Origin of the sequence: Agarivorans sp. QJM3NY_29, assembly GCF_050870835.2 — a bacterium.
GTDB lineage: Bacteria > Pseudomonadota > Gammaproteobacteria > Enterobacterales > Celerinatantimonadaceae > Agarivorans.
Map to the genome: position 1 here is coordinate 115,344 of NZ_CP194036.2, position 57,671 is coordinate 173,014.

The window sequence follows — 57,671 nt, forward strand, 5'->3', positions numbered from 1 at the left end:
GAAGATCAGCATGCCTTTATGGTGACGGCACAATCCAGTGATAATGAGTATGTACTGCGATACTTCGCCCCCAAGATTGGGATCCCCGAAGATCTCGCAACTGGCTCTGCGCATTGTTCTTTGGCGCCCTATTGGTTCGATCAATTAAAGTGTCGAGAGCTATATGCACGCCAGCTTTCCAGCAGTGGTGGACAATTTAAAATCGAAAAAGCGTCGAATCAGGCCATCGTGCTCTCTGCTCAGGCGAAACCACGGATCTAGTTTAGGCGATTGAATGGGGCCTCAAAGGTCTTGTTTTTCCTGTCATGCCACCAACAACCAGCTTAGATCTCGCACCGAACATTTCTGTTAAACAAGTGATTCTGAGGGATTACTGCTTGTCCATTTTAATGACTGGTTTTAAAGGCTTTGGTCAATATCTATCGCCATGTCAACACTTATTGGCAAATGTTAATTAAGATCACGCGTCGAAATAATTTATGCTGTATTTTGTTGCAAATTGATATCCGTCAAAGTCGTATGGTTATTTCGTGTTACTGTGCGCAAACAAAATAGCAACGTTTGATCAACCATAAGTAAAGGAAAAATAAAATGAAAAAGACGTTATGTGCGATTGCTGTTGTTGCCGCATTCAGTTCTAGCAATGTATTGGCTCACGAGAAAGGGGATTTCTTTGTGCGTGCCGGGGTTGCGAGTGTGATACCGAATGACAGTAGTGATGGTATTTTGGGGACTTCGAGCCAGTTGGCGGTTAATTCGGATACTCAATTAGGCCTGAACCTTGATTATATGATGAGTGATAATGTTGGAATAGAGTTGCTCGCCGCAACACCTTTCTCGCATGAGATTTCTACCGATCTGGGGGGGCTTGGAAATATCGGCAAGACCAAACACTTACCGCCAACTTTAATGGCGGAATATTACTTTGGTGATTCGCAATCAGCCTGGCGTCCTTACATCGGTGCGGGGGTGAATTATACGACCTTTTTTGATAGTTCTTTTAATAGCACTGGCACCAATGCCGGTCTCAGTGACTTGAGTCTTGATGATTCTTGGGGACTTGCTGCGAATATCGGGGTGGATTATAAACTCAATGAAAATTGGTTCTTAAATGCCTCGATATGGTATGCCAATATTGAAACCACTGCTCACTACAAAGCGGGCACGGAGAGTAAATCTACAGATGTGAAGATCAACCCGGTTGTGGTGATGCTCTCTGGTGGCTACAAATTTTAATGATGCGCGATTGAAAGAAACGCGAATACATTTTTCTTGCGTAGTGCTTGATTAGCGCGGTATCAAAGGATCAAAGTATTGGCTGTTAAATTTGAGTTTTATGGTCTAGTTTTTTTGACTACGGGCCATAAAGCACAAATTAAGCGAATTGATTGGCGGCTAACTCGATGAGTTAGCGCTTATTTCAAAACTCGTATAATTTAATCTACTGTTCAATATTTAGTTTCAAATTTTAGGGAAATTGCAACACCTTCAACTAAACGCTTGCTGTCATTCCCCAGCTAGAGTCCCGCAGCTTAAAGCCTGTTAGTTTGTTGAATGAACTGGTTTACTGCATGGAGCTCGGCTACTGCGCTTAGCGTGATGCTATATGCCATCATCTATAGTGCGCAGTGACATCAGCCCTTCTTTTCTGAGCATTGCTCTGCTTCTGGATCTTAGCTCTTTCTTGGATAAGTCTCGCTTAAAAAATTCAGATGAAATTTAACTTGCTTCAATCTTAGTAATCCATAGAATGCACATGATAATCATTATCACTCGCTTTTTAGATGCTTTATGAGGTTTTAAATGAAAGGATTGGCGTTTAGCGCAGCTTTAGGGATGTCTTTGTGGTCGATGACGGCTCAAGCAGAAGTTAAAATAATTGAAGATGTATTGGGTCGCTCCGTGCAAGTGGATGTGCCAGCAGAGCGCGTGGTACTAGGATTTTATGCTGAAGACTACATGGCAATTGGTACTGAGAAGGCCTTTGATCATGTGGTTGGGATCTCTAAAGATACTTGGCAAGCCTGGCGCCCCGCGAGTTGGCAGTTGTACACCGACTATCGCCCATCACTAAAAGCCATTCCAGATGTGGGTGAAGTTGAGTCGCAAACCTTCTCCGTTGAAAAAGTTCTGAGCCTAAACCCCAGTGTGTTGTTATTGGCTGACTGGCAGTATAAGGGCCTTGGAATGGATGTAGACGCCATTGAAGACGCCGGTATTCCGATTGTGGTGGTGGATTACAATGCTCAAACCTTGGAGCGTCACTTAAAAAGTACTCAAATTATCGGTGAATTAACTGGCCAAGAAGCACGCGCCGCGAAAATTGCTGATGAGTATCAGACGGTGGTTGAGCATATTCACGACACTATCGCCAAGGCCAAGTTACCAAAACCACGTACTTACGTAGAGTTTGGGAACCAGGGTCCTAGTGAGTATTCTTTCACCTATGGTAAAAATATGTGGGGCGCGATGGTCACCAGCGCGGGTGGCGATAACATTGCCGCGCCATTCATCGAGTGGTGGGGACCAATCAATCCAGAGCAAGTATTAGCCTCCAACCCGCAAGTGATCTTCATTACGGGCACCGAATCGGGCAAAAAATCGGATGCCATGGTGATGGGTCAAGGGATTGCTCAATCGCTGGCGGTAGAGCGTCTTAAAGGTTTCACTCAACGTGCTGGCTGGGAAAGCCTGGACGCTGTCAAGAACAAACGTCTGTTCGGTATTTACCAAGGTGCATCGCGCACCATCCTTGACGGCAGCATGCTGCAATTTATTGCAAAAGCGCAGTACCCAGAGCTTTTCAAAGCACTCGATCCGGCACAAAATTATCTTGATTTTTATCATAAGTATTTGCCTGTAAGTCCTAAAGGCAGCTTTGCCGTACAAATGACTGATTAATGCTAGCATCCAGCCTCATTGCAGATGCGGTCAATCACCAACGTCGCTCGGAAAAGCGGCGTTGGTGGGTTTTGGCCGGCTTACTGCTGTTACTGGCATTTTCCTTTTTGCTGGATATTGCAACCGGACCTTCATTATTGGGCCTGACGGATGTGTTTCGGGCCTTAATGGAGGGGCTTGGTGCGCCTGTTGAGGTGACCACTACCACTAAAGTGATCGTGATGAATCTGCGTTTGCCCATCGCCTTAATGGCGGTTGTGGTTGGTGGATCTCTGGGGGTGGGTGGCGCTGAAATGCAAACCTTACTCAATAATCCGATGGCCAGCCCTTATACCTTGGGGATGGCGGCTGCAGCGGGTTTTGGCGCCGCCTTTATGTTGTATCTTGGCGGCTTGGGTTTACATTCGCAAATTGCGGTGCCGCTGGGTGCCTTCGCCTGTTGCATGTTATCGGCAAGTTTGTTGTTTGGCCTGGCGATGATGCGACATATCACTTCCGGTCAATTAATTCTGGCCGGCATCGCCTTGCTATTTTTGTTTCAGTCGCTGCTTTCCTTGGTGCAATTCATCTCATCGCCGGAATTAAGCCAGCAAATTTTGTTTTGGTTATTTGGTAGTTTAACCAAAGCCAATTGGACCAATTTTCTAATCACCGCCATCGTAACGCTGATTTGTGTCGCGGTGTTGCTGAAAGATGCCTGGCAACTAACAGCGCTTCGCTTAGGGGAAGAACGGGCGAAGAGTCTTGGCGTGAATGTGGCTCGCTTGCGTATTAAGACTCTGATTATAGTGGCCATTATGACCGCAACCGCTACCAGTTTTGTTGGCATTATCGGCTTTATTGGTATTGTGGCGCCTAACATTGCCCGTATGCTGGTGGGTGAAGATCAGCGCTACTTCTTGCCATTATCATTTTTGGTGGGGGCATTTTTGCTGTCCAGCGCCTCAGTGTTGTCGAAAGTGATTGTACCCGGCGCTTTATTCCCCATCGGTATTGTAACCGCGATTATTGGTGTGCCGTTTTTCTTTTGGTTGATTATGAGTAAGAGGCGCTAAGCATGCTGGAAGTCCGTGAATTATCTCTGGCATTTGATGACTTAGTGTTGGCTGATCGTCTTAGCTTTTCGCTGGCTGCCGGAAAGACCCATGTGATTATCGGCCCCAATGGGACCGGTAAAAGTTCCTTGCTAAAAACCTTGTTTGGTGACATTCAGCCACAAGGCGGAGAAGTACTGTTTGAGCATACCCGGTTGACCAAGTCCAACCTGAATCCTTGGCGCCAGCAGTTTGGCTATATGCCGCAGGATATTCGTCTGGATGTGGGTTTGAGTGCCTTAGAGGTGGTGCTGTTGGGAAAAATGAGTGCACTTTCCCTCAAACTAGACGATTCCTTGCTCGAGCAAGCCTTACAGGCTCTGGACGCCATTGGTTTATTGCACTTGGCAAATCGCGATGTGCGAACCTTGAGTGGCGGCCAATGCCAGATGGTTTTGTTCGCTCAGGCTTTGATGCGTCAGCCTAAGATTTTAATGCTGGATGAGCCGGTGAGCGCTTTGGATCTGCATTTTCAGCAAGTGCTACTGAACCATCTCGATCAGCAAACCAAAGCCAAGCACTGGGTTTCACTGATGATCCTGCATGACCTTAATCTGGCGGCGCAGTATGCCGACAACTTATTGGTGTTGAAAGATGGTCACTTGATTGCTCAGGGGGCACCAAAAGATATTTTGTATCCAGAGCTAATTGATAAAGTGTACGGGGTAAAAGTAGACATTCAACTGGACAGTTTAGGGGCGCCGTTTATTCGAACGCGACGGCCCGGTCACGCAGCCGTTCACGGATAAAAACCATCAAATAAAATCGATCGAAGGAAATGAAGATGTCGAGTAAATACCTTGTTTTGGCCCTGTTGGCATGCTTGTCTGTCAGTCCGCTGTCGGCAAAGGAATGGCAGGTTAAAATGTTGAGTTATGGTGACGCCGGTTCGATGGTATTTGAGCCCGCATTTTTGCAGGCGGAAGTTGGCGACAGCGTTACTTTTGTTCCCAGCCAGTCAGGACATTTTGTTAAGTCTTATGTGGTGCCGGAGGGCGCGTCGGGCTGGGCCTCTAAAATGGATCAAGCTTATACCATTACGCTGGAGCAACAGGGATTGTTTTTGTATTACTGCCCACCGCATTTAATGATGGGCATGGTAGGGTTGATTCAGGTTGGTGAGGCGGTGAATAAAGCCACCTTTGAACAAAAATATCCGCGTTTACGTGCTAAAGTGGCACTCAGCCCAGAGCGAGTGGATGCTGTTGTTGCCCAGATCAAATAGTCGATGAAAGCAAATCATTTGCTGGCCGACTGGCAAGGCTTGTCAGCTGCCAGTCGTGTATTGGTGATTAATGGCTTTAGCTTTAATCTTGGCTTCTATATGTTATTGCCGTATCTGGCAGATCATTTACAGCGTTCGCTTGGTTTGTCGCCTTGGTACGTTGGTCTGGTGATTGGCTTGCGGGTATTTAGTCAGCAGGGCATGTTTCTGGTGGGGGGCACTCTCGGCGATTATTTCGGTTACAAGCGCCTAATTCTGGCTGGCTGCGTGGTACGGGTGGCTGGTTTTGCTCTATTAGGCGTCGCCGAAAGCCTTCCCTGGTTGTTACTCGGCGCCTTTTTTACCGGGTTTGCTGGAGCGCTCTTTACCCCATCCAGCAACGCCTATCTGGCTTATGAGGCGCCCGATCTGGCGCGTCGAGACCGGATTTTTGCGCTGCAAAACTGGACCAGTGAAGCGGGCATGTTGTTAGGTCCCTTGCTGGGCATTCTTTTGGTCGCCAAAAATTTTATGTGGGTTGGCTGCTCTGCCGCCGCGATTTTTGCGATTTTGTTTTTGATCCAATGGCGCTACCTACCCAAATTAGCGGCTCAGGCAAATCGTGAGCAGGGAGCCCAGCCTTTTTGGTTGCAGTGGCGGTCGATGTTACAGCATCGGCATTTCATGGGCTTTATTGGCTTTGCCTGCGCCTTTCAGTTGTTGTTTCATCAATTGTATTTGGCACTACCCAATGAGGTGCAAATGCGCGGCCTGAATTCAGATGTGATCACTTGGGTATTTATGACCTCTTCGGCACTGGGTATTGGCTTACAGATGCCCATCAGTCGTTGGGTGGCTCGAAATATTGGTCCGGCCGCGGCGATGGGCATCGGTTTAGCCCTAATGGGCCTGTCCTTTTTGTGGTTTTTAGTCAGTGTATCTTCTTGGCAGGCCGCCAATTTTATCGCTTATGCGGTGATGTTTAGTTTCGGCTCGATGCTGGTTTTACCCCTACTGGGCTCGTATGTGGCCCGTTTTTGCAGCGCAGCTGAGCTGGCCAGCCATTATGGTTTATACGCCTGTATTGGCGGGGTTGTGGCTTTGCTTGGTAACGTTGCAGTGGGTTGGTTGTTAGACGTCGATGCTTTACCGCGCCAGTCGGTTTGGCTCGGGCTTGCGTTGATCGGTTGTTGCTCGGGCTTTGGCCTGTATCGACAGGTTCGTCATTTACCTTAGTGCTAGAGGTGGATTGGTGATTGATTTGGCAGGATCAGCATGGCGAATGACTTGATTGTGGTGTGCTAACCGCCACGACTATAAATGAGCGCTCGTCATTAGCATTCCGAGTGTTGCTTAAGCCGTAGTTGCCTATTGCAAAGAAATGTAAATTTTATATCTATTTAAAGTCAAAGATATAAAAATCATTATTTTAGTTAATTTTATATGGAGTAGAGGGCAAGGATTTAGATAGTTTTTGACGAAATTTTCAGTCATTAACTCTTAGCTTTTTCGACTTTGATGACAAAAACACGACAGAAAGATTAAAGCTTAAGCACTATGGTGGTTTGCTAATCAATTTTGTTCTCATTCACACACCATTCGCTCATTCAAATGACTCAATATCTACTGTAATTACAGGCTTGCAGTGAGTATTTAGTTCCTAATTAAGGCTTAGGCGCATGTTGCGTCGAGCAAGTATTCAGCCATTTTTGCAGTCAGGAGATTTATGCATGACTAAAGTATTTAAATCATTCCGTTTTACTTTGCTCGGTTTAGCGGTGGCGTTTTCCCTTCTTGCTTGTGACACTGAAACAACCAAGGCGAAACCTGCAGCGGCTCCAGCGATGCCTGCGGTTACTGTCGATGCGGTTGTCATCAAAACCCAGCCTATAGAGTTAGCAACCCGTCTTCCGGGTCGCACCAGTGCTTTTCGGGTTGCAGAAGTTCGGCCACAGGTGGAAGGGATTGTTTTGCAACGCTTGTTTGTTGAAGGCAGCACGGTCAAAAAAGGTGATGTGTTATTTCAAATTGACCCTGCAAGCTATGAGGTCGCGTTAGATAGTGCTCAAGCGACGCTTGCTTCAGCGCGAGCGGTACTCGAAAGAGCAGAGCTACAGCTGAATCGTTATCAAGCTTTGATAAAAAAACGAGCGATCAGTCAACAAACTTACGAAGATTCCCAAGCGAGTTATCGTGAGGCGGTGGCATCGATTATGTCAGCTAAAGCGGCGGTTAAATCGGCGCAAATTAATTTAGATTATACCAAGATTAAGGCCCCGATCTCGGGCCGTATTGGCTTGTCGGCTGTGACTGAAGGAGCCTTAGTGACCGCAAATCAAACAACTTATTTGGCGGTGATTAAACAGCTGGATCCTTTGTATGTAGACATTTCTCAGTCTAGCTCTGATTTGATGAAACTACGCAGTAATCATCCTCTGGGCGAAAAAACACTGGGTGCGATTCAGTTGTCGCTGGACGATGGGACACCAGTTGCAGAACCAGCCAGCTTGCAATTTGCGGATGTGAGTGTTGACCAAGAAACAGGCACGGTGAATCTTCGCGCCTTGGTACCTAACCCCGATTTGTTGTTATTACCAGGCATGTATGTTCGGGCCGAAGTCCCCACCGAGACTCGTGCTGAAGCGATTCTGGTGCCGCAGCGGGCGGTTAGCCGGGATGTGACCGGACGCGCTCATGTGATGTTGGTGAATTCAAAAAATGTAGTTGAAGATCAAGTGGTTGATGCAGTTCGAGTGGTGGGAACTCAGTGGTTGATTGATGCTGGCTTAAGTGTGGGCGATCAGGTGATCGTGAATGGCCTACAAAAAGTGAAACCCGGAAGTGCAGTGCAGCTGAATATCTTAGCACTTGATGAAGGACAGTAAACTATGGCTCGTTTTTTTATTGATAGGCCCATTTTTGCATGGGTAATTGCCATTGTTATTATGTTAGCGGGGGTGTTATCGATTACGTCACTACCGGTGGCGCAATATCCGACAATCGCTCCGCCAGCGGTGAGTATTTCTGGGAATTATCCAGGCGCTTCGGCACAAACCGTAGAAGATAGTGTGACGCAAATTGTCGAACAAAACATGAATGGTATTGATAATTTATTGTACATGTCATCGACCAGTGATTCTTCGGGACGCTTCTCTACCACCTTGACCTTTGCGTCAGGCACCGATCCAGATATTGCGCAAGTACAGGTTCAAAATAAGCTTAGTGTGGCGGAGTCTTTACTCCCGACTGCAGTGGTGAATCAAGGGATCTCGGTTGCCAAATCATCCAGTAGCTTTTTGATGGTGATCGGCTTTTATTCCAAAGACGGTAGCATGAACAATATCGACTTGGCGGATTATGTCGTCTCTAAGGTGAAAGATCCTTTGAGTCGAACCGAAGGGGTTGGTGAACTGCAGGTATTTGGTTCTCAACATGCTATGCGTATCTGGCTCGATCCACATAAGCTGAATAAATATAGTTTAACGCCAGTTGATGTGACCAACGCTATTAGCGCGCAAAACACCCAGGTATCGGTGGGTGAATTAGGCGGCGCTCCTTCGGTGCCGGGTCAGCAGCTGAATGTGACCGTGACCGCGCAAGGGCGTTTGTCATCGGTGAAGCAGTTTGAAAACATTCTATTAAAGGTAAATAGCGATGGCTCGCAAATCCGCTTAGAAGACGTTGCGAGAGTGGTGTTGGGAGGGGAAAGCTATGCTTCGGTGGCGCGTTATAATGGCCACTATGCAACTGGCTTGGCGATTACTTTGGCTAGTGGGGCGAATGCCTTGGATACTGCCGAAGCGGTGACAGCAAAAGTTGCTGAGTTGCAGAAATTTTTCCCTGAATCCTTGGAAGTGGTATATCCCTACGACACCACGCCATTTGTCAGAATTTCTATTGAAGAAGTCGTGCAAACGCTCTTTGAAGCCATTGCATTGGTATTCTTGGTGATGTTCTTGTTCCTCCAAAACTTTCGGGCGACCTTGATCCCAACTATTGCGGTTCCTGTTGTATTATTGGGAACTTTTGGAGTGATGGCGGCATTTGGCTTCTCGATCAATACCTTAACCATGTTTGGCTTGGTTCTGGCGATTGGCTTGTTGGTCGATGATGCGATTGTGGTGGTTGAGAACGTGGAACGGGTGATGGCCGAAGAAGGCTTGTCTCCGCGTGATGCCACGCGAAAATCGATGGGACAAATTACTGGTGCACTGGTGGGGATTGCTCTGGTGTTGAGCGCAGTATTTGTACCAATGGCCTTCTTTGGGGGCGCTTCAGGCGCGATTTATCGACAGTTTTCTTTAACGATTGTGTCGGCCATGGTGTTATCGGTGATCGTTGCGATGGTGTTAACCCCGGCGCTATGTGCAGCGTTGTTAAAGCCGGTCAGTGAAGGCGCGCATACCCCTAAACGTGGGCCTTTAGCCTGGTTTAACCAAGGCTTTAATGCCAGTACCCAAAAATATCGAGGGGTAGTGCAACGTGGTGTACATCAAAAAATCCGCTACGGGATCGTTTATATTGCGGTGATTGCTGCCTTGGCTTCGCTGTGGAATAAATTGCCAACGTCATTTCTTCCCGAGGAAGATCAGGGGGTATTGATGGCGATGATTCAACTACCTACTGGTGCCACTCGTGAGCGGACCATGGCAGTATTGGATAAGGTTCGGGGGCACTTTCTCGAGGCTGAAAAGGACGCCGTGGAGTCGGTGTTCTCGGTGGCTGGTTTTAGTTTCGCGGGCAGTGGTCAGAATATGGCGATGACTTTCGTGAAGCTGAAGGATTGGGATCAGCGTACCAATCCAGGGCTATCGGTGAAGGCGATTATAGGTCGAGCTTGGGGGGCTTTATCTCAAGTGAAAGAAGCCTCGATATTTGCCTTTAACTTACCGCCAATCCCTGAATTAGGCACCGCCAGTGGTTTTGATGCTTACCTGATTGATGAAGGTAATTTAGGTCACGAAAAAATGATCCAGGCGCGTAACCAGCTACTGGGGATGGCTGCCAATAATCCGAATTTAAACGCGGTGCGACCAAACGGTATGGAAGATGCTCCTCAATTTCGAATTGAGATTGATTATGAAAAAGCCATGTCAATGGGCGTTGCGGTGAGTGACATCAATAGCTCTTTGCAAACCGCTTGGGGTTCTAATTATGTGAATGATTTCATTGATAATGGGCGGGTTAAAAAAGTATATGTTCAAGCAGATGCGCCATTTCGTATGAACCCAGACGATTTCTTGTTATGGCATGTTCGTAATGCCAACCATGAAATGGTGCCGTTTAGCGCGTTTGCAAGCACTCATTGGAGCTATGGTTCACCACGTTTAGAGCGCTTTAATGGGTCACCAGCTCTTAATATTCAAGGTGCGGCAGCGCCGGGTAAGAGTACTGGTGACGCGATGGATGCGATTGAAGCGATTGTAAGTCAGTTGCCGCAGGGAGTGGGTTTAGCTTGGAATGGCGTGTCTTACCAAGAGAAGCAAAGTGGGGCGAACTCGGCCTTGCTATATTCGATCTCCTTGTTGATCGTATTCCTTTCTTTGGCGGCCTTATATGAAAGTTGGAGTGTACCATTCTCGGTGATAATGGTGGTGCCACTAGGGATTTTTGGGGCAATTATTGCTGCAACTTTCCATCACTTATCCAATGATGTGTATTTCCAAGTTGGGCTATTAACAACAGTGGGATTGTCGGCGAAAAATGCCATTCTGATTGTTGAGTTTGCGAAAGCACAATATGACCAAGGGATGGACCTTATCGCTGCGACCGTAGAAGCTTGTCGGATGCGTTTACGCCCAATTATCATGACTTCTATGGCCTTTATTTTAGGAGTATTACCTTTGGCCTTAAGTTCTGGTGCTGGGGCTGCTAGCCGTAACGCGATTGGTTGGGCGGTTGTTGGTGGTATGATTTCAGCCACGGTACTCTCGATATTTTTTGTCCCAGTGTTCTTTGTTTTGGTGATGCGTCTATTTCGTACCCAGCCAAACACTATTCAGCAAACAGCGGGAATTGAGCAGACTACAGAGGATAATTAATTGAGTAGGCCGGCGCACTTATTGGAATTGATAGTGCTTTAAACTAATTTTGTTCGACATGTTTTCAACACCATCAGCTTGGCTGATGGTGTTTTTTTATGCGAAAACGATAGCCATGGATAAATTTCTCGCGGGTCGTTGATGACGCTCGCCAGCGCGTAGGAGTCGATTTCCCTGTGTTTGATTGTTGAGTACGGTCAAAGAGCCTGCTATAACATTTGCTGGTGCTGATATGATGGAATGATGTTTTTGGATAAATTTGATCAACAGATTGTTGCATTGTTGGTAGATAATGCCCGTATGCCGGTGAGTCAAGTTGCCCGTGAAGTGAGCCTGTCGCGTTCGGCGACCGCTGAACGGATCCATAATTTAGAAAAGCATGGGATCATTAAGGGTTATCATGCAGAGCTTGGGCATGGCGACCAGTCACCGTTGATTGCAGCGCATTTTGAATTACGTTATAACGAACATCATTGTGAAGCCTACGCGGCGTTTATGCGAAAAATTCCTGAAATCAAACGTTGTCAGTCGATCAGTGGCGATGTGGATATGTTGCTCTATGTTGAGGTGGAGTCGATGGCTCGTTTAGAGGCGATTCGTCTGCAGCTGGAGCAGATGGAAAAAATGGTGATGGTTCGCACTCACATGGTATTACGCGAAATGTTTAATCGTTAACTTCATATGGATCAAGTGATTGTGGGCTTTCATCTGGATGAGCAGCAACATTGGATTGCAAAACTCGCCTGTGGCCATAGCCAGCATTTACGGCATCAGCCACCATGGCAAAATCGTGCTTGGGTGTTCGATCATCACGCTCGCTTAAGTCGCCTAGGTCAAACCTTGTACTGTACCAAATGCCTCAAATCGGTTCCTGCCGATTGGATTTAATCATTATTTCAATTTCATCGATCGTTTTCAGTTGTTTCCCCGTTATAAGCATAGGATTAGGCTGCAAGGTAGATTGTTATGCGATTGGCGCAAGGCAGACATCGACGCTATTTACTTTTCATCGTTTTACTGGCTGGCCTATTCGGTTGTGCTCGTGATGATGTGGGTGCTTATGCTGCAAACCACCCACAATTGATACTGAAAGATTTTTTCAATGGTGAGTTAACCGCCCATGGTATTGTAAAAAACCGAGATGGTGAATTAATCCGCTATTTTAATGTTAGCATGCAGGCCCGTTGGGATGAGCAGGGGCAGGGAACACTTGACGAACACTTCGAATTTGATGATGGGGAACGACAACGGCGGATATGGACTTTACAGCCGCAGGAAGATGGTGGTTACCTCGCCAGTGCTAATGATGTGAGTCAACCAGCAAGCATGCGGATCTCCGGCAATGCGTTGTTTATGGAATATGTATTAAGTTTGCAATACCAAGGGAAGCCTTTGGACGTTAATGTGAAGGACAAAATGTATTTGGTGAACCCGCGTACCATCATTAACGAATCGCAAATCAGTAAATTTGGTTTTACGCTTGGCTCTGTGAGCTTGGTGATCCAGAAGCTGCCTTGAGCACAAAAGCTAATTAAATAAAGTAAATACCTTGTTAATTTCTAGTAAACTAGACTAGGTATTATGAATAGCATCATTTAATAAGAGAGAATTGGATGTCGAATGTGTCTAATCTAGCGCCTCTGGCGAGCAGTTTTAGTTTAGATCCTGCCCTGATTACGATTACTAATTTGCGGCTTCGTACCTTTATTGGTTTTAATCAAGAAGAGCTGAGTAAACAACAAGATGTGGTGATTAACGCAGAAATTCGTTATCAGGCTAGCCAAGCCTGTGTCGCGGATAGTGAAGATTTGGCGCTGAACTACAAGCTGATCACCAAAGCGATGATTGCCCATGTGGAGCAGGGGCATTTCAGACTGCTCGAAAAACTATGTGCCGATTTGCTGAATCTGGCGATGAGTGAACCAAGAGTGATTAACGCACGGATTACGGTGGATAAACCGCATGCCTTGCGGTTTGCCGATTCGGTATCGGTGACTCTATCGGGCACTCGTAATGCCGATTAAGGTTAGTGAAATTCACGCGCCAGTTTTGATTACTGGTGCTGGACAGCGACTCGGATTAAGCATTGCTAAAGACTTGTTAGCTCAGGGCTATCCGCTTCTGATTAGCTACCGTAGTGAAACCGCTGGTGTTGCCGAGCTACGTGAACTGGGGGCGGACTGTGTGGCGGCCGATTTTAGCCAAGATGCCGGTATTCAAAGTTTTATTACTTATGTGTTAAACCATTATTCGGTGTTGCGGGCGGTGATCCATAACGCTTCGCAGTGGTTAAAAAATGCAGCTTTAGACGATGAACATGAGTTGATGCGTCAGATGTGGTGTGTGCATGTGACGGCTCCGTATCAGATGAATTTGGCCTTCGAAAGTCTATTAAATCAACAGCATCAAACTGGCGAGACCAGCGATATTATTCATTTAACGGATTATGTGGCAGAAAAAGGCAGTGCCAAACATATCGCCTATGCTGCCAGTAAAGCTGGTCTGGCCAACTTGAGTCTCTCTTTTGCTGCTCGGCTCGCGCCTGCCGTGAAAGTTAATAGCATTGCGCCTTCGTTATTGATGTTTAATCAGCACGATGACGCAGCCTATCGTCGTAAGGCATCGGCCAAATCGCTGATGGCGAAAGAAGGCGGCGCGGATGAAGCGGTCGCCGCGGTGAATTTTATTATGAACAGTCAATATTTAACGGGTCGCTGCATTGCTTTAGACGGCGGTCGTCACCTCGTTTAATGTGAATAGCCCTGCATGGGCTTGACCTATCAAGACAATCTAAAGGAAGTGATTATGAAAGTAGCGTTAGCCGAAAAAAAATTTAGCAAAGACGCTTGCTTGTCACCGGAGGCAATTCAAGTACGCCAAGCCTTGATTGCAAGAGGTATCGAAACCCCCTTGCTAGAAAATCAGTTAAGCAACGAGCAAAAGTACCAAAAAATAAAGGCTTCATTAACTGAGGTGGTGAGTACTCTGGGTTTGGATCTTCGTGATGATAGTTTGGCGGAAACGCCGCATCGGATTGCTAAAATGTTTGTGGATGAAGTGTTCTCAGGCTTGGACTATTCGCGTTTTCCCAAAATTAGCATCATTGAGAATAAAATGGCGGTGGAAGAAATGGTGAAAGTTGCCGACATTTCCTTTACCAGTACCTGTGAACATCATTTTGTGACCATCGATGGTTTGGCGAAAGTGGCGTATATTCCCAAAGATAACATCATTGGTTTGTCGAAAATTAATCGTATTGTTCGTTTCTTTGCCCAGCGTCCGCAGGTGCAGGAGCGTTTAACCCAGCAAATTTTAGTTGCTCTACAAAGCCTATTAGGCACCGAAGATGTGGCGGTTTCGATGGTTGCGACCCATTTTTGCGTGAAGGCGCGAGGGGTGATGGATGCAAGTTCTTCTACCCAAACCTCTGCTTTTGGTGGTCAATTTAAGTCGAGTCAATCCACGCGTAGAGAGTTCTTGGCCTAAGGCCCGGATTTAGTGATTAATTTTACCGCTATTTTTAATTTGACTGATGAAGCAGCCCAAAGCAGGGGGATGTCTAAACAACGCTTCATTTTAAAGCAAAATTCAGCGTTGCTGTTCAAGGCACCTTGGTGAAGGTGTTTTCCCCTATTGCCTATTACAACAGGGGAACATTCAGTTTATTTATTGCCTGAAGTACTGCTTGCAGGTTTCGCGAAACGTTTACTCTTCGCTGCACCACCAGTATGTCGGCGATTTTTCCCAACTGGCTTATTGCCGCGGGCATTTTCACTCGAGCGTTGTCCGTCTTGGTGTTCAGCGCGTGGATTTCTCGGTTTTTTGGGTTTTTTCGGTTTTATTGGGCGACCGTCTAAGCGAGTCGGTGGTAGCACGACACTCGGCTCAAAACCGGCCTCTTCTTTACGCTCCAATAGTGCTCCAGTTAAGCGCTCGATACCACTGAGGTCGGCAATTTCATCGGCACAGACCAATGAGATTGCTTGACCAGTCGCGCCTGCGCGACCCGTTCGACCAATGCGATGCACATAGTCTTCAGATACATTCGGTAAATCAAAGTTGACTACTTGTGGCAGTTGGTCAATATCCAGGCCGCGCGCCGCGATGTCGGTGGCGACTAAGACTCTTACTTCACCACTTTTAAAGTTGGCTAAAGCTTTGGTGCGTGCACCCTGGCTTTTATTACCATGAATTGCCGCTGCACTGATGTTTCGCTGTTCCAGATGTTTGGCTAAGCGATTCGCTCCATGCTTGGTTCGGCTAAATACTAAAACTTGCTGCCAGTCATTTTGTTTGATGAGTTGGGTCAATAGGCCTGACTTCTTGCTTTTATCAACAGGCACGATCCATTGCTCGACCGTTTTGGCTGCCGCATTACGCGGCGTCACAGAAATTTCGACCGGATCTTTTACCAAGCTCTTGGCTAGCGTGCGAATTTCATTGGAGAAAGTCGCTGAAAACATTAAGGTTTGACGCTGTTTGGGCAATAAAGCCAGAATTTTTCGAATGTCATGGATGAAGCCCATGTCCAACATCCGGTCAGCTTCATCAAATACGATGACTTCCAGTTGTTGGAAGCGAAAGGCATTTTGCTGGTATAAATCGAGTAAACGGCCTGGCGTTGCCACTAAGACATCGGCGCCACGACGTAGTTTTTGCATTTGCGGGTTAATTTTAACCCCACCAAATACCACGGTAGAGCTTAAAGGTAAGTTCTTACCGTAAGTGGCGACACTTTCACCAACTTGAGCCGCTAACTCGCGGGTGGGCGTTAATACTAGCGCTCGCACCTGATTGGCTCGGGCTTTTGGCCCCTTGGATAATATTTCTAACAGCGGCAAAGTGAAGCCGGCGGTTTTACCGGTACCGGTTTGCGCGGCTGCCATGATGTCTTTACCTTCTAAAATCACAGGAATAGCTTTGGTTTGAATGGCTGAAGGTGTGTCGTAGCCTTGTTCGGCAACGGCTTCAAGAAGGGGTTTGGATAAACCCAGGGAATCAAAGCTCATAGAAAATTGTCTCTTGTGGTAAGTGGTTAAAACATGGCCGCCGAATTGGCTGGGCGTGCAGCTTACAGCAAGTTCGCCAAGAGCGCCATCCTTGCAGTTACTGATGCAAGGTTTTGCCATTGATTATGGCAGCCGCAACCGACTCTGTCTTGTTTTCCCCGGCTTGATGGAGTCGCGTTGGTCGCTGTTGATGGGAGCTTGGCTTGTAATTGAGCAGATTTTAGGCATAGTGAAAACTATTAAGTGAAGTAAGGAAGATAGTTACAGTATGAAAATTTGGGTTGATGCCGATGCCTGTCCGGTGGTGATTAAAGAGATTCTGTTTCGGGCTGCCGAACGTATGCAATTACCGTTGATTTTAGTGGCTAATCAATATATTAACACGCCGCCTTCGAAGCTGATTAGCAGTATTCAGGTTAGTGCAGGTTTTGATGTCGCGGATAATGAAATTGTGGCGCGGGTAGCACCGGGGGATTTGGTAATTACCGCTGATATTCCTTTAGCCGACGAGGTGATTAGTAAGCAAGCGCAAGCCCTGAGTCCACGGGGTGAACTGTATACGAAAAATAATATTAAAGGGCGGCTGAATATGCGGGACTTTATGGATACCTTGCGTTCCAGTGGGATGCATGCAGGAGGCCCTGCGGCGATGAATCAATCGGATCGAAAGGCTTTTGCCAGTCACCTTGATAGAATTTTGGCTCGTTACCTGCGCGAGTCGCCGACGAAGCCATCGTGAGTGTCAGTCGCGATATTATAGTTGACTCGTTTCAGCGTTGATTTTGATAGCAAATATGAAAAGGAGGAGCAAATGGGAAAGCAGTTTGTGTCGATGAGTCATCAGCATATTGAGTTTATTGAGCAACAACAGCTATTTTTTGTTGCCACGGCAGCCGCACAAGGCAAAGTGAATGTTTCACCCAAGGGAATGGATTCTTTTCGGGTACTCAATTCGCAACAAGTGCTTTGGCTTAACTTGACTGGTAGTGGTAACGAAACCGCAGCCCATGTGCAGCAGCTGCCTCGGATGACAGTGATGTTTTGCGCCTTTCAGGGGAAACCGTTGATCCTTCGTTTATATGGTCAGGCGACGGCTATTCACCGTGCTGATGAGGCTTGGCAAGACTATATCTCGATGTTTCCTGCACAAGCAGGCGCTCGCCAAATATTCTTGCTAGAGATAGAGATGGTGCAAGGTTCTTGTGGTCTATCAGTCCCATTTTTTGACTTTGTGGGACCGCGAGATGAGTTAAGTTCGTGGGCTGAAAAACAAGGCGAAAGAGGTATTGAACAGTATTGGGCTAAGAAAAATCAACGCAGTCTCGATGGCGTGGCTACCCATATTGTCAACTTATCTAAGCCAGCCACTTAAGCTCAAATTATCATTTGAGCTGTAAGTAATTTTTAACGTTGTAGTTCTTTATTTGGTGCTTCAATGTCTAATAATGGGGACGCATCAATTTCTTCGGCATTCATCATCGCTGCAACGTGTTGTAACGAGGATAAGATCTGAGTTTTTTCCCAGTCGTTCAAATTTTCAAAACGCTTAATAAATTGCTCGTGTAATAGCGGTGGAACCGTGGTTAATATGTCCATGCCTCGCTCGGTGAGCCGTGGGTTGACGATGCGTCGATCGGTCGCGCTACGAACGCGTTCAATAAGCAGCCGTTCTTCCAAGCGATTCAGGATGGTGGTAACCGTGGCCTGGCTTAACGAGACTTGGTCAGATAGCCGCTTTACCGTTACTGTGCCTAATTCTTCAATTGCCCTGAGGACCATCACTTGAGGAATTGTTAAGCCACAGGCTTTTACAATGCGTTTCGACTGTAAGTCAGTCGCGCGGATAATTTTTCGAAGCGAGATGAGAACATCTTGCCAGTACGCTGATTTTTCCATGGTCACCGAGCTTTTTGATTTTTGCCTAGTATATCCCATACTTAGCCTACAGGGTATGTTCAGCTATTCGTTTGAACTCTAATTATTAGAGATGTATTATTAGCGCCACTAACTGAGGCATCAAGGAAGGAAATAATCATGAAATTTAGATACGCAGCATTGCTGTTAGTCTGTGGTTTTGTTCAGGCAGAAGAGGATTGTGGCAGTGTAACCATTGCCGATATGAATTGGAGTTCTGCATCGCTGATCGCCAATGTAGACAAGTTTATCCTTGAGCAGGGGTATGGCTGTGAAGCGGAGCTAGTTCCTGGTGATACAATGCCAACCACAGTTTCGATGATTGAAAAAGGCGAACCTGATATTGCGCCAGAGTTGTGGACCAACTCGGCCAAGGATGCCTTGGAACGCGGGGTCGCCGAAAAACGCATTCGTTTTGCTGGACGTTCGCTCTCCGATGGCGGAGAAGAAGGTTTTTGGGTTCCACAATATATGGTTGACCAATACCCTGAACTGGCCACTATCGAAGGCATTAAGCAACATGCCGATTTATTCCCACATCCTGAAAGTAAAGAACTTGGGGGATTTTATGGATGTCCGGCGGGCTGGAATTGCCAAATTTCATCTGGGCATCTATTTACTGCTTTGGCGCTAGAAAAGTCGGGCTTTGAATTAATTGATCCTGGTTCGGGTGCTGGTTTATCTGGCTCTATCGCAAAAGCCTATGCACGCAAGCAGGGTTGGTTTGGTTATTATTGGGCACCTACGGCGGTATTGGGAAAGTACAAGATGGTCAAAGTTGACCTTGGTAGTGGTATCGATGAGCAAGAGTTTTTGAGCTGCACCACACAAGAAGACTGCGTTAATCCTAAAGTGACGATGTACCCACCTTCTGCGGTGTACTCGGTGACGACCGAAAGTTTTGCCAGCAAAGCACCACAAGCTTATGGATATATTACTAAGCGAGCGTTTAGTAATGCCCAAATGAATCAATTATTGTCATGGATGGAAGACAATCAAGCTGATGGTGATGCTGCTATGTATCATTTCTTAAGCGAATTTCCAGAGACTTGGAAAGCTTGGGTTTCACCCGAAGTGGCTGCAAAAGTTAGTCAAGCGCTAGCGAGTATGTAATTGATTGTTTTATAGGCCAGCCTCAGCTGGCCTTTTTCATTTATTAAGAGGTAGTTTTATGGCGGATTCGTCGTGGCTGGATAGCTTTCCACAAATGAGCCGAGCCGATCTTATTATGATACGCAAAGGCCTAGATGGGGCATATCGAAGTTTTTCCCGAGAGTATGGCGAGGCCATTGAGTCGTTTTTCGATCCCTTACTACAATTTTTAGTGTGGTTCGAAAAATTACTTATCAACACACCATGGTGGTTAGTTTTATTGGTTTGCGCGGTGTTAGTTTATCTGGCCAGCCGTTCTTGGAAACTGGTGATCGGCAGCGTGGTATCGCTATTGCTGGTGGGATATTTTGGTATGTGGGAAGACATGATGCGTACCATGAGTATTATTACCGTTTGCACCATGCTGGCGATTGCTTTAGGGATCCCCATTGGGATCGTAATGGCGCGCTCTAATCGTGCGCAAGCCATCATCACCCCAATGCTTGATGTGATGCAGACGCTACCAGCCTTTGTGTACTTGATTCCGGTGGTGATGTTGTTGGGTATTGGTAAGATTCCAGGTGTTATCGCCGTGGTTATTTATGGTATTCCTCCGGTCATTCGCCTCACTAATTTGGGGATCCGTTTAGTAGATAAAGAGGTTTTGGAAGCGGCCACGGCCTACGGCGCTAACGCTTGGCAGAGGTTATTTGGGGTGCAAATACCCTTGGCGATGCCAACGATTATGGCGGGTATAAACCAAACCATTATGATGGCTTTATCGATGGTGGTGATCGCTTCCATGATTGGGGTGAAGGGTTTAGGCCAACCCGTACTGAAGTCGATTACGAATCAGTATTTTACTCTAGGTCTACTCAATGGACTGGCAATTGTTGCGCTGGCAATTATTTTCGACCGGACCTCTCAGGCTTATGCCAAGCGTACTCAAGCGCATTTACAAGGACTCAAACATGACTAAGTCGCTAATTAAGGTTGAAGGCTTATATAAGTTGTTTGGGGAAAATGCGAAGCAAGTGATGTCGATGGTTGAGGCTGGCAAGTCTAAGGACGAAATCCTCGCTGAAACTGGCCATACTCTAGGTTTGAAGGATATTAATTTAGAGATCAAACAGGGTGAAATTTTCGTAATTATGGGGCTTTCTGGCTCCGGGAAGTCGACCTTAATTCGTCATTTTAATCGTCTGATAGACCCGACTAAAGGGGTGATTAGTATTGAAGGCACCGACGTGATGAAGTTAAGCCCTAAGCAGTTGCAGGACTTCCGTCGCCATAAAATGTCGATGGTTTTTCAACGTTTTGGTTTAATGCCTCATCGCAGTGTGATTGAAAATGTCGCCTATGGTTTAACGGTGCAGGGGCTTGCTAAAGAACAACGTTTGGCGAAGGCGCAGCAATGGCTAGATACCGTCGGTTTAAGTGGCTATGAGCAACAATATCCCTCACAGTTATCGGGAGGACAACAGCAGCGGGTTGGTTTGGCGCGGGCCTTGTGTACCGATGCTGAAATCTTGTTGATGGATGAAGCCTTTTCTGCCTTAGACCCTTTGATCCGTAGCGAGATGCAAGATCAGTTGATCGAGTTACAAGAAAGCCTGCATAAAACCATCATCTTTATTACTCATGACTTGGATGAGGCCTTGCGTCTGGGAGATCGGATCGCAATTTTAAAAGATGGAGAAGTGGTGCAGCAGGGCACGCCAGACGATATCTTATTGAATCCGGCCACCGATTATGTAGAAGCCTTCGTGAAAGATGTGAACCGTGCTCGAGCCTTAACAGTGGAGACGGTTATGCAGCCTCCCGCGCGTCGAATTACTGCCGATACCATTAGTGAAGCCTTGATGCAGATGAAAAAGATCAAAGGCGACTATGCCTATCACGTGACGGAGGAGGGTTATCAAGGAATCGTCACCCAAGACGCATTGGAGGCTGCCTCGAAAACCCATGGTGATGCCTGCTTTACGTCGAGTGAATGTGAATATCAAGATGTCCCGACAATTTCTCCGGATGCGGCGATTGAGAGTGTGCTCACCGATTCTTTAGAAACGAGTTATTCGCTGCCAGTGGTTGATGATGAAGGGAACTTAAAGGGCGAGCTTACCCGTCGCTCGGTGGCAGAGGTATTTGCCGACTCGGATTCTGAAGCGAGTTCGGTAAAATAAAGTCTTCTCGTTCAACTACAGGTACTGTTCTCCGAATATGGCTTCTGTTTTACTAGGGGCTGTTGAACTTGGGAATTTGTAGGTTCGAGATTACCGCTCACTATCCAAGATAATGCCCTAAGTTTGGTCATACTGAGTCTACGGGAGAATGTAGTCCAGAGTTTTAGTATTGTGCCAATCGCGGCAAATCATGATCTGGAAGTGAGCCAAATTATCGAGCATGCAGGCTTGGAGTTTGGCGCTGTGGGGGAGGGATTTGGTCCTTCCGACGCAGAAGTGAAGTTCATGAGCTAGCACTATCGTCAGCCAAAAGCAGGTTATTGGGTCGCTTTGGTCGATGGTCAGGTCGCTGGATGCGGTGGTATTGCTTGCTTGGATCCAGCGAATGGCAGCTGTGAACTACGCAAGCTATTTGTATCAGCGCACTATCGTGGCCGGGGGATTGGGAAGGCTTTAGCGCTGCATTGTCTTCAATTTGCGACGGAGCAAGCTTATCAACAGTGCTATTTAGGTACCTTGAGTAGCATGAAGTCGGCAATTCACTTATACACTTCTTTGGGATTTAAACGATTAGTGGAGCCCTTTTGCGGTAGCATTCATGATGGCTGTGATGTGTGGATGCTAAAGTCCCTAGCAATGAATGCAGATAAAAATTTTATATCCGCCTGAGTCGTGAGAAACACGCCAGTGATGAATCACCAGCGTGTTTGTTGTGGTGTTTAAGCTAGGGCCAGTACTTCATCTAAATTGATGATTTCTAATATGCCACTCCAGATTTCTCCTTCTTCACTGTTCATGTAGCAGAAGCCATTTAGCCAACCTGCTTTTTGTTAGTAAAGTCAGTGAATAGCGGCTTGGATTGCTCTGCGTTACCCTATTGAAGGTACTTTGCTTGTGATTGTGAGGTGCTTTGTTTAAATTGTGACTTTATTATCTGGCTTTTAAGTCTTTGGAGTCGTCATGATACGAAGCGTTGAACCGCAGGATTTGGCGCAAATGTGTGCCATTTATAACCATTATATACGTAATTCAGTTGCTACCTTTGAAGAACATGAAGTGAGTTTGGAGGATTTCAGTCAGCGCATCGAAAAAATTACCCAGCGTTTTATTTGTTTAGTTTATCAAGGGCAGGATAAGGTCTTGGCTTATGCCTACGTGAGTCCTTGGAAGGAGCGCAGTGCCTATCGTTTTTCAGTAGAAAGTTCGATCTATGTTGCCGCGGATGCTGCTGGTCAAGGTGTCGGTCGAGCACTTTATCAGCAACTCATTGAGACCCTGAAAGATTATCCTGTGGCTACTATTTTAGCTGGAATATCCTTGCCTAATCCTGCCAGCATTGGCTTGCACCAAGTTTTGGGTTTTAAAAATGTGGCTGAAATTGAACGGGTTGGACGCAAATTTGGGACTTGGATCAGCGTTGCTTACTGGCAGCGACATATTAAAACCGAGCAACAACTGCTGCAGCTAGAAGCAAGTACGGATCTGGAACCTTAACCATGTCTGAAATTAGTTTTTCTAAACAACACAAAGATATTTTTGTCGCTAAGGTCCAAGCATATTGTGAGCAACAGCTGAATCTCGAGATAGGCCAGTTTGATGCTGAGTTTTTGCTCGATTTTTTCTCCGAAGAGCTTGGCGCATTCTATTATAACCAAGGTTTGCAAGACGCCCAAACAGTGGTACAGAGTCGAGTTGATAGCATCAGCGATGCACTGTATGAAATTGAGAAACCCACTAAGTGGTAATGGATGAGGAGTGAAGCGTCATCATGAAAACAATTGGCATTTTAGGGGGAATGAGTTGGGAGTCTAGTTTGAGTTATTATCAGTTACTCAATCAAGGCATTAAACAGGCTATGGGCGGCTTACATTCGGCCAAAATTAATTTAGTCAGTGTCGATTTTGCTGAAATAGAAGTTTTGCAACATCGTGGTGATTGGGACGCTTTGGCCGATAAAATGGTCGCGGGGGCTTTGGCGGTGCAAGCGTCAGGTGCAGATTTTTTGCTGATTGCTACGAATACCATGCATAAGTTAGCGCCTCAGGTGGTGAATGCGCTCGATATTCCATTACTGCATATTGCCGATGCGACTGCCCAATGTTTGCGCAAAGACCAGATCCGTCGCGTAGGTTTATTAGGAACCCGCTTTACCATGGAGCAGGATTTTTATGCTGGTCGTCTGCGGGAGCATCAGCTTGAGGTATTGGTTCCCGATGAGCATGGCATGGCACTGGTTCACGATATCATTTATCAGGAATTATGTCAGGGCATGATTTCGGCAGCTTCTAGAGCGATTTATTTGCAGCAAATTGAAGCGCTGCATGCTCGAGGGGCCGAAGCGATTATCCTCGGTTGTACCGAGATTGGTTTGTTAGTGAAACAGCAAGACACTGCGATCAAACTATATGATACAACGGCTTTGCACGTTGCAGCTGCGGTAGAATTTGCCTTAGAAGAATAAAGGCAGAAAAACAAAAACGGCCCCAAAGGACCGTTTTATTAGCTTAAAGCTAGTGTCTAATTAATCGTAGACTAATTGGATACTAATGCCTTAAAAGCAGCTTAGGCAACAGTTACGTTTGCAGCTTGAGGACCTTTTGGACCTTCTTCAACTTCAAACTGAACTTCTTGACCTTCAGCTAAGGTTTTGTAACCGTCGCTTTTAATTGCACGGAAGTGAACGAATACGTCTTTTCCGTCTGGACGCTCAATGAAACCAAAACCTTTTTGCTCATCGAACCATTTTACGCGACCTGTAGCCATGAGTAATCTCCAAAATATAATAAATAAAATTTACGCCAAAAGCGGGCAAATTATAGGGTGCCGAAAGATGCAGAAATTACTGACGAACAAACAAGTAATGATCCGAAAATCATGCAATTGTATGGGGCATAAATATCCGCTGTAACCTTTACCAGCGAGCAGAAGTGTAACTTATATTGGGGCAATGTAAAGGTGAATGTGTGATCTTCTCGATCTGTTTCGAGTAGTTTATAAGCAATATTACTGGATTATCTCGCCTGGAACCGCGTACTGCTTGGCTGTAGCTCGCTTATTGTGCCAATCTTGTCATTAAAATTTCATTTATGGCACTGATTGTTTACAGTTTTAAGGTTTCATTCTCTGGTGACGTTGCTTGAGGGCGATCCGCCATGATTGATATGGATAGTGATCATTTACGGCTGGTGTTATTTGGATGTATTTTTTGTTCGAGCTAAGGCGCTTTAGTGAGCTTGTCTGATGATGACTTCTGAGATAGAACAGAGGTGAAGATTTATCCACGAGTCGAACTCCAGTATGCTGACTCATATCCCGTTTGATTGAGAGTATGCCTGTGTTTAAATGGTCCTCCCGTTGGCAAACTAGTGTGGCCACCATCATCGCTTTGATTGCTTTTGCGGGTAATTCAGTCTTATGCCGCTTGGCCTTAGCTGAACAGCAGATGAATGCTGCAGCCTTTACTAGTGTGCGCTTATTTGCTGGCGCATTGATGCTGAGTCTATTGCTGGGCATGCAGTCTAGAAAAAATACTGGGGGGGTGCGCGGAAGTTGGTACTCGGGTGGTTTGTTATTCATTTATGCGAGTTGTTTTTCTTTTGCTTATCTTTACCTCGATACAGGTATTGGTGCCTTAATCCTATTTGCTGCGGTGCAATTGAGCATGCTTGGGATGGCGGTACTCAAAGGTGCGCGTTTGCATTTGGCGGAGTTATTGGGAATTATTTTGGCCTTTAGTGGCTTGGTATGGTTATTGATCCCTTCCAATGAGCGTCTGCAGATTTCGCCATTAGGTTTTAGTTTAATGGCCGTCGCTGGGATTGCATGGGGTTTATATAGCCTTAAAGGCCGAGATTCTGTTCGTCCTCGAGTGGATACCACATTTAATTTTTTGCGTAGCCTGCCTTTTTTGTTACTGCTCATCCCTTACTTGAGCTCAATTAAAATCATCAGTAGCGAAGCGCTATTATTGGCCTTGTTATCCGGTGCGATTGCTTCTGGTTTAGGCTATTGGATTTGGTATATTGCCTTAGCGGGCTTATCGGCAAGCCAAGCCGCAGTCGTGCAGTTACTGGTCCCGATTATTGCCGCGGGTGGTGGTTGGGTATTTGCCAATGAGTCTTTGGATCCAAGCTTTGTACTATCGGCAAGTTTGGTGTTGGGTGGTATTTTACTGACTATTCTCGCGGGGCGGCAACGGTCTCTTTTAATAAGGAAATAAAATGACTCGTTCTCTAAATTTGGTGGTGGGACGTGGCTCGACTTGGTCTATTCGTGCTTATTTGTGTTTGCAACTGATTGAATTTGAGTTCGATCTAAAGGTAATCGCCTTGGGCGAAGTGGGTTACCGAGAGGTTTTGGCGAAGTATTCAGCGAACGGCTTGGTACCAGTGCTGCAATTATCCAATTTAGCTATTCATGATTCGCTGGCCATTGTCGAATACCTGAATGAATGTTCGGCTGGGAAGTTATTCCCAGTCGATCCGAGGCAACGCGCCTATTGTCGTAGCTTGTTAGCCGAGCTGCATTCGGGCTTTAGCCGGATCAGGACTCAGCTTCCCTTTGAGTTTGCTCCGCTGAGCACTCAACCCGATGGTAGTGGTTTGACTGAAGAATTGGCGCGCTTGCAAGCGATTTGGCAACAGTTTGGAGCCGCTTTTGCTTTTGGGGAGCCAGGGGCGGTGGATGCGTTTTATGCGGTTATGGCCCAGCGTTTACACCATTACGGGATTGATTTTGAGGGTGCTGCGGGTGCTTATCAACAGTACTTACTTGGGTGGCGGCTATTTAAGGATGCGCTGGCCGACGCTCAGCGTTGGTAACGGGCGCGGCGGCTTGAGATCTGGCTTAAAATGAGCCAGGTGTACTGTAGCGGTACACTTGGCTTCAGCAGCTTTTAGCAGGGTAAATGGCGAACCCGAAACGAGCGACCTTTCATTTTTCCGTGCTCTAACTTTTTGCGTGCGCGTTTTAAAACTTCCCGCTCTACAGCAACATAGGCGCGGTTATCGAATAGGTTTATTTTGCCCACTTGCGCTCCTGCGATACCATCTTCTCCGGTGAGAGCGCCTAGGATATCCCCTGCTCTAACCTTTTGTTTCTTGCCGCCATCAATTTGTAGGGTGGCCATGGTTGGTGGGGGGGGCGTCTTATTCAACAAAGTCATTGGCGGTAAATCTTCATCGACGATTGGGCGTGCTAAATAGTCTTCTAATAAGGCAACTTTGTAATGCTCATTATCGCTATAAAATGAACAGGCAATCCCTTTACTACCTGCTCGGCCAGTACGGCCTATGCGATGCACATGGATTTCTACGTCACGGGCAATCTGGTAGTTAATTACGGCATCTAAGGCGTCAATATCTAAACCACGGGCCGCGACGTCGGTGGCGACCAAGATGGAAGCACTATGATTGGAAAATTGCACCAGTGTTTGGTCACGATCGCGTTGTTCTAAATCGCCATGTAATGCTAAGGCATTAAAGCCTAACTGTCGTAATTCGTCGGCGACTTCCTGAGTTTCCCGTTTGGTATTACAGAATACTACACTTGATTTAGGGCGATGTTGTAACAACAGTAAACGCAGGGCAAGCATTCTTTGTTGGTTGTCATCGACCTTGAAAAAATGTTGAGATATTGAGCTGTCATCGTGGGTACTGGCGACTTCAATGCGAACCGGCTCACGCATAATGTGTTTCGAAATACTCTCGATTTGTTCTGGAAATGTAGCACTAAATAATAGTGTTTGACGTTCACTAGGTGCCAAATCAATGATCGCGTCGATCGCGGATTGGAAGCCCATTTCTAACATTCGATCGGCTTCATCTAAGATCAAATTTTTGACGTGGTCTAAGCGTAAAGTGCCTTTGCTGAGATGTTCTTCAATACGACCGGGGGTGCCAACGACAATATGTGCCCCATGTTCTAAGGAGCCAATTTGTGGGCCAAAGGGCATGCCTCCACACAGCGTGAGTACCTTAATGTTATGGATACTGCGAGCTAATTTACGAATTTCTTTGGCAACTTGGTCGGCTAACTCTCGAGTTGGACATAGCACCAGCGTTTGAATTCGAAAACGTTTCACTTCCAACGCATTGAGCAAGCCTAAACCAAAGGCAGCAGTTTTTCCCGAGCCAGTTTTCCCTTGAGCAATCACATCTTTGCCGGCCAAGATTGGGGGGAGACTTTGCGCCTGAATTGGCGTCATCGAGCAATAACCCAGGGTTTCCAGATTTGTTAATAAATCGGGGTGCAGGGCAAGGGTAGAAAAATCAGTTTGGCTCACAATGGCGTCCTCTTCGAGGGTGAAAATAAAGTGTCGACCGCAGCAGCAATTGCATCGGGGGCGCGATGATAGCTGAAAACCGCGCACAATTGGGTAAAAAATAGCAATTTTTTGCCCGCTAGTGAGAACCGTTATTGCCAATAATCTTAGTAATCAAGTATATAAGCGAGCAGCAAAGATGCCGACTATTGCTTATTATGCTCAGATTATTGCCGATACAAAGCAAACTTTGCTTAGCCAAGCGGCATTTGTGTTTTTGCCGCTGGGTTTGCTTGACGTGTTAGATCAACAGATCTTGATCGATGGCTTGATAAGCGCTGGCCGAGTTGATTAACGCGTGTGCGGTAAGGCTGGGAACCCCATATACCAGGGTTTCAACGGCATAATCATCCGAGAGCTTATCTAGTAAAATCGCAAAATCGCCGTCTCCAGACAACAGCACCACCATATCTACATGGCGTGCGGCTTCGAGCACATCGATGGTAATACCCACATCCCAATCGCCTTTGGCACTGCCATCGCGGCGCTGAATAAATGGTTTGAGTTTGACCTCAAAACCGATGTGTTTTAGCGCTTCTTGAAACTTTTGTTGTTGGTTATCTCCGCGATCGATGGCATAGGCATAGGCGTTGACGATATCCCCTTGATGTTGCAGTTGTTGCCAAAGCCGACGATAGTTAAATTGCCGACTATAAGCCTCGCGACAAGTGTAATAGATGTTCTGTACATCGGCGAACAGGGCGATTTTTTTCACAAATAATCCAATCAAATAGCAAGCACTCTAGACTAGCGGCTGGTTGAGTCGGATGCAATCGAAAGCCTACTGGCGAGATTGGCATTGAGATCGAGCAGTCGTTTTGTGGGTTGTTCGGTAAGACTTGAATATTAAAGTATTTAGATTGACAAATAGTTTGATTATCAAATATTATTCATTTCAAATAATTTGGAGTTGAAACAAAATGTTGCATCAGTCTGATCCTGCTACTCAACGTCGTTGTCGGGCCTTTGTTAGTCATAGTCCTCAAGGTGAGAGTCGGACGCGTTATGTGTTAGCTCTCACCGTGGTGACCATGTTGTTAGAAATTACCGCTGGAAGCCTATTTGGCTCGATGGCCTTGTTGGCTGATGGTTGGCATATGGGTACCCACGCAGCCGCCTTTATGATTACGCTGTTTGCTTACCGTTATGCGCGTACTCATGCGAATAATCCGGATTTTTCCTTTGGGACCGGTAAGGTGAGTGTATTAGGCGGTTATAGTAGCGCTATCGCCTTAGGGATGGTGGCGTTGTTAATGGCAGTAGAATCGATAGAACGCTTGTTTAACCCGCTTTCGATTCAGTTTAACGAAGCTATTGGTGTGGCACTGCTTGGCTTGTTGGTTAATCTTGCAAGTATGTTGTTATTACAAGAAGGGCATCATCATGGTCACGACCACGACCACGACCACGACCACGACCACGACCACGACCACGACCACGACCACGACCACGACCGTCAAGGTTCTCATCCGCAGGACCACAATTTAAAAGCCGCTTATATGCACGTTCTGGCGGATGCCCTTACTTCGGTGTTGGCTATTGCTGCGTTATTTATTGGTAAATATCTTGGCTGGACTTGGCTCGATCCGGTGATTGGTGTGGTGGGCGCTTTGGTGATCAGTAAATGGTCTTGGGGTTTGATTAAGCAAACCAGTCCAATTTTACTGGATGCGAATATTGCACAAGTCTATCAGCAAAAAGTTCTTGCTTGTTTGGAGCTAGGAGGGGACAAGGTCAGCGATATTCATATTTGGCGAGTGAGTGCCGATCATTATTGTGCAGCGATTTCAATTATTAGCCCATCGCCACGGCCTTTAAGTGAATACAAGCAGCGCTTAGCCCAATTTGATAAGATCCATCATCTAACTATTGAAGTGAGCCATGGAGCGTGACATGCAATCCCTAACCACCCTTAATCATTTATTGACCGAGTTTTACGACAAGTTTTCTTCTTGGGAATTGTCGGTGGTTAAAGAGAGTGCTTACTCCTTGGCTCAGGTGCATACTATCGAGGTGCTGGGTAATCATGGGGCCATGCGGATGAAAGAATTGGCTGAGAAATTGGCCATTACCACGGGGACGCTGACGGTGCAGGTAGATAAATTAGTAACCGCTGGTTTAATCGAGCGACGCGCACAACAAGATGACCGGCGGGCTATTGTGGTGGCTTTATCCGAACAGGGTTTGCAGGTCCATCAGTATCATAACCAACGCCATCTTGAATTAGTCACGGATTTAACTCGTCATATCGACGCGCCACAGCTAGAAGTCTTAATCGATAGCATGCAAAAAATGAATCGTGAATTTTAAGTCTGGTGAGTGGTTTTGTTTCAATTGAGCGCTTCACCGCTTCACTAAAATCAGGTCGAAATAACAAGGCTCTCTCATATTTGCAAGCCGTTTGTGATGAGTTGAGAGCTAGTTTGCGTATTCATGAACTTTCGCTTGCACTTGCCTTGTCAATCCCCTTAGAGTGCAATTCTTATCTTTCATTATTATTTTCCTATATAAATATCAATAAGGTAGTCGTTGTTGTAACTGCCTTCTTTATGGCTATAAAACTGACTATTTGGAATTTGAGATTATACTTAGTTCTATAACTAAATCGGTTTGTGCTGCGCTAGGCTTGCTTGACATGAAGTTCTGGCGTTTTACTGAGTTATGGCAAAGGCATTCAATGCTGCGCTGGCTTGAAGATATCTAAAATTATTCAGCAGCCTCTCGCGAGGTAAGTTAATGGAGTTACTATGTTGAAAACGTTTTCATTTAAAGGGAAGTTGATTGCTTTGTTTGTTGCGATTATAGCGGTGACTTTGCTTACTTCTTATGTCAGCGTGAATCACTACATCAGCCAATATATTTATCGCTCAGATAGCACTAACATTCGGGTTCATCTTCGCTTAGTACAAGACAAGATAGCTTCAGATATTAACGCCAAGATCCTGCTGGCTAAAAATATTGATGTTGGCCTGGTGAATGTTAAACAAATTCATGAGCAAAGCGGCTTTTATCGGATTGTGAAGCTAATTTCGGAAGACATGGGGGTGTCTAACGAAGAGATGTTGGAAGAAGATGAACAACTGCGCCCGTATGTGGACCAATGGCAAGCGGCCAAAGGGCAAGATATTGCAATCAAGGTGATATTTGAAGAACAGCGTCCTTTGTTGGAAATTATTAGCCCTAAGGATGGTGAGTTTTTCTATCTGGATTTAAGTTATCTGGTAGCCCTGTTGCAGGACTCTTCCATCGACGGTAGCTATATGGAACTGGTTGATGACAATGGCGAGCAATTATACAGCGATAAACCGCAACAACAGAATGCCGATTTAGAAGCCATCCCGATGCCCATCAGCGTGAATGGTAAGCAGTGGCAGTTAACGGGTTTTATTGACCCGGCGTTTATTCAAGCCAATACCAACCGGTTGAACAATGCGATTACCTTGAGTTTGCTATTTGCTTCGTTATTTATTGTGGCCCTGAGTATTTTTGCCTTACGACTAGCTTTTAAACCGATTAATTCCTTACGTCAATTGGTACACGACTTGGCCCAAGGTGATGGCGATTTATCACGGCGTTTACAGGTGGAAAGCCACGATGAATTGGGTCAAATAGCAGAAGACATCAATCATTTCATCATGAAGTTGCAAGCGATGATGTTGGAAGTTGCGGGAGCGGGGCAAAAAATAGCGGGAGAAGTGAGCAAGCTCTCGGAGCGGGTTAACGCGAACCAAGAGTTGTTAAATCAACATACCCAAGAGACGGAACAGGTGGTGACAGCAGTCACTGAAATGAGTTCGACCTCGGAATCGGTGGCGCAAAGTGCTGCAGATACGGCTTCGCTGACTCAGCAAGCGAGTGAAGAGGCACAACGCTCTCGAGAGGTGGTTCAGTTAGCCGTTGAAAGTGTGAATCAATTGGTGACGGAAGTTGATGGGATGTCGGAGTCGGTACAAAAGACCACCGAAGATACTCAAATGATTGGCGAAGTGCTGAAGGTGATAGGAGATATTGCAGCACAAACTAACTTATTAGCATTAAACGCGGCGATAGAAGCAGCCCGAGCAGGAGAGCAAGGACGTGGTTTTGCGGTGGTAGCTGATGAAGTGAGAGCATTGGCGGGTCGAACTCGCGACAGTACCGAACAAATTGATGCGATGTTAGCGACCTTGCGTAGTGGAAATCAAAATATCGTGCATAGCATGGAAGCGACAAAACGCAGTTGTCAAAGTAGTGCCGAGAATACTTCACAGGTGATGGGCTCATTGGATGTGATGGCAAATGCGGTGTTAGAGATTAATGATTTGGCGACTCAAATCGCGACGTCGGTGGAAGAACAAAGCTTGGTGGCAGAGGAGATTAATCGTAATATGATTGCCATTGGTGACGTGGTGCATGTGCTCCGAGAGCGTGGCGACGAAAGCCTCGCAAATACCAATAGCTTATCTGATTTTAACCACTCTTTAGAGGAACAGGTGGGCCAATTTAAGCTCAGTTAATTCTGCGTTTAAGAACGTTTATTTCGCTACATTCGTCGAAAATAGCCTATGACTGGTTCTATTTTCGACGAACTTCCCCTTAGCTATGTTATCTCTTTTCAGAGCATGTCGTTGGTGTCGATTGATTGGCGTGTGCCTGTTTATCAGCCGTTAAATGTCTACCAGCAGCGCGGATGTATGGCATGGGCATCGGCCAAATTTCTCATTTTTGTATATCCCCCCCCATTGACTTACCCATAACGTTTGCCAAATAGTCTCGGAAAGGTCAAGGGTGTTGCACACTGGTATGACCATTAACTATCTGTATTTTATCGTAAAAATTGTAAATCTGCCGATCGACTCAAAGAAATAGATTTTTTTGATATATAGACTAGCAGTTTGCCCTTAAACGCAGGGCCCTTGTATTTATGGAGTAAAAGCTTTGAAAGGTTTTTCATTTAAGGGCAAATTGATAGCATTATTTGTTGCGATTATAGCGGTGACTTTGCTTACCTCTTATGTCAGCGTGAATCACTACATCAGCCAATATATTTATCGCTCAGATAGCACTAACATTCGGGTTCATCTTCGCTTAGTACAAGACAAGATAGCTTCAGATATTAACGCCAAGATCCTGCTGGCTAAAAATATTGATGTTGGCTTGTTGAGTGTAAAAACAGCACCTGAACAAAGCGGTTTTTATCGAGTGCTGAAAATGGTCTCATCACAAATTGGTGCGACTAACGAAGAGATGCTAGAGGGGGATGCACTCAAACAGTATTTCGATAAATGGCAAGCGGCCAAAGGGCAAGATATTGCAATCAAGGTGATATTTGAAGAACAGCGTCCTTTGTTGGAAATTATTAGCCCTAAGGATGGTGAGTTTTTCTATCTGGATTTAAGTTATCTGGTAGCCCTGTTGCAGGACTCTTCCATCGACGGTAGCTATATGGAACTGGTTGATGACAATGGCGAGCAATTATACAGCGATAAACCGCAACAACAGAATGCCGATTTAGAAGCCATCCCGATGCCCATCAGCGTGAATGGTAAGCAGTGGCAGTTAACGGGTTTTATTGACCCGGCGTTTATTCAAGCCAATACCAACCGGTTGAACAATGCGATTACCTTGAGTTTGCTATTTGCTTCGTTATTTATTGTGGCCCTGAGTATTTTTGCCTTACGACTAGCTTTTAAACCGATTAATTCCTTACGTCAATTGGTACACGACTTGGCCCAAGGTGATGGCGATTTATCACGGCGTTTACAGGTGGAAAGCCACGATGAATTGGGTCAAATAGCAGAAGACATCAATCATTTCATCATGAAGTTGCAAGCGATGATGTTGGAAGTTGCGGGAGCGGGGCAAAAAATAGCGGGAGAAGTGAGCAAGCTCTCGGAGCGGGTTAACGCGAACCAAGAGTTGTTAAATCAACATACCCAAGAGACGGAACAGGTGGTGACAGCAGTCACTGAAATGAGTTCGACCTCGGAATCGGTGGCGCAAAGTGCTGCAGATACGGCTTCGCTGACTCAGCAAGCGAGTGAAGAGGCACAACGCTCTCGAGAGGTGGTTCAGTTAGCCGTTGAAAGTGTGAATCAATTGGTGACGGAAGTTGATGGGATGTCGGAGTCGGTACAAAAGACCACCGAAGATACTCAAATGATTGGCGAAGTGCTGAAGGTGATAGGAGATATTGCAGCACAAACTAACTTATTAGCATTAAACGCGGCGATAGAAGCAGCCCGAGCAGGAGAGCAAGGACGTGGTTTTGCGGTGGTAGCTGATGAAGTGAGAGCATTGGCGGGTCGAACTCGCGACAGTACCGAACAAATTGATGCGATGTTAGCGACCTTGCGTAGTGGAAATCAAAATATCGTGCATAGCATGGAAGCGACAAAACGCAGTTGTCAAAGTAGTGCCGAGAATACTTCACAGGTGATGGGCTCATTGGATGTGATGGCAAATGCGGTGTTAGAGATTAATGATTTGGCGACTCAAATCGCGACGTCGGTGGAAGAACAAAGCTTGGTGGCAGAGGAGATTAATCGCAATATGATTGCCATTGGCGACGTGGTGCATTCGCTGCGGGAACGAGGAGAGGAGAGCCTTATCAGTACCAATGGCTTATCGGATTACAACCATGCCTTAGAAGCACAGGTGGGCCAATTTAAGCTCAGTTAAGGTTACATACTAGGAGCGGTGTGCTTTCGCGAAGCATCCTGACGTAGTGGCGTCGAAGTTCAGTGTATCGGTTCGTTATACTGTTTAGGTCGCGCCATTACTACCTCGCGTTTAAACGGACGAAGTTCAATTTTCTATTGCATCATCTTTAGCCGCTGGCGGCTATTGTCAGCGATACCTTTACGCTTCTTTACACTTGTAAGACTGCCTCTTTTAAATGAAATCGTTATACTAAATAACCTGCTGAATTATCAGGCTAAATTTTTTAGCTTTAACTTTGATGTCTGAATAGTATGAAAAAATTTGCGAAACGTTTATCGATGGTTTTAGTGCTGTTTTTGTTCGTAGCAGCAGTTGGATCGCTCTATTACAGCTCTCGCCCTGAAGCCGAACCAGCTTATGTGACTGAAGCTGTACAACGCGGTGATATTGAAAATACCGTATTGGCAAACGGCATGTTGCACCCTGCCAAGCTAGTCAATGTTGGGGCGCAAGAATCCGGGCAAATCAAACACTTAGCTGTTGGGCTTGGCGATGAAGTTACACTGGGCCAATTGATTGCTCAAATTGATAGCCTGAGTCAGCAAAATGCCTTGAAGCAAGCGCAAGCGTCATTAGCCAGTATTAACGCGCAGTATCGTGCTAAGCAGGCGCAAATTCATCAGGCCTCACTTGAGTATCAAAGGCAACAACGAATGCAGGCCGATAATGCCAGCTCACGTGCGGATTATGAAGTCGCAGAGGCAAATCTTGCCATCTATCAGGCTGATCTGGAGCAATTAAAAGCCGAGCAGCAACAAGCTGCGATTACCGTGGATAGCGCCAAGGTTGATTTAGGTTATACCACGATTGCTGCACCCATGGCTGGTACGGTGGTATACACCTCAGTAGAAGAGGGGCAAACCGTAAATGCGAATCAAAGCACTCCAACCATCATCGAATTGGCACAACTCGACACCATGATCGTGAAGGCGCAAATTTCGGAAGCGGATGTGATTCATGTGCATCCTGGCCAAGACGTTTATTTCACCATTTTGGGTCAAGCCAAACACCCCTATCGTGCGCAATTACAGGCCATCGAGCCTGGACCTACCTTAATGGATGGTGATGATAGCGATCTGAGTGTCAGTGACAATGAAGCGATTTATTACAACGGTTTCTTTGAAGTGGAAAATCCCGGTCATACCTTACGAATTGGCATGACCGCTCAAGTGTCGATTGTGTTGGATAAGGCGCAAGACACCTTACTGGTTCCCGCTCAAGTGCTACAGAGAAAGCCGGGTTCTAAAGGCCGCTATCAAGTGCCGGTGTTGGTGAACCAGCAGCTGGAGTATCGAGATGTGCAAGTGGGCATTAACAATAAGATCCATGCCCAAATACTTACGGGTTTAAATGAAGGTGAGTTAGTGGTTGTGGGGGCTCCTGGTGAGAGTAACGCCGCAGGTAATCGCCGTCGTTCGCCAATGGGTTTTTAGTCATGAGTGAAGCCTTACTAGAAGTCTCCAACATTTCGCGTTCTTTTAGTGCTGGAGAGCAGCAGCTGACGGTTCTCAAGCAAGTGAGTTTATCGATCCAAAAAGGGGAAATGGTCGCAATTGTGGGAGCCTCGGGCTCGGGGAAATCCACCTTGATGAATATTCTAGGTTGCTTAGATAAGCCGACTCAGGGACGTTATTTAATCCAAGGTCAGGATACTTCAACCATGGATGTAGATCAGTTAGCCGCCCTGCGACGTGAGCACTTTGGGTTTATTTTTCAGCGTTACCACTTACTGAGCGATTTAAGTGCGGTGGCCAACGTTGAAGTGCCGGCGATATATGCGGGTAAGAATAAGGTCGAGCGTAAAGCACGGGCACAGGATTTACTGAGCCGTTTAGGTCTGGCTGACCGTTTCGACCATAAGCCGAGCCAACTCAGCGGTGGCCAACAACAGCGCGTGAGTGTTGCGCGCGCGTTGATGAATGGTGGTGATGTGATCCTTGCGGATGAACCCACTGGCGCACTAGATAGCCAAAGTGGCGAAGAGATGATGGCGCTGTTACGCGAGTTACATCACGATGGTCATACTATTATTTTAGTGACTCATGATATGCACGTGGCACAATTTGCTGATCGTATTATTGAAATCAAGGACGGTGAAATTCTCAGTGATCGCCGCAGTAGCGCTGGTTCGACAGCGACACTGGCTAAAGTGATGTCAACGAACAAGCCCGGGTGGTTTGCTTGGGACCGCTACTTAGAGGCCTTGAAGATGGCCCTTTTAGCGATGTCGAGTCATCGCTTACGCACTTTTTTAACCATGTTAGGTATTATTATTGGGATTGCTTCGGTGGTATCGGTGGTTGCCTTGGGTGCTGGTTCACAACAAGCCATCTTAAAAAATATCGCTTCGATGGGTACCAATACCATTGATATTCGACCGGGTAGCGGTTTTGGCGACCGACGTTCGGGTCGGGTTCGTAGCTTAACCGCAGCCGATGCCGATGCGCTAAAACAGCTATCTTTCGTCGATAGCGTGACGCCTTCTTTAAGTACCAATGTTACCATTCGTTTTGAGAATCAAGCGGTAACAGGTAGCGTGGAAGGTGTGGGACCGGAGTATTTTCGAGTAAAGGGTTATCAACTCGCGCAGGGTCAATTTTGGGATCAAGCCAGTGTCGATTCCTTAGCGCAACAAGCGGTCATCGATAGCAATACCCTTAAGTCGTTGTTTCCTGACCAGTCCCCGCTGGGTCAAGTGATGTTTCTGGGCAGTTTACCGATCCGCATTATCGGCGTCACTCAGCCCAAAACCAGTGCGTTTGGCAATAGCGATTCGCTAAAAGTATGGTTACCTTATACCACGGTTGCAGGGCGGATGATTGGCCAGCGTTACCTCAATAGCATTACGGTGCGCATCGATCAGTCTGCCCCCAGTAATGCTGCCGAGCAAGGGATTATTAGCTTGCTTAAAATGCGTCACGGTAAGCAAGACTTTTTTACCATTAATACCGATACCATCCGACAAAATATCGAGAAGACCACCGCTACCATGACCCTATTAATTTCTGCTATTGCGGTGATTTCTTTAGTGGTTGGTGGCATTGGTGTGATGAATATTATGTTGGTATCGGTGACCGAACGAACCAAAGAAATTGGCGTGCGGATGGCGGTTGGTGCGCGTCAAAACGATATTTTACGTCAGTTCTTGATTGAAGCAGTGTTGGTTTGTTTGTGCGGTGGGGCGATTGGTATCGGCCTAGCATATCTGATTGGGTTTGTTTTTGCGTCTACTGGCGGTAGTTTTCAGATGATATATTCAACCAGCTCGATTGTGGCAGCCTTCGCTTGTTCCACCTTAATAGGTATTTTATTTGGCTTTTTACCCGCCCGCAATGCCGCCAAACTTGATCCCGTTGATGCACTGGCAAGGGAGTAGCATGATGAATTCACAGTTGTATAAGTACAGCACTGTTGGGCTCGCAATGAGCTTATTGACGGCTTGTTCTCATTTCAGTCGCAGTGAGTTTCATCCACCCGAGGTGCTTACGCCGCAAGTTTGGCAAGACGCAGTCGAACCAAGTGAGGCGACAACAAACACGCTTGCTAGCCGTTCGCTTAGTCAAGATCGTTGGTGGGAGAAATTTAATAATCCTGAGTTGGATCGACTCATCGAACAGGTATTGCAGACCAACAACAATTTAAGCTTGGCAACTTTAACCTTGCATAAGGCCCGTTTAGAAGCTGGCTTGAGTGAAGATCAACTCTATCCTCAGTTGTCTTCGAGTTTGTCTGCTGGTCGCAGTAAAGACTTCAATGATGGGGCCAGCAGTGGCTCCTATCAGGCTAATATTTCGGTGGGTTACCAAGTCGATCTGTGGGGTAAGGTTTCGGCAGATATCGATCAGGCGCGTTGGTTAGCCATTGCCAGTGCTGAAGATCGTGAAAGTACCGCACAAAGTTTAGTTGCCACCACCGCTTCACTATATTGGCAACTTGGATATCTCAAGCAGCGTGTTAGTCTCAGTAATGGTAGTATTAAAGACGCGCAGCAAACCTTGCAGTTAACTCAGTCCCAGTACCAATCGGGGGCGGTGACCATTCTCAATGTATTGGAGGCGAAGCGCAGTCTGGCTAGCCTGCAAGCCAATCATAGCCAGTGGTTACAACAGCTTCACGAGGCGCAAAATGCCTTGGCAATCCTTTTTAATCAACCTCCTGCAGAGGACCAACTGCAGATAAAGCAATTACCCGAAGGGCCGATGCCCTTGGTGATCGAAGGCGTTCCCGCTGATATTTTAGTGCGGCGTCCCGATGTGAAGGCCGCGCTGTATCAACTGAAGGCAGCCTTGGCCGGCAAAGACTCAAGCACTGCGAGTTACTTGCCCGCCTTGAGCCTAACGGGATCGCTAGGTGGCTCTTCGAATCAGCTGAAAGAGTTGTTACGTAACCCTATTGGGACGTTGGGAGCAGAGTTAGCGTTACCTTTTTTACAATGGAATCAATTGCAGCTTAATCAGCAGATATCCGAAGTGCAGTATCAGTCGGCAGTGGTCCAATACCGTCAAACTCTCTATCAAGCATTTGAAGATGTTGATAACGCATTATCGGCACGCCAGCAGTATCTATATCAAGGGCAGCGTTTAATTGAGCAATATCAAAGCGCCAAAGAGGCGGAGCGGATCTATCAAAGTCAGTACCGAAATGGTGCCGTTGGGATTAAAGATTGGCTAGATGCGCAAGAACAATTGCGTAACGCCGAGGCTTTGCTACTGGAAAATCGTTACCAACAGTTTGTTACTCAGGCGACCTTGTACTTAGCTTTAGGGGGAAGTGACATTGCCCCACAGTTAGCTGGTAAATCGAGCGATATAAAGTCTTAGTTGTTGGTTGAGCCGCAGCTGCTTTACTCGCTGGCGGCTTAACTTATTGCAGTCACAAGTTTGTAGTCTCGAACAAAAATGCGCTACGAGCTCGAGTACTTTACTTAATTAAGCATTCTCGGCAGTGGCGCGGGCATTTTGTACTTGAGTCATTAAATCTTGTGCTTTTTTGATCACTGCGCTGGCTTCTTTAGTGCGACGTTTTTGTAGTAAGTAGTCGGAAAAACGTAAGTATTTATTTGCCATACGTTGACGAGTCTGTACCAGCAAAGAGAAATCATTAGGAAGCTGTTTCGCCATCGATCGTACTTCTTTAGCCAGCTTATCGAGTGATTTGATTCGCTTCATATTATTGATGCGTTGCTGAAGGTCATCAAATTGGTGTTGATATACCAATTCAGCCGCATGGTAGGGGAAGTCAATCTGTTGATTTTTGGCTTTGGCTTGCTGGTAATCCGCCATTTGCTGGATTGCTGACTTTAAAGCATTTGCTTGGGCAAGGCGTTGCTGCTGTTGTTCGCTATTACCAAAGAAGGCTTCGCCAGCTTCGATCATTGAAGCGAGCTTGATTACATCGAGCTTGTCGCGCGCCTTGTCAAATAATTGGGTGAATACCTGCTCTGATTTCTGGTTAGGTTGAAACTGAAAATCTGTTCTAACCTGCATTAAATCGCGGTAGATGGTGTAGATATCATCACCGTCTTCACTATGTTGGTAACGACCTTGCTCTAGATGTGTATTGAGACGCTGGCTGAGAGCTTCCACTGTGCTCATCCATCCTTGATTGATATCTTCGGCGGTTAGGGCAAGAGTGTAAGAGTCTGGATAGATGCGATTTACCTCTTGTAATAGAGACTGAATGGCATAGTAATCAGGATAAGCTATGCCTTTATTATTAAGCAGATTGTCAATTTTTTTTTCATAGTAATTAATTACCAAGCCTTGCTTTTGACGCAATAAGGCTTGTTTAGGGATTGCTTGTTGATCGGTAATTGTTGCTAACAGCGGCAGAAATTGTTGTGGGCTTAGTGCTAATAATTCACGATTGGCTTGTTCGATTTGTTGTCGCGAAGCCAAGTCGCGTTGTGACTGTTTGACCTGTTGGTGTAAGTGCTGATAAGTCGCACCTGCGGAGGCAATCAGAGCGAAGGTCAAGCAAACACTTAGGGTTGGGTTTATATAGCTTTTGGTTAAGTCTTTTTCGAGTGTAGCTAAATCAATTGTTCGTTGCTTAATGTTAAATTTTAGACCTTTTTTTAAACTTGCCCAGCGTAATATGGAGACATGCTTGGGCTTGTCAGGGAATATATTTTCTTTTGCCGCTTGATTGATGGGCTTGCGATTAAATGGGTGCTTACTGGTAAGTAATTCATAGCTGATGCAACTAAAGGCAAACACATCGTCGGCGATGCTGGGGTTTGCGCCTGCCAATAACTCTGGAGACGCATAAGTGGGGGTAAAGCCACTAACTGGAGAGGTTTCTTCTGGCTTGTCGGCCGCATATTGATCTGCATTTAAATTAAGCGCTCGGGATACGCCAAAATCGAAGATCTTAATGGTTCCATCACGTGCCAGCATGATGTTGCCAGGCTTTAGGTCCGCATGAACTACACCGTTGTTATGCGCATAACCTAGGGCCGATAGTAATTGCTTCAGTAAAGCAAGGGCGCTCTTGAAAGGCAGTCCATGAGGACGGTGACTTTTAATTATTTCATCTAGAGTTTGTCCGTCTAGCCATTCCATAATCAAATAATAGTCTTCTTGGTCAACTCCAAAGTCATAAACCCTAATGATATTTGGATGACTTAAACGCTGGGTTTTTCTGGCTTCTCTGATCAGGATCCGAGCTGCGTCGGGCTGGTTATGAAACTCTTTCTGTAGCAGTTTAATCGCAACATAGGGCTGGCTATCACCAGCCGCTTCAAGTAATAAATCTTTCGCTCGATAGACATCACACATCCCACCGTGTCCTACCAGACCTTCAATTTGATAACGTTTTTTGATCACCCGATTGATCATTTTACAGTCATTGCTGTTGGACGTTTCGCTTTCTTGGATTTTTGAGTCTGCTAGGTTATTCGATTGATATATTTGTGTATGACCGACCTTGGTTTCGTCTTTTAATTTTTTGTCAGTATGTTTTTTACTTGAATCATCCATGAAGCCGCCGTATATAATTTAACCAAACTTTTGTTGTGGTGATTTTTTTAATTTGTCATATAAATAAATTTATTTTTTATTTCCACTAACAACCAATATATTATCAGTGGAGTATGATGCCAATCTTTACTGGGTTTACCTTTGTGGGATTCAGTCCTTTCAGTCTAAATAATTTAAATTACATTAACAACAATATAATTACTAATAAAATTCGAGTTAATTTATTTTTATAAAAAGTTTTTTATTTTTATTGATTAAATTATTCCTTGGGTGTAATAATACGGCCTCTTTTTTGTAGTGATATTTTGGTCATTAGTTATCTTAGGTTGATGGGTTCTACTCAAAGTAAAAGAGAATGCTTCTAGGGGACGGAAGATTATGGATTTGTGTTTATCTGTGATGAGTTATCACAGGTTTACCTCTGGCGTGGAAGAAAAAAAACATTTCTTCAGTGATTCAGGGGAATCGGTACTGACGATTGGGCGGGCGAGTCAATGCTCTTGGTGTTTACCTGATCCAGAAAGAGTGATCTCTAGCCGTCATGCTAGGGTCGAGTTCAATCAGGGGGTATTTTGGCTTTACGATACCTCAACTAATGGGGTTTTTGTTAATCGTTCGGTTGAACCCATCGAAAAAGATAAACCTTATCAATTGGTTGATGGTGATATCTTGGCGATTGCTGATTATGAAATAGCGGTCAATTTGTCTGCTTTACCGGAGGACTTGCAAACTCAAAAAGTAATCTCTGCGGCTGTAGCTGCAGAAGATTTTGGCGTTCTTGCTGAGCCGCCATCGCCAGCTCCTAACTCGCTCAGTTTAGATTCCAGTCTAAATGCCAATCTAAGTGATGCTTTTATCTTGCCCTCAGCTCTGACGCAAGATTCGTCATCAAATATTCCAGAGGATTGGAATGCTTTATTTGCTAACGATCCTAGGATTGAAAAAGCGTTAAGCCTTGAGCCTGAAGTGACTGAAGAACAGCCTATTAATACAAAAATAGTCCATTCGCAGACACTCAACGCTGGCGTTGCCAAAGCAGAAAAGCTGACGTCAGCTTTTGTTTCGGATATTGATCGGACTCCGTCTCGTCCATCGGCAACACCACTCTCAGCAAATTCGATTGATGAGCAGACGCATCTTGGTGCTTTTTTAGAAGGGATGGGCATTTCTGCGGATCTTATTTCTCAAGAAAATCCGATCCGTTGGTGGCATCAATTAGGAGGGATAACTAGGGACTCTCTCGATGGGATTATGAACACTTTACATAATCGAGCAGCATTTAAAGAAAATACTCGGATTAACCAGACGACTTTTCGTAAAAATGAAAACAATCCATTGAAATTTTCAACCAATGCTGAAGACGCCCTTCATAACTTACTACAGCGTAAGACTTCAGGGTTTCTCCCTCCTGAACGAGCGGTAAAGGAAGCCTTTATTGATCTCGAGCGACATGAATACGCCTTGCTTTCCGGTGTTGAGGGGGCCGTGGCGAGTGTCATGCAATTGCTTGACCCCAAATCGATAGCGTCGAAGGTCCACAATACGCAGGGCATCGCGAAGTATTATTCGGCAATTGAAAAGCATAAAAGCTGGAATCGTTATTGTTCAGTACACAGTGATTTAGAACATGAATTTAGCCAAAACAACAATGCTTTCTATATGGAAGATTTTGCGAAGGCTTATGAGGCGACTTTAAAGCGCATAGACCAAAAGGGACAACGATGAGCAAAATAGGGAAATTAGTACTTAGTATGCTGCTGAGTATGTCAATGTTGGGCTGTACGGTAGCCAATTATGTAGTCGAACCATATTCAAAACTGCTATTTAGTGTGGCTAAAAATGTTAACCCCGATATTACTGGGCGAGCTTCTCCTGTGGTGGTGAAGGTTTTCGAATTGTCTTCAAGAACCTTGTTTGATAGCCAAGATTTTTTTGCTTTATATGATGATGCAGCCCAAGTTTTAGGCCCAGACTTGATTCATAAGACTGAGTTTGAATTTGAACCTGGCAGTCAGTCTGAATATAAGTTGTCACTTTCCCCTGGGGTGCGTTATGCCGGCGTTTTAGTTGCGTATCGAGATATCGACACCGCGAGTTGGCGAGAAGTTGTCACCATCGATCCTACCAATTACAAAACTTTTAATATTCATGTCGGCGAACTCGCCGTATTTGTTGGTAACCCATGATGCAATTGGGGAACAAGAAATGAGCGATTTTTGTCGTGTGGCTTGGACTGAGGGTATGTTTTTGCGTCCTCAGCATTTTCAGCAACAAGAACGTAGTTTAAGTTTTCAGCAACAACAAATGTTGCAGCAGTCAAACTACTTTTGGGGAATCAATGAGTTAGTGATCGACAACGCATTGTTAAGTCATGCGAAGTTCGGTTTGTCAAAGATAAAGGCTTACTTACCTGATGGCGCGTTGATGGTTTCTCCTGAACGCGATCCATTACCGGAACCGCTATCGCTATCGCTAGATAGTCGTGTTCGCGACCAGATGGTGTTAATTGCGATTGCGACCGAAAAGTCGAATAGTTTGAATGTATCGGCGCAAGCGAATAGCGTCACGCGTTACCGTTTTGTTGATCACGAAGTTGCTGATACCTCGCTCGGTAATGATGCAATAGAGGTACTGCAGTTGGCTCAGGCTGGCTTTGAATTGAAGCTAGAAAGCGACAATTTATCGGGTTACACAACTTTGCCGGTTGCCAAAATTAGTGCCGTTTCTAAAGAGGGGCAAGTGACTTTAGATGGAAAATTTGTACCTCCTTGGCTGAATGCGCAGAACAATGCGGTGCTAAAGCAGCACTTATTAGAAGTTCATGGTGTGATGCGTCAACGGGCAGAAGCTTTAGCTGCACGGATTGGCGCTGGTCAGGGTAGTACTAGCTCAATTGCCGATTTTTTAATGTTGCAGTTACTGAATCGCTATGATGCATTGCTGGGACATATCTTACATACCAGCGGTTTGCATCCTGAACGCCTATATCAAGAATTAGCGAGTTTGGCTGGGGAACTCGCTACTTTTTCTAGTAAGAATAAGCGAGCACCGCAGTTGCCTGCATATCAGCATCAACAACTCACAGGAGTATTTGGTGACTTGATGGTAGTGCTTAACCAATATCTAAGCATGGTGCTTGAGCAAACCGCGATTCAGTTGCCTTTAGATCAAACTAACTATGGTATTCGGATTGCTCAAGTACAAGATAAAGGGCTGCTTGACCGCGCTGAATTTGTGTTGGCGGTTACTGCCAGCCTTAGTTCTGATGAGTTACGCAAGCGTTTCCCCGCGCAAGTGAAAATTGGTCCGGTAGAGCATATTCGGGATTTGGTTAACAACCAATTGCCGGGCATTTCCGCTGTTGGTTTGCCAGTTGCACCGCGGCAAATACCCTATCATGCCGGTTTTCATTATTTCAAATTAGATAAGAGTAACGACTATTGGGCGCGCCTAAGCGCGAGTGGTGGGATTGCCATCCATTTGTCGGGTCATTATCCAGAGCTTGAAATGAATCTCTGGGCGATTAGTCAGTAATTTGAGTACCAAGGAAGAGTATTGATGTCAGAAGCTACAGTGATGAAGCCTCGGCCAGGGAATCGCGGCGCGAACAAGTCTGTCAGCGATTTAGGCAAAATTGCGGCTAGCGCGGCAGAAGCCGAATGCACCGTGCTTATCACGCCTTCGAAAAATAAGGAACGGGGGGTTCAACTCCTTAAGTTTGGCGATAATCCCTTGATTGACGAAGCGAGTATTTTGTTATCGATGGTGGGGCAAATTCGATGTACTGCGAAGCATGGAGATATCGCGTCGTTACGCCAAGTGTGCATCGATAAGATTCGGGATTACGAAGCCAATTTACGTCACCTACAAATTAGTGCCGAGCAAATTGAGGCGGCACGCTACTGCATGTGCTGTTTTATCGACGAGACGGTACTCAATACTAACTGGGGTGGACAGTCGATTTGGGCGAGTGACAGTTTACTCTCGACTTTTCACTCGCAAACTTGGGGGGGCGAGTACTTTTTCACCTTACTCGATGAAAACTTAGTCGCCCCTCATCAAAAGGCCTCACTATTAGAGCTTCAATATTTATGTTTAGCCTTAGGGTTTGTCGGAAAAATGCGGGTAACAGAGCGAGGTCAAGATCAGCTAGAAGCCTATCGCCAACAAGCATTTGAACGTTTACAAGTGATTCATGGTGAGTCTGAAATTGCCTTATCTCCACAAAGTAACGCTAGTGTCAATATGATGAAGGAGGCTGGTGGTGGGATCCCAATCTGGGTGCTGACGGCTATTTTGGGTGTGCTCTTGTTATCGATTTACATGACGAGCAGTTATTTCATTAATAACTATTCAGATCAAGTGTTTAACCAACTCAATACTTTGGCGCGCTGGGACGCTACGGTCAAAACTTCGGTTGAGCGTGATGATCAACAATTGCTGATGTTGCAGCAGCGTTTACAAACGGAAGTGAATCGCCAGCTACTAGAGGTCCAGCCGCTCAGTGATCGTGTTCGTATCACGATTCATTCAAGCGAGTTATTTGCGCCAGGAAGTGCAGAAGTGAAGTCTGCACTGGTGCCGATATTACAAAAACTGTCTCGAGCTTTAGAGTCAACCAGTGGTCGGATCCTAATCACCGGACATACCGATAATCAACCGATCTTTACGAGTCGTTACCCATCTAATTGGCATCTTTCGTTAGCGCGAGCGACCGCCGTTGCTAATACCATGTCGGTGGGCACTTTGTTGCAGGGGCGCTTGTGGCCGGAGGGACGAGGTGACTCTGAGCCTCGAGCAAGTAATGACTCAGAATCTGCGCGGGCGTTAAACCGTCGGGTTGAGATTGATTTGCTTTATTAAGCATTGTTAAAGGATCTAAAAATGTTTATCAGGTTGTTTTTTCAACGCTTATTACAGTTATTAAAATCCAAATGGACGATTAAAGTGATTGGCTTTTTAGCTTTATCCTTTTTAATTTGGTTTGGTGGTCCGCTCATTGCTATTGCTGGCGCAGAGCCCTTCGTGGGGGCATTAGCGCGTTGTTTGACGATTCTTATTGTTGCGATGATCTGCACCGTGTATCAGCTATGGCAGCATTTACGCCGTCATAAACAAGATCAACAAGCGGTTCAATCGTTACTCGATGGTGAAGGGGAACAGAGTAACGATGAAGATAGTCGTAGAGAAGTTGAGACGTTACGCGAGCGAGTGGTGACTGCATTAGAAGTACTTAAGAATTCCAACTTGGCAAGAGGCCAAGGGGTATATCAATTGCCTTGGTACATCATGATCGGCCCTCCGGGAACCGGAAAAACCACGGCTCTAAAAAATTCAGGTTTAGAATTTCCCTTGAAAGACAGGTTGGGAGATGACCCCTTAGCTGGGGTGGGTGGGACGCGCCATTGTGACTGGTGGTTTACCAACAAGGCCGTATTAATCGACACCGCAGGTCGTTATACCACTCAAGATAGTAACAACGTAAAAGACGCTAGAGCTTGGTTGGGTTTTCTCGGATTACTTAAAAAGTATCGAACCAAGCGGCCAATTAATGGTGCCGTTGTTACGGTCAGTTTGGCGAGTCTATTGCAGCAAACTCGTACTGAACGCAATTTACATGCTCGGGCGATTAAGCAGCGTATTCATGAGCTTAAAAATCAGCTCGGGATGCAATTTCCAGTCTATGTGATTTTAACTAAGGCCGACCTAATCGCAGGATTTAGTGAATTCTTTGCTGATTTGAATGCGAATGAGCGAGAGCAAATTTGGGGGATTACCTTTCCTTTGGTCGCGGAAAATCCGGAGTTGGGTGTTGTTGGTCAATTTAATCGAGAATTTCATGGCCTTCTGAAGCGGATCCAAGGTCGATTAAACCAGCGTTTACAGCAAGAACGAGATATCGATAAACGAACCTTGATGTACGAATTCCCGAAACAAATGCATTTATTGCAATCGAGTATTGATGATTTTCTAAAAGAGGTTTTCTCGCCGAATGCTTTTGAAGAAGCGCCTATGTTACGTGGTTTATACATTGCGAGCGCAACCCAAGAAGGGAAGCCAATTGATCGTGTGATGACCGAAACGTCTAGTGGTTTAGGTTTGGGCCAGGTGCCACTGAAACAACAGGCCGGGGAAACTAAAGGCTATTTCATTAAACGTTTATTAGAGGATGTGATTTTCCCTGAGCAATATCTTGGCTCGGTTAATCGATATCACCAAAAAAATGCCTTGTGGACTCGCCGATTGGTGATTGGTACTTGTTGTTTGAGTTTATTGCTATGCAGCGTGTTCTGGTACAACAGCTATCGTTGGAACAAGCAGCTCGTTGATCATAGTGAGATGGCGGTTAGTCAATATCAGGATCTGGTTAAGCCGAGCTTAAGTAAAGATACCGATGTGATAACCCTTGTCCAGGCTTTAAATCTGTTGCGTGACTTACCTGCAGGTTTTAGCCATCAGCTGGTCGATAAAGATGTTCAGCGGATGGGTTTGTATCAAGGTGATAAAATTGGTCAACCAGCACAAGCGGCATACCAACGAGCCTTACAGGGATATTTTGCGACTTACCTCACCAATGCGCTGAAAACTGAGTTAGCCGAAAATGAGGTCTATTTGGAGTACCTCTATGAGTCATTAAAGACTTACTTAATGATTTACGATGCTGAGCATCGAGATCTAGAGCTGTTATATAGTTGGTTTGAGGTGTATTACGAACGCAAACTGCCGGGCGAAATTAATCAAACCCTTCGCCAGGATCTGATGGCCCATACTCGCAATTTGTTTCGTGTTGGGGTCAATACGGTTGCTGTCGATGAGCAGGCGATAGCGCAGGCGCGTAGTGTATTAACCCGGATGCCTTTGGCCGAACGGGCTTATCAACGCTTGCGTATCGAATTTCTTTCAAGCCATGTCGCTGATTTTAAGTTGAGTGATGTGTTGGGACGCCAAGGTCGCCAAGTGTTCAATCGTTCAAGTGGTACCCCTTTGCATGAGGGGATCCCTGGTTTGTATACCTATAGTGGATTCCACGGTTTATTCCGCATTGAAAATAATCGGATTGTTAAACGTTTGATGGAAGACAGCTGGGTGTATGGCGATAGCTTATCGATTGATGAAGCCACTCGCGATGAAGTGGTGCAAGCGGTGAGAGAGCGTTACTTTAAAGATTATGTTTATGAGTGGGAGCAGTTACTCGCAGACATTCAACTGAAACCTTACGCTTCGGCACGAGAAGGTGCCGAGTTAGTTCAAAAGCTCACAGGCTCTGAGCGGCCGATGCAAAGCTTGATCCTTGCGGTGCAAAAAGAGTTGCGCTTAAGCGATGTTACGCTTAGTGATAAAGCTAAGCTGGCAGGGGATGTCGCGGCCAATGCGGCCGACGTGGCGTTTAAAAATCAAAAGGCTCGAATTAACCGTTTTTTACCCAACGATATGTCGGCGGCGAAGCTTTCCTTGCCCGGCGTGGAAGTTGAAGCGGAGTTTGAAGATTTACTCAGTATTAACGAGGCTGACTTAGAAGGTTTGCAAGCTTCACTATTAGAGCTTCGCGATTATTTAGAGGTTTTATCGGAGTCGAATAATAAACGCGCTTATACCAGTTTAATAAATGATAGTAGCCAGGCTGCGGTTAGTAGTGCCTTACGCCGTAGTCGAAAAATGTTACCAGCTCCTTTTGCCTCATGGATGAGTGAGTTGTCGAATCAAACCGTCGCCTTGGCTAAACGAGGCGCGCAGGTTCATGTGAATACGATTTGGAAGGATAGCGTCTACAAGGAATACCGAGCAGCTATTCGAGGTAAGTACCCGTTTAGTCATAAAGCCACTGAAGACGTTAGACTCAAAGATTTCTCTCGCTTTTTCGGTTATGGCGGAACCATGGACCAGTTCTTTGAGCGTTACCTAAAGTCTTCGGTCGATACCAGTAAGCGAGTCTGGAAGCTAGAACGCTCGGTGGGAATTGATGCAGACTCCCTCAAGGTCTTTCAACAAGCGCGACGGATCCGCGACGTATTTTTCGAACCTGGTACCCAAATACCGCGAGTGGAATTTGGTTTAAAACCCCTATCTCTGGATGCCCATATCAATAACTTCAGAGTTGAAATGGGTGAGCAGGAGTTGGTTTACCGGCATGGACCGCGGCGTACTTCGCATTTCATTTGGCCTGGCGACGCCAGTCGCAGTACCCGTTTAGCTTTTGTACCACCTAAATCGGGCCATTCAATTTCTGAGACGTTCCCTGGCAATTGGGGCTTGTTTCGAATGCTCGATGGTTTGTTAGCGCAGCGTCCAGCGAGTCGTAAAGACAACATTCTCGATATCGAAATTAAAGGGAATAAGGTAAAGCTCGAGTTAATTCCGAATACTGCCATGCACCCTTTTTGGTCTAACGATTTGGCGAGGTTCGCATGTCCAGTCAGCCTATAAGCGGATTTGGTTATTTTGGAAAAGTCCCAGCTCGAGGTGATTTTATTCAAGGTCATTTACCCAATGATTTTGTGAGCGCTTGGCGTGAATGGTTGCAAGCCGTGACCGCTGTCAGTCGCGAACAACTCGGAGAGCAATGGTTAGATCGTTATCTGACCAGCCCCATCTGGCATTTTGCTCTTTCTGCTGGCGTATCAGGAGAGTCTGCGATGGGGGGAACGTTGATGCCTAGTGTTGACCAAGTTGGTCGCCACTTCTACTTCACTATGGCAAAACCTGTGAATGTGCAGCCAGTCAGTCTTTGGCAGCAGCGAGAGTGGAGCGAGCACAGTGAACAGAAAGTACTTAAATTGCTTGATGATGATACCGACGTACAACGTTGGGCTGAAAGCATTCGTCAACTCGACTGGTTGGAATCTATCGCAGTAGCTAATCCAGTATTAAATGGCGCCAAAGACTCTCAACAACTGGTATTAGAGAGTGAGCAAGTAATCAACAGTGAAAACTTATTGCATTTGCAACTACGTCAGAACTTAGGGCGCTACTGCATATGGTGGACTCATGGTTCTGAGCATGTACCTGAATGCACGCTGGTGACCGAAAGTTTGCCGTTAGTTAGCCAGTTTTCAGCCATGTTAGATGGGCAATGGGAGCATTGGGGATGGTAGCGCATTCAACATTGTTAGACGGATTTTTTGTGAGCTTCGCACGAAGCCATCCTGGAAAAGTGCGTCCATATAATGAAGATGCTGTGCTTGATTTACGTGAAGCTGGCGTGTGGGTGGTTGCCGATGGCATGGGGGGCCATGCGGCCGGAGACATTGCCAGTCAAATGGTGATTGATAGTGTGACGCAAAGTGTTGAGTCAAGCCCAACTGAGCATTTAAGTATTGATTGCCTACGCAAGGCCTTACTTGGTGCCAATCAGCAAATCATTGACTATTCGCAGCAGCACTTAGCGGGGAAAACGGCAGGCAGTACGGCTGTGTTACTGCAGATTCGAGATGGTTTCTATCATTGTCTTTGGGTCGGGGATAGTCGTATTTATCTGTTTCGCGATCAGCAGTTACAGCGTAAAACTCGCGATCATAGCCAAGTCATGGAAATGGTCGAACAAGGTTTAATTGCTGAGTCTGAAGCAGAGCAGCACCCTTTGTCGAATGTGATTACTCGAGCCATTGGGGTAAGTGAAGCGCTGACCGTGGATCAAAGCTCCGGTCAGTTGCTACCGGGAGATCAATTTTTATTGTGCTCCGATGGTTTAACCAAAGAGCTCAGTGATGCTGATTTGGCGATGTGCATGCAAGCGAACAGTGTTTCTGATATTGGTTTGGCCTTGATGCATTCCGCTTTGGTGAAAGGCGCGAGTGACAATGTGAGTTGTGTGTTGGTGAAGGTATGTCAAAGCGATACCGGAACTGATGAAGAACATTGTGACGATACGGTTCCCGTATTTTTTAATCGGCGCTAGGAGCTTAAATGTTTGACCAACTGTTCGAGATTGATTTTCTGGCATTAGCAAAGCCTCTATCTGAAGCGCGACCTTGCGGTGAAGACCCGCGCTTAGATGCTTCACCTTTATCGACCTACTTTACGCTTAAAGATGTTCGTAACGGTGCTCGGGCCGCAGAGCGTAATGCCTTGGTGGATAACGAGCCGCTTTTGAGTCTCGCTCATGAATGGGACCCCATTATTCAGCGAGTTCCCGAGGTATTGCTCGATACTTGTAAAGATTTAGAACTCGCGGCTTGGCTGATTGAAGCCTTGGTGCGCCGCAAAGGATTTAAGGGCATAAAACTGGGCTTTGATGTTGCGCGTAGCCTGATTGAACAGCATTGGGAAGATCTGTACCCCAGCCCAGATGAAGATGGGCTACTTACTCGCGTCGCGCCTTTGATCGGACTTAATGGTTATGACGGTGAAGGCACCCTGTTAATGCCGATTGCTTGTGTGCCTTTAACCGAGCTGGTTGAAGACCAAGCCTATTCCTTGTGGGAATTTGAACAAGCGAGCGAAGTGGAGCGTTTCGATGATACTAAGCGTAGCCAGCGTTATGCCGCTGGCGCGGTGCGGCTGGAAGATATTACTCACACGGTGAAAGCGACTCGCGGCAGTTTTTTTGTTGAGTTGTTAAGTGATATTGAAGCCGCCATGGAATCCTATCTGCTTTTATCACAGTGCATTGATGAGGCGGTTGGCGAACCGCAGCCCAGTTCTCACATCGCTAAGCGTCTTACTGAATGTGCAGAGGCGGTACGTTATATCGCCGCTGATAAATTGGCTGAAGCTGAAAGCCAGTCAATGACGCAGCAAGTGAGTATGGCCTCGACAGATGGCGCGCTTTCTGCCGCGGACGCAGTTAGTCCTCATTCGCAGTTAAATAGCCGGGTAGAGGCGATTGCTCAACTGACAACAATAGCAGATTTTTTTAAGCAAACAGAACCTCACTCGCCAATGGCTTATGCCATTGAGCAAGTGGTTCGTTGGAGTGGAATGAGCTTACCGGATTTACTCCAAGAGCTGATTACAGATAACGATGCTCGAACCGGGTATTTCCGATTGACCGGAATTATATCGGAACAACAAGACTAACGTGGTGCTTAGCGCTCTACGTGTTAATCAATAACAAGGAGATTGATATGGACAGTATCCACGGCAAGTTGTCTCGGGTACGCAAACCAAGAGTTCACATTACTTACGATGTGGAAACTGAAGGTGCTGCAGTTAAAAAAGAATTACCGTTTGTCGTCGGAGTGATGGGGGATTTTGCGGGCGACAATACCACGGCATTGAAGCCGCTTAAAGACCGTCGTTTTATTCAGATCGATCGCGACAATTTTGATGATGTATTGAAGCGAATGAATCCTAAATTAGAGTTTAAAGTGGATAACAAACTTGCGGACGATGATTCATTGATGTCCGTCGAATTGGCTTTCCAGTCGATGAAAGATTTTGATCCTGCAGCCGTGGTTAATCAAGTCGAGCCATTACGTAAGTTGATGGATACACGTAATAAGCTTCGTGATTTGATGACCAAAGTCGATCGCTCAGAAGACTTAGAAAATATTTTGGAAGAGGTCTTAAATAATACCGACTCTTTGCAAAAATTAGCGGGTGAACTAACGAAAGATGTTAATCCGGAGGGCGCAGCATGAGTCTTGAAAGCCAAACCGTTCTAGACCCAAGTGTTGAACAAGCGCAGGGCTCTATCTTGGAGCAGGCGATTGGCGCGACGAAGCAGACGGACTACTCTCGCTCAGAAGAATTGTTAAGAACACTTACTGAAGAAGCGTTGAAAGGTACCGTGACTTGGAATAAAAATCTTACCGTAACTTTTCGAGAAGCGATTGCCGGGATTGATGAACTTATTTCCAAGCAGCTTGCTGAGGTGATGCATCACCCAAGTTTCCAAAAGCTGGAAGGATCTTGGCGTGGTTTGAATTACTTAGTGATGAATTCTGAAACTAGTCAAACTCTGAAAATTCGAGTGCTCAGCATGAGTAAGAAAGAGTTGCATAAAGATTTGAGCAAAGCGGTTGAATTTGATCAGAGCCAAATTTTCAAAAAGGTTTATGAATCTGAGTTTGGAACGCCAGGGGGTGAACCTTACGGTGCCTTAGTTGGTGATTATGAGTTTACCAATCATCCAGAGGACATCGAAAGTTTAAGTTTGATGTCGAATGTTGCAGCGGCCGGCTTTGCGCCCTTCTTATCGGCATCATCACCGGCTTTATTTGGTTTTGATAACTGGACCGAACTAACCAAGCCTCGTGATCTTGAGAAGGTGTTTGAGTCTTTAGAGTACACCAAATGGCGTTCATTCCGCGAAAGTGATGATTCTCGATTTGTGACGCTAGCTATGCCGCGAGTATTGGCGCGTTTACCTTATGGTGAAGCGACAACGCCGATTGAAGAATTTCGTTATGAAGAGTTTGAACTTGATCCGCAAACTGGCATGTCCAAAACCACTGAGCATGATGAATACTGTTGGATGAATGCTTCCTATGTATTAGGTGCGCGGATGACCGAAGCTTTCGCTAAGTATGGTTTTTGTACTGCTATTCGTGGTGCCGAGGGAGGCGGCAAGGTTGAAAACCTGCCTTCGCACCTCTTTGTTTCCGATGATGGCGATCCAGATTTGAAATGCCCAACTGAAATTGGCATTACTGATCGACGTGAAGCGGAATTGAGTAAATTAGGTTTTTTGCCTTTGTGTCACTATAAAAACACCGATTACGCAGTGTTTTTTGGCGCGCAAACCTGTCAAAAATCCAAGCGCTTTGATAATCCAGATATCACTGCAAATGCGGCTATTTCTTCACGTTTACCATACATCATGGCTACCTCTCGTTTCGCTCATTACCTTAAGGTGATGGCTCGCGACAAAATTGGCAGTTTTATGGAAGCTGAAGACGTTGAGAATTGGTTGAATCGATGGATCTTAAGTTATGTCAACGCCTCTGAGGGAGGCGGTCAGGAGATCCGTGCGAAATACCCATTAGCTGACGCTAAGGTTCAGGTAAAAGAGATCCCTGGTGCGCCGGGTTCCTACAACGCCGTGGCTTGGTTACGGCCTTGGTTGCAGATGGAAGAACTCACCACATCGTTGCGCCTGGTCGCAAAAATTCCAGAAATTGGCGGATAATTAAAAGCGGGCCGCAAGGTCCGCGTTTTCTCATGACAATGACTCAAACTTTACCATCTCTGCGCTTTGTGGATAGCCAAACTTTGCAACAAATTGATGTTGAACCGTTGCGGATCGATGCGGATTGGTGTGCCCAAAGTGAAGTCGTGGATCAATTTCTGGCCACTGAAGATGCCTATCTCGCCTTGCGTATTTGGCTGGAGAAGGATAATCAGCAGCTTGAATCATGGTCTGCAGAGCGCTTGCGGCCAATTTTACTGCGGGCTATTCGTGATATTGATGAGCGCCTGAATAACCAAGTGAATGCGATTATTCACCATCCTCACTTTCAACAGTTAGAGGCAAGTTGGCGGGGGCTTGAGTATCTTACTGCCCAAATAGGTCCGCAAGAACACAGCCTTGTGACCAAAGTGAAGTTGATTAGTATCAGTTGGCAAGAGTTGTGTCGCGATGTCTCTAGAGCCATCGAATTTGATCAAAGTGAGTTATTTAAACAGATCTATAGCAATGAATTTAATATGCCTGGTGGAGAGCCCTTTGGCATGCTTGTCGGCGATTATCGAGTGAGTCATAAAGCGCGTAACGGTATTGCGATAAATGATTTAGAAGCGCTGCGGGCTATTAGTCTTACCGCCGCAGCCGCTTTTGCTCCTTTTGTCACGGGGGCAGATCCTTCAATGTTGGGGGTCGATTATTTCAGTGAATTGGCGTCGGTGCGTGATATTGCGGCGCAGTTCTCTCAAGATGAATACCTGTTGTGGCGCAAGTTAAGAAGTCAGGAAGACTCGCGATTCTTAGGTATTGCTGCACCAAATATCTTGATGCGGGAGCCATATCAGCAAGATGGCCGACGTCAAGAAGGCTTTATGTTTGTTGAGCAAGTGAATGATCCGGAACGCGATTATTTATGGGGAAATGCGGCCTATGGTGTGGCTTCGGTAGCGGTACGTGCATTTAGAGAGTCGGGTTGGTTCAGTCAAATTAGAGGCTTACAGCCGGGTCAATATAAACATGGTCTGGTGTTTGACTTGCCTGGTTCAGATTTTAAGCTGTCACGGCATATTCGTTCAGCGAAGCCCCCAGTTAATTTGCAGGTGGGAGATCGACTAGAGAAACAGTTGTCTGATAGCGGTTTTATTCCGGTCTCCACTGTTCCTCACACCGAGCACTTAGTCTTGTATAGCAATGCTTCGGTGAATCTACCTAAGCATTATGACAGTATGGCGGTGGCGGTGAATGCGCGCCTCTCCTCAATGTTGCAATATGTATTATGTGTCTCGCGATTTGCTCATTATCTCAAGATTATAGGACGTGACCGGGTCGGCAGATTTGATAGTGCCCACTTGATCGAACGTGATCTACAGCGTTGGTTGCATCGCTATACCACCGCCTCCGATGAGGCATCTGACGAAATCCGAGCCCGTTATCCGCTGAATGAAGCCAGTATCCAGGTTAAAGAGCAGCGGGGTAAACCCGGCCATTACTACTCCATTATTCATTTACGACCACATTTTCAGCTGGATCAGATGGTATCCAGTATTCGCTTGATAACCGAGTTATCGCCAAGCTACCACCAAGCAGGATAAATAGATGCAACAACAAATAAAACAGTTGATTCAACAGGGACAGTTAAGTGAAGCAATTGCCGCGACTATCGCGCATTTAAAAGTAAAACCTAAAGATTTAGATACGCGCAGTAGCTTTATTGAGTTGTTGTGTATTGATGGCCAGTTAGAGCGCGCCGATCAGCAGTTAGATCTATTGGTGAAACAGCACCCGCAATGTGTACCAGGGGCATTAAACATGCGTCAGTTAGTACACGCGGCTCAATCTCGAGTTGATTTTGCGCACGGTGGCGATACCGCCAGTTTGGTGAGTGGTGCAAAGCAAAGCTTAACTCAGCTTATTGAATTGCGTTTAGCGTTGCTCAATAAAGATCAGCGTGCATTAACGCGTGCAGCGCAGCAGTTGGAGCATTTGCGTGAATCTGCTGAGTTAACAATCAACGATCAAACTTGCACTGAACTTCGTGATTTAGATGACAGCTTAGCGGGTTACTTGGAAGTGTTTGGCTCAAATGGCTTGTATTATTTTGTGTCTTTTGCCGATGTGACTTGGCTAAAGTTACTCCCCGCGACCAGTCTATTCGAACAGATCTGGCGTCGTGCTGAATTAGATATAAAAGATGGTCCTTCAGGTGAAGTATTCCTGCCGATGACTTACCTCGCTAGTGAGAGCGACGCTGAAAAATTGGGTCGCGAAACAGATTGGCAGCCCTTGTTAAATAGTGAGTTCTTTCAAGGACGAGGGCTAAAAATGTGGCTAGTAAACGATAATGCGCTGGCTATATCTTTGCTTGAGTCTTGCTCTACTCTTAGCTGCACAGAGACGGTTGAGTGATGAGTGGTTTACCAGCTTTGCAACTGTCCTTACTTGATCGTTTGTGTAATACCCATGATGACGCGCTGGCTTCAAACGGCGTTTACTCTAGCTATGGTCGACAGGCTTATCGGCAAAGTATTCGTCGAGATCTAGAGGCCTTGCTGAATGCTAAATTGCATTGGCATACCTGGCCAGAGTGGTACCACGAGCTCGATCTTTCTTTATTTAGCTACGGACTACCCGATTTCTCGTCAATGCCTTTAAGTAGTCAGGATGGAAGAGAGAGGCTCTGTCAGATTGTTGAACAAACGATCCGCAAATTTGAGCCGCGCTTTATTGATGTATCGGTGTCGACGGTAAGCGATGAGCAACCGCTGGATCGAGTATTACGTTTGCGGATCCATGCCTTGTGTCATGCCGATCCTGAACCGGAAGAGATGACCTTCGATTCCGAAGTTGAACCCGTTTGCTTAGGCATAAAAATAGTTGAGTAAGTCATGAGTGATGAACTATTAAAGTATTACAATCGTGAACTTGCTTATCTGCGTCATATGGGGGCCGAGTTCGCCGAACGTTATCCTAAAGTGGCTGGGCGTTTGCGGATCAGCGAAGAAAGTGTCGAAGATCCGCATGTATCTCGTTTATTAGAGGGCGTTGCTTTGTTAACTGCTCAAGTGCGGCAAAAGCTTGATGACAGTTTTCCTGAGCTTACGGAAGCTCTACTTGGTCAACTTTACCCTGATTATCATGCACCGATCCCCTCGATGTCAGTGATTAA

At 46.0% G+C, this 57,671-nt stretch carries 54 protein-coding genes (2 of these 54 cut by a window edge); 48 read left to right on the forward strand and 6 right to left on the reverse strand.

Annotated features, from left to right (window positions below):
• The 15 genes from ACRRS0_RS00540 to folE all read left to right on the forward strand — a co-directional run.
• Nucleotides 1-261, forward strand: partial view of a PhzF family phenazine biosynthesis protein gene (locus tag ACRRS0_RS00540; RefSeq protein ID WP_432455154.1) — the end only. Its footprint begins 522 nt before the window's first position; only the last 261 of its 783 coding nucleotides appear in the window; its start codon lies off the left edge, out of view; it ends in the stop codon at nucleotides 259-261.
• A gap of 330 nt (nucleotides 262-591) precedes the next feature.
• The gene (ompW, locus tag ACRRS0_RS00545) at nucleotides 592-1,236 is read left to right on the forward strand and encodes an outer membrane protein OmpW (protein WP_432455153.1); all 645 of its coding nucleotides are present in this window, start codon (nucleotides 592-594) and stop codon (nucleotides 1,234-1,236) included.
• Between the two features lie 567 nt (nucleotides 1,237-1,803).
• Nucleotides 1,804-2,901: an ABC transporter substrate-binding protein gene (locus ACRRS0_RS00550; RefSeq protein ID WP_432455152.1), complete on the forward strand. Its 1,098-nt coding sequence runs from the start codon at nucleotides 1,804-1,806 to the stop codon at nucleotides 2,899-2,901.
• Nucleotides 2,901-3,956 carry a FecCD family ABC transporter permease gene (locus tag ACRRS0_RS00555; protein WP_432455151.1) on the forward strand — a complete coding sequence of 352 codons (1,056 nt, stop codon included), beginning with the start codon at nucleotides 2,901-2,903 and terminating at the stop codon, nucleotides 3,954-3,956. The genes ACRRS0_RS00550 and ACRRS0_RS00555 overlap by 1 nt, the downstream gene beginning before the upstream one ends.
• 2 nt (nucleotides 3,957-3,958) lie before the next feature.
• Nucleotides 3,959-4,744 (forward strand): ABC transporter ATP-binding protein, encoded by a 786-nt coding sequence (locus ACRRS0_RS00560; RefSeq protein WP_432455150.1) that lies wholly within the window; start codon nucleotides 3,959-3,961, stop codon nucleotides 4,742-4,744.
• Between the two features lie 35 nt (nucleotides 4,745-4,779).
• Nucleotides 4,780-5,220 carry a pseudoazurin gene (locus ACRRS0_RS00565; RefSeq protein ID WP_432455149.1) on the forward strand — a complete coding sequence of 147 codons (441 nt, stop codon included), beginning with the start codon at nucleotides 4,780-4,782 and terminating at the stop codon, nucleotides 5,218-5,220.
• 3 nt (nucleotides 5,221-5,223) lie between these two features.
• The gene (locus tag ACRRS0_RS00570; RefSeq protein WP_432455148.1) at nucleotides 5,224-6,435 is read left to right on the forward strand and encodes an MFS transporter; all 1,212 of its coding nucleotides are present in this window, start codon (nucleotides 5,224-5,226) and stop codon (nucleotides 6,433-6,435) included.
• A gap of 494 nt (nucleotides 6,436-6,929) precedes the next feature.
• Nucleotides 6,930-8,084 (forward strand): efflux RND transporter periplasmic adaptor subunit, encoded by a 1,155-nt coding sequence (locus tag ACRRS0_RS00575; RefSeq protein ID WP_432455147.1) that lies wholly within the window; start codon nucleotides 6,930-6,932, stop codon nucleotides 8,082-8,084.
• Between the two features lie 3 nt (nucleotides 8,085-8,087).
• A complete protein-coding gene (locus ACRRS0_RS00580; RefSeq protein ID WP_432455146.1) occupies nucleotides 8,088-11,240 on the forward strand; it encodes an efflux RND transporter permease subunit in 3,153 nt (1,050 codons plus the stop codon).
• A gap of 243 nt (nucleotides 11,241-11,483) precedes the next feature.
• Nucleotides 11,484-11,915, forward strand: a complete 432-nt coding sequence (locus ACRRS0_RS00585) for an Lrp/AsnC family transcriptional regulator (protein ID WP_439022896.1) — start codon at nucleotides 11,484-11,486, stop codon at nucleotides 11,913-11,915.
• Between the two features lie 6 nt (nucleotides 11,916-11,921).
• Complete coding sequence (locus tag ACRRS0_RS00590) at nucleotides 11,922-12,128, forward strand: DUF3565 domain-containing protein (RefSeq protein ID WP_432455144.1); 207 nt, start codon at nucleotides 11,922-11,924, stop codon at nucleotides 12,126-12,128.
• A 78-nt stretch (nucleotides 12,129-12,206) separates the two neighbouring features.
• Entirely contained in the window at nucleotides 12,207-12,758 is a 552-nt protein-coding gene (locus ACRRS0_RS00595) for a DUF3833 domain-containing protein (protein WP_432455143.1), read from the forward strand.
• A gap of 95 nt (nucleotides 12,759-12,853) precedes the next feature.
• Nucleotides 12,854-13,264, forward strand: coding sequence for a dihydroneopterin triphosphate 2'-epimerase (folX, locus tag ACRRS0_RS00600; protein WP_432455142.1), 411 nt, complete (start codon nucleotides 12,854-12,856; stop codon nucleotides 13,262-13,264).
• Nucleotides 13,254-13,991, forward strand: a complete 738-nt coding sequence (gene folM, locus ACRRS0_RS00605) for a dihydromonapterin reductase (RefSeq protein ID WP_432455141.1) — start codon at nucleotides 13,254-13,256, stop codon at nucleotides 13,989-13,991. Before folX ends, folM begins: the two co-directional genes overlap by 11 nt.
• A gap of 54 nt (nucleotides 13,992-14,045) precedes the next feature.
• Complete coding sequence (gene folE / locus ACRRS0_RS00610) at nucleotides 14,046-14,726, forward strand: GTP cyclohydrolase I FolE (protein ID WP_432455140.1); 681 nt, start codon at nucleotides 14,046-14,048, stop codon at nucleotides 14,724-14,726.
• Nucleotides 14,727-14,902: 176 nt separating this feature from the next.
• Here folE and ACRRS0_RS00615 read toward each other — a convergent pair whose 3' ends face one another.
• Complete coding sequence (locus tag ACRRS0_RS00615) at nucleotides 14,903-16,249, reverse strand: DEAD/DEAH box helicase (RefSeq protein ID WP_432455139.1); 1,347 nt, start codon at nucleotides 16,247-16,249, stop codon at nucleotides 14,903-14,905.
• Nucleotides 16,250-16,517: 268 nt separating this feature from the next.
• On the opposite strand from ACRRS0_RS00615, the gene ACRRS0_RS00620 reads away from it, so the two are divergent.
• Nucleotides 16,518-16,988, forward strand: coding sequence for a YaiI/YqxD family protein (locus tag ACRRS0_RS00620; protein ID WP_432455138.1), 471 nt, complete (start codon nucleotides 16,518-16,520; stop codon nucleotides 16,986-16,988).
• A gap of 72 nt (nucleotides 16,989-17,060) precedes the next feature.
• Complete coding sequence (locus tag ACRRS0_RS00625) at nucleotides 17,061-17,621, forward strand: pyridoxamine 5'-phosphate oxidase family protein (protein ID WP_432455137.1); 561 nt, start codon at nucleotides 17,061-17,063, stop codon at nucleotides 17,619-17,621.
• Between the two features lie 32 nt (nucleotides 17,622-17,653).
• Here the strand turns inward: ACRRS0_RS00625 and ACRRS0_RS00630 are convergent, their stop codons facing one another.
• Nucleotides 17,654-18,145, reverse strand: coding sequence for a MarR family winged helix-turn-helix transcriptional regulator (locus ACRRS0_RS00630; RefSeq protein ID WP_432455136.1), 492 nt, complete (start codon nucleotides 18,143-18,145; stop codon nucleotides 17,654-17,656).
• A 138-nt stretch (nucleotides 18,146-18,283) separates the two neighbouring features.
• Between ACRRS0_RS00630 and ACRRS0_RS00635 the strand changes: the two genes are divergently transcribed.
• The 8 genes from ACRRS0_RS00635 to ACRRS0_RS00670 all read left to right on the forward strand — a co-directional run bounded on the left by ACRRS0_RS00635 (nucleotide 18,284) and on the right by ACRRS0_RS00670 (nucleotide 23,899).
• The gene (locus ACRRS0_RS00635) at nucleotides 18,284-19,276 is read left to right on the forward strand and encodes an ABC transporter substrate-binding protein (protein WP_432455135.1); all 993 of its coding nucleotides are present in this window, start codon (nucleotides 18,284-18,286) and stop codon (nucleotides 19,274-19,276) included.
• 58 nt (nucleotides 19,277-19,334) lie between these two features.
• The gene (locus ACRRS0_RS00640; protein ID WP_432455134.1) at nucleotides 19,335-20,234 is read left to right on the forward strand and encodes an ABC transporter permease; all 900 of its coding nucleotides are present in this window, start codon (nucleotides 19,335-19,337) and stop codon (nucleotides 20,232-20,234) included.
• Complete coding sequence (locus ACRRS0_RS00645; RefSeq protein WP_432455133.1) at nucleotides 20,227-21,438, forward strand: quaternary amine ABC transporter ATP-binding protein; 1,212 nt, start codon at nucleotides 20,227-20,229, stop codon at nucleotides 21,436-21,438. The genes ACRRS0_RS00640 and ACRRS0_RS00645 overlap by 8 nt, the downstream gene beginning before the upstream one ends.
• A gap of 171 nt (nucleotides 21,439-21,609) precedes the next feature.
• Nucleotides 21,610-21,732, forward strand: a complete 123-nt coding sequence (locus tag ACRRS0_RS00650; protein ID WP_432455132.1) for a hypothetical protein — start codon at nucleotides 21,610-21,612, stop codon at nucleotides 21,730-21,732.
• 36 nt (nucleotides 21,733-21,768) lie between these two features.
• Nucleotides 21,769-22,107: a GNAT family N-acetyltransferase gene (locus ACRRS0_RS00655; RefSeq protein WP_432455131.1), complete on the forward strand. Its 339-nt coding sequence runs from the start codon at nucleotides 21,769-21,771 to the stop codon at nucleotides 22,105-22,107.
• A 291-nt stretch (nucleotides 22,108-22,398) separates the two neighbouring features.
• Nucleotides 22,399-22,932: a GNAT family N-acetyltransferase gene (locus ACRRS0_RS00660; protein WP_432455130.1), complete on the forward strand. Its 534-nt coding sequence runs from the start codon at nucleotides 22,399-22,401 to the stop codon at nucleotides 22,930-22,932.
• A gap of 2 nt (nucleotides 22,933-22,934) precedes the next feature.
• The gene (locus tag ACRRS0_RS00665; protein ID WP_432455129.1) at nucleotides 22,935-23,183 is read left to right on the forward strand and encodes a DUF2164 domain-containing protein; all 249 of its coding nucleotides are present in this window, start codon (nucleotides 22,935-22,937) and stop codon (nucleotides 23,181-23,183) included.
• Between the two features lie 23 nt (nucleotides 23,184-23,206).
• Nucleotides 23,207-23,899 (forward strand): aspartate/glutamate racemase family protein, encoded by a 693-nt coding sequence (locus ACRRS0_RS00670; protein ID WP_432455128.1) that lies wholly within the window; start codon nucleotides 23,207-23,209, stop codon nucleotides 23,897-23,899.
• Between the two features lie 101 nt (nucleotides 23,900-24,000).
• On the opposite strand, the gene ACRRS0_RS00675 is transcribed toward ACRRS0_RS00670, so the two are convergent.
• Nucleotides 24,001-24,201, reverse strand: coding sequence for a cold-shock protein (locus tag ACRRS0_RS00675; RefSeq protein ID WP_137672498.1), 201 nt, complete (start codon nucleotides 24,199-24,201; stop codon nucleotides 24,001-24,003).
• 565 nt (nucleotides 24,202-24,766) lie between these two features.
• Here ACRRS0_RS00675 and ACRRS0_RS00680 point away from each other — a divergent pair.
• Both ACRRS0_RS00680 and ACRRS0_RS00685 read left to right on the forward strand, forming a co-directional pair.
• Nucleotides 24,767-25,657 carry a DMT family transporter gene (locus ACRRS0_RS00680; RefSeq protein WP_432455127.1) on the forward strand — a complete coding sequence of 297 codons (891 nt, stop codon included), beginning with the start codon at nucleotides 24,767-24,769 and terminating at the stop codon, nucleotides 25,655-25,657.
• 1 nt (nucleotide 25,658) lies between these two features.
• Nucleotides 25,659-26,258, forward strand: coding sequence for a glutathione S-transferase N-terminal domain-containing protein (locus tag ACRRS0_RS00685; protein WP_432455126.1), 600 nt, complete (start codon nucleotides 25,659-25,661; stop codon nucleotides 26,256-26,258).
• A 74-nt stretch (nucleotides 26,259-26,332) separates the two neighbouring features.
• Here ACRRS0_RS00685 and dbpA read toward each other — a convergent pair whose 3' ends face one another.
• Nucleotides 26,333-27,721 carry an ATP-dependent RNA helicase DbpA gene (dbpA, locus tag ACRRS0_RS00690; protein ID WP_432455125.1) on the reverse strand — a complete coding sequence of 463 codons (1,389 nt, stop codon included), beginning with the start codon at nucleotides 27,719-27,721 and terminating at the stop codon, nucleotides 26,333-26,335.
• Nucleotides 27,722-28,001: 280 nt separating this feature from the next.
• Entirely contained in the window at nucleotides 28,002-28,475 is a 474-nt protein-coding gene (locus ACRRS0_RS00695; protein ID WP_432455124.1) for an NYN domain-containing protein, read from the reverse strand.
• 205 nt (nucleotides 28,476-28,680) lie between these two features.
• Between ACRRS0_RS00695 and dmeF the strand changes: the two genes are divergently transcribed.
• The 7 genes from dmeF (at nucleotide 28,681) to ACRRS0_RS00730 (ending at nucleotide 39,282) form a co-directional block, all read left to right on the forward strand.
• On the forward strand, nucleotides 28,681-29,652 hold the full coding sequence (gene dmeF / locus ACRRS0_RS00700) for a CDF family Co(II)/Ni(II) efflux transporter DmeF (protein WP_432455123.1): 972 nt from the start codon (nucleotides 28,681-28,683) through the stop codon (nucleotides 29,650-29,652).
• Nucleotide 29,653: 1 nt separating this feature from the next.
• Entirely contained in the window at nucleotides 29,654-30,070 is a 417-nt protein-coding gene (locus ACRRS0_RS00705) for a MarR family winged helix-turn-helix transcriptional regulator (RefSeq protein WP_432455122.1), read from the forward strand.
• A 437-nt stretch (nucleotides 30,071-30,507) separates the two neighbouring features.
• Nucleotides 30,508-32,256: a methyl-accepting chemotaxis protein gene (locus tag ACRRS0_RS00710; protein WP_432455121.1), complete on the forward strand. Its 1,749-nt coding sequence runs from the start codon at nucleotides 30,508-30,510 to the stop codon at nucleotides 32,254-32,256.
• A gap of 421 nt (nucleotides 32,257-32,677) precedes the next feature.
• A complete protein-coding gene (locus ACRRS0_RS00715; protein WP_432455120.1) occupies nucleotides 32,678-34,420 on the forward strand; it encodes a methyl-accepting chemotaxis protein in 1,743 nt (580 codons plus the stop codon).
• 293 nt (nucleotides 34,421-34,713) lie between these two features.
• A complete protein-coding gene (locus tag ACRRS0_RS00720) occupies nucleotides 34,714-35,895 on the forward strand; it encodes an efflux RND transporter periplasmic adaptor subunit (RefSeq protein WP_432455119.1) in 1,182 nt (393 codons plus the stop codon).
• 2 nt (nucleotides 35,896-35,897) lie between these two features.
• Nucleotides 35,898-37,838, forward strand: a complete 1,941-nt coding sequence (locus ACRRS0_RS00725) for a MacB family efflux pump subunit (RefSeq protein ID WP_432455118.1) — start codon at nucleotides 35,898-35,900, stop codon at nucleotides 37,836-37,838.
• A 1-nt stretch (nucleotide 37,839) separates the two neighbouring features.
• A complete protein-coding gene (locus ACRRS0_RS00730) occupies nucleotides 37,840-39,282 on the forward strand; it encodes an efflux transporter outer membrane subunit (protein ID WP_432455117.1) in 1,443 nt (480 codons plus the stop codon).
• A 108-nt stretch (nucleotides 39,283-39,390) separates the two neighbouring features.
• Here the strand turns inward: ACRRS0_RS00730 and ACRRS0_RS00735 are convergent, their stop codons facing one another.
• Nucleotides 39,391-41,442, reverse strand: coding sequence for a serine/threonine-protein kinase (locus ACRRS0_RS00735; RefSeq protein ID WP_432455116.1), 2,052 nt, complete (start codon nucleotides 41,440-41,442; stop codon nucleotides 39,391-39,393).
• A gap of 378 nt (nucleotides 41,443-41,820) precedes the next feature.
• On the opposite strand from ACRRS0_RS00735, the gene tagH reads away from it, so the two are divergent.
• The 14 genes in view from tagH to tssF are tightly spaced (at most 47 nt apart) and all read left to right on the forward strand, a layout consistent with a single transcriptional unit that may run on beyond the window.
• Nucleotides 41,821-43,167: a type VI secretion system-associated FHA domain protein TagH gene (gene tagH, locus ACRRS0_RS00740; protein WP_432455115.1), complete on the forward strand. Its 1,347-nt coding sequence runs from the start codon at nucleotides 41,821-41,823 to the stop codon at nucleotides 43,165-43,167.
• Nucleotides 43,164-43,628 (forward strand): type VI secretion system lipoprotein TssJ, encoded by a 465-nt coding sequence (tssJ, locus tag ACRRS0_RS00745; protein ID WP_432455114.1) that lies wholly within the window; start codon nucleotides 43,164-43,166, stop codon nucleotides 43,626-43,628. Before tagH ends, tssJ begins: the two co-directional genes overlap by 4 nt.
• Nucleotides 43,629-43,647: 19 nt before the next feature.
• A complete protein-coding gene (gene tssK, locus ACRRS0_RS00750) occupies nucleotides 43,648-44,976 on the forward strand; it encodes a type VI secretion system baseplate subunit TssK (protein WP_432455113.1) in 1,329 nt (442 codons plus the stop codon).
• Nucleotides 44,977-45,000: 24 nt separating this feature from the next.
• Nucleotides 45,001-46,305: a type VI secretion system protein TssL, long form gene (tssL, locus tag ACRRS0_RS00755; RefSeq protein ID WP_432455112.1), complete on the forward strand. Its 1,305-nt coding sequence runs from the start codon at nucleotides 45,001-45,003 to the stop codon at nucleotides 46,303-46,305.
• A 21-nt stretch (nucleotides 46,306-46,326) separates the two neighbouring features.
• Nucleotides 46,327-49,866: a type VI secretion system membrane subunit TssM gene (gene tssM, locus ACRRS0_RS00760; RefSeq protein ID WP_432455111.1), complete on the forward strand. Its 3,540-nt coding sequence runs from the start codon at nucleotides 46,327-46,329 to the stop codon at nucleotides 49,864-49,866.
• A complete protein-coding gene (gene tagF / locus ACRRS0_RS00765; protein ID WP_432455110.1) occupies nucleotides 49,848-50,534 on the forward strand; it encodes a type VI secretion system-associated protein TagF in 687 nt (228 codons plus the stop codon). The genes tssM and tagF overlap by 19 nt, the downstream gene beginning before the upstream one ends.
• Nucleotides 50,528-51,337 (forward strand): PP2C family protein-serine/threonine phosphatase, encoded by an 810-nt coding sequence (locus ACRRS0_RS00770; protein ID WP_432455109.1) that lies wholly within the window; start codon nucleotides 50,528-50,530, stop codon nucleotides 51,335-51,337. Before tagF ends, ACRRS0_RS00770 begins: the two co-directional genes overlap by 7 nt.
• An 8-nt stretch (nucleotides 51,338-51,345) precedes the next feature.
• Complete coding sequence (gene tssA, locus ACRRS0_RS00775; RefSeq protein WP_432455108.1) at nucleotides 51,346-52,458, forward strand: type VI secretion system protein TssA; 1,113 nt, start codon at nucleotides 51,346-51,348, stop codon at nucleotides 52,456-52,458.
• Nucleotides 52,459-52,505: 47 nt separating this feature from the next.
• Complete coding sequence (gene tssB, locus ACRRS0_RS00780) at nucleotides 52,506-53,021, forward strand: type VI secretion system contractile sheath small subunit (RefSeq protein ID WP_432455107.1); 516 nt, start codon at nucleotides 52,506-52,508, stop codon at nucleotides 53,019-53,021.
• The gene (tssC, locus tag ACRRS0_RS00785) at nucleotides 53,018-54,511 is read left to right on the forward strand and encodes a type VI secretion system contractile sheath large subunit (protein ID WP_432455106.1); all 1,494 of its coding nucleotides are present in this window, start codon (nucleotides 53,018-53,020) and stop codon (nucleotides 54,509-54,511) included. Before tssB ends, tssC (ACRRS0_RS00785) begins: the two co-directional genes overlap by 4 nt.
• A gap of 32 nt (nucleotides 54,512-54,543) precedes the next feature.
• Nucleotides 54,544-56,097, forward strand: coding sequence for a type VI secretion system contractile sheath large subunit (tssC, locus tag ACRRS0_RS00790; RefSeq protein ID WP_432455105.1), 1,554 nt, complete (start codon nucleotides 54,544-54,546; stop codon nucleotides 56,095-56,097).
• Nucleotides 56,098-56,101: 4 nt separating this feature from the next.
• Entirely contained in the window at nucleotides 56,102-56,911 is an 810-nt protein-coding gene (locus ACRRS0_RS00795) for a type VI secretion system accessory protein TagJ (RefSeq protein WP_432455104.1), read from the forward strand.
• Nucleotides 56,911-57,387 (forward strand): type VI secretion system baseplate subunit TssE, encoded by a 477-nt coding sequence (gene tssE, locus ACRRS0_RS00800; protein WP_432455103.1) that lies wholly within the window; start codon nucleotides 56,911-56,913, stop codon nucleotides 57,385-57,387. Before ACRRS0_RS00795 ends, tssE begins: the two co-directional genes overlap by 1 nt.
• Before the next feature lie 3 nt (nucleotides 57,388-57,390).
• On the forward strand, nucleotides 57,391-57,671 hold the 5' portion of the coding sequence (tssF, locus tag ACRRS0_RS00805) for a type VI secretion system baseplate subunit TssF (RefSeq protein WP_432455102.1). It continues 1,549 nt past the right edge of the window; only the first 281 of its 1,830 coding nucleotides appear in the window; the start codon lies at nucleotides 57,391-57,393; its stop codon lies beyond the right edge, outside the window.

Excerpts from the sequence above, each read along its gene's own strand:
- tssJ (WP_432455114.1), top strand. The coding sequence starts at position 43,164 with ATGAGCAAAATAGGGAAATTAGTACTTAGTATGCTGCTGAGTATGTCA.
- ACRRS0_RS00620 (WP_432455138.1), top strand. The coding sequence starts at position 16,518 with ATGAAAATTTGGGTTGATGCCGATGCCTGTCCGGTGGTGATTAAAGAG.
- ACRRS0_RS00680 (WP_432455127.1), top strand. The coding sequence starts at position 24,767 with ATGCCTGTGTTTAAATGGTCCTCCCGTTGGCAAACTAGTGTGGCCACC.
- ACRRS0_RS00665 (WP_432455129.1), top strand. The coding sequence starts at position 22,935 with ATGTCTGAAATTAGTTTTTCTAAACAACACAAAGATATTTTTGTCGCT.
- folM (WP_432455141.1), top strand. The coding sequence starts at position 13,254 with ATGCCGATTAAGGTTAGTGAAATTCACGCGCCAGTTTTGATTACTGGT.
- ACRRS0_RS00640 (WP_432455134.1), top strand. The coding sequence starts at position 19,335 with ATGGCGGATTCGTCGTGGCTGGATAGCTTTCCACAAATGAGCCGAGCC.
- ACRRS0_RS00560 (WP_432455150.1), top strand. The coding sequence starts at position 3,959 with ATGCTGGAAGTCCGTGAATTATCTCTGGCATTTGATGACTTAGTGTTG.
- ACRRS0_RS00595 (WP_432455143.1), top strand. The coding sequence starts at position 12,207 with ATGCGATTGGCGCAAGGCAGACATCGACGCTATTTACTTTTCATCGTT.
- ACRRS0_RS00635 (WP_432455135.1), top strand. The coding sequence starts at position 18,284 with ATGAAATTTAGATACGCAGCATTGCTGTTAGTCTGTGGTTTTGTTCAG.
- ACRRS0_RS00615 (WP_432455139.1), bottom strand. The coding sequence starts at position 16,249 with ATGAGCTTTGATTCCCTGGGTTTATCCAAACCCCTTCTTGAAGCCGTT.
- tagH (WP_432455115.1), top strand. The coding sequence starts at position 41,821 with ATGGATTTGTGTTTATCTGTGATGAGTTATCACAGGTTTACCTCTGGC.
- ACRRS0_RS00710 (WP_432455121.1), top strand. The coding sequence starts at position 30,508 with ATGTTGAAAACGTTTTCATTTAAAGGGAAGTTGATTGCTTTGTTTGTT.
- ACRRS0_RS00625 (WP_432455137.1), top strand. The coding sequence starts at position 17,061 with ATGGGAAAGCAGTTTGTGTCGATGAGTCATCAGCATATTGAGTTTATT.
- ACRRS0_RS00795 (WP_432455104.1), top strand. The coding sequence starts at position 56,102 with ATGCAACAACAAATAAAACAGTTGATTCAACAGGGACAGTTAAGTGAA.
- ACRRS0_RS00670 (WP_432455128.1), top strand. The coding sequence starts at position 23,207 with ATGAAAACAATTGGCATTTTAGGGGGAATGAGTTGGGAGTCTAGTTTG.
- ACRRS0_RS00580 (WP_432455146.1), top strand. The coding sequence starts at position 8,088 with ATGGCTCGTTTTTTTATTGATAGGCCCATTTTTGCATGGGTAATTGCC.
- tssE (WP_432455103.1), top strand. The coding sequence starts at position 56,911 with ATGAGTGGTTTACCAGCTTTGCAACTGTCCTTACTTGATCGTTTGTGT.
- tssA (WP_432455108.1), top strand. The coding sequence starts at position 51,346 with ATGTTTGACCAACTGTTCGAGATTGATTTTCTGGCATTAGCAAAGCCT.
- ACRRS0_RS00725 (WP_432455118.1), top strand. The coding sequence starts at position 35,898 with ATGAGTGAAGCCTTACTAGAAGTCTCCAACATTTCGCGTTCTTTTAGT.
- ACRRS0_RS00705 (WP_432455122.1), top strand. The coding sequence starts at position 29,654 with ATGCAATCCCTAACCACCCTTAATCATTTATTGACCGAGTTTTACGAC.
- tagF (WP_432455110.1), top strand. The coding sequence starts at position 49,848 with ATGTCCAGTCAGCCTATAAGCGGATTTGGTTATTTTGGAAAAGTCCCA.
- ACRRS0_RS00550 (WP_432455152.1), top strand. The coding sequence starts at position 1,804 with ATGAAAGGATTGGCGTTTAGCGCAGCTTTAGGGATGTCTTTGTGGTCG.
- ACRRS0_RS00585 (WP_439022896.1), top strand. The coding sequence starts at position 11,484 with ATGTTTTTGGATAAATTTGATCAACAGATTGTTGCATTGTTGGTAGAT.
- tssC (WP_432455106.1), top strand. The coding sequence starts at position 53,018 with ATGAGTCTTGAAAGCCAAACCGTTCTAGACCCAAGTGTTGAACAAGCG.
- ACRRS0_RS00735 (WP_432455116.1), bottom strand. The coding sequence starts at position 41,442 with ATGGATGATTCAAGTAAAAAACATACTGACAAAAAATTAAAAGACGAA.
- ACRRS0_RS00675 (WP_137672498.1), bottom strand. The coding sequence starts at position 24,201 with ATGGCTACAGGTCGCGTAAAATGGTTCGATGAGCAAAAAGGTTTTGGT.
- tssB (WP_432455107.1), top strand. The coding sequence starts at position 52,506 with ATGGACAGTATCCACGGCAAGTTGTCTCGGGTACGCAAACCAAGAGTT.
- tssK (WP_432455113.1), top strand. The coding sequence starts at position 43,648 with ATGAGCGATTTTTGTCGTGTGGCTTGGACTGAGGGTATGTTTTTGCGT.
- ACRRS0_RS00660 (WP_432455130.1), top strand. The coding sequence starts at position 22,399 with ATGATACGAAGCGTTGAACCGCAGGATTTGGCGCAAATGTGTGCCATT.
- folX (WP_432455142.1), top strand. The coding sequence starts at position 12,854 with ATGTCGAATGTGTCTAATCTAGCGCCTCTGGCGAGCAGTTTTAGTTTA.
- ACRRS0_RS00555 (WP_432455151.1), top strand. The coding sequence starts at position 2,901 with ATGCTAGCATCCAGCCTCATTGCAGATGCGGTCAATCACCAACGTCGC.
- ACRRS0_RS00770 (WP_432455109.1), top strand. The coding sequence starts at position 50,528 with ATGGTAGCGCATTCAACATTGTTAGACGGATTTTTTGTGAGCTTCGCA.
- ACRRS0_RS00630 (WP_432455136.1), bottom strand. The coding sequence starts at position 18,145 with ATGGAAAAATCAGCGTACTGGCAAGATGTTCTCATCTCGCTTCGAAAA.
- ACRRS0_RS00685 (WP_432455126.1), top strand. The coding sequence starts at position 25,659 with ATGACTCGTTCTCTAAATTTGGTGGTGGGACGTGGCTCGACTTGGTCT.
- ACRRS0_RS00570 (WP_432455148.1), top strand. The coding sequence starts at position 5,224 with ATGAAAGCAAATCATTTGCTGGCCGACTGGCAAGGCTTGTCAGCTGCC.
- ompW (WP_432455153.1), top strand. The coding sequence starts at position 592 with ATGAAAAAGACGTTATGTGCGATTGCTGTTGTTGCCGCATTCAGTTCT.
- ACRRS0_RS00575 (WP_432455147.1), top strand. The coding sequence starts at position 6,930 with ATGACTAAAGTATTTAAATCATTCCGTTTTACTTTGCTCGGTTTAGCG.
- ACRRS0_RS00565 (WP_432455149.1), top strand. The coding sequence starts at position 4,780 with ATGTCGAGTAAATACCTTGTTTTGGCCCTGTTGGCATGCTTGTCTGTC.
- ACRRS0_RS00590 (WP_432455144.1), top strand. The coding sequence starts at position 11,922 with ATGGATCAAGTGATTGTGGGCTTTCATCTGGATGAGCAGCAACATTGG.
- ACRRS0_RS00720 (WP_432455119.1), top strand. The coding sequence starts at position 34,714 with ATGAAAAAATTTGCGAAACGTTTATCGATGGTTTTAGTGCTGTTTTTG.
- tssL (WP_432455112.1), top strand. The coding sequence starts at position 45,001 with ATGTCAGAAGCTACAGTGATGAAGCCTCGGCCAGGGAATCGCGGCGCG.
- folE (WP_432455140.1), top strand. The coding sequence starts at position 14,046 with ATGAAAGTAGCGTTAGCCGAAAAAAAATTTAGCAAAGACGCTTGCTTG.
- ACRRS0_RS00645 (WP_432455133.1), top strand. The coding sequence starts at position 20,227 with ATGACTAAGTCGCTAATTAAGGTTGAAGGCTTATATAAGTTGTTTGGG.
- tssC (WP_432455105.1), top strand. The coding sequence starts at position 54,544 with ATGACAATGACTCAAACTTTACCATCTCTGCGCTTTGTGGATAGCCAA.
- dmeF (WP_432455123.1), top strand. The coding sequence starts at position 28,681 with ATGTTGCATCAGTCTGATCCTGCTACTCAACGTCGTTGTCGGGCCTTT.
- ACRRS0_RS00730 (WP_432455117.1), top strand. The coding sequence starts at position 37,840 with ATGATGAATTCACAGTTGTATAAGTACAGCACTGTTGGGCTCGCAATG.
- tssM (WP_432455111.1), top strand. The coding sequence starts at position 46,327 with ATGTTTATCAGGTTGTTTTTTCAACGCTTATTACAGTTATTAAAATCC.